At 38.3% G+C, this 55,413-nt stretch carries 69 protein-coding genes, 7 tRNA genes and 3 pseudogenes (1 of these 79 cut by a window edge); 54 read left to right on the top strand and 25 right to left on the bottom strand.

What is annotated here, in order from left to right:
- Nucleotides 1-71: 71 nt before the first annotated feature.
- The 25 genes from ACZ1GV_RS07850 (at nucleotide 72) to ACZ1GV_RS07970 (ending at nucleotide 15,532) form a co-directional block, all read left to right on the top strand.
- Complete coding sequence (locus ACZ1GV_RS07850) at nucleotides 72-710, top strand: DUF2268 domain-containing putative Zn-dependent protease (protein WP_472673697.1); 639 nt, start codon at nucleotides 72-74, stop codon at nucleotides 708-710.
- 114 nt (nucleotides 711-824) lie between these two features.
- A complete protein-coding gene (locus ACZ1GV_RS07855) occupies nucleotides 825-1,406 on the top strand; it encodes a hypothetical protein (RefSeq protein WP_472673698.1) in 582 nt (193 codons plus the stop codon).
- A gap of 109 nt (nucleotides 1,407-1,515) precedes the next feature.
- Nucleotides 1,516-1,935, top strand: a complete 420-nt coding sequence (locus tag ACZ1GV_RS07860) for a hypothetical protein (RefSeq protein WP_472673699.1) — start codon at nucleotides 1,516-1,518, stop codon at nucleotides 1,933-1,935.
- A gap of 120 nt (nucleotides 1,936-2,055) precedes the next feature.
- Nucleotides 2,056-3,132 (top strand): GTP pyrophosphokinase, encoded by a 1,077-nt coding sequence (locus ACZ1GV_RS07865; RefSeq protein ID WP_472673700.1) that lies wholly within the window; start codon nucleotides 2,056-2,058, stop codon nucleotides 3,130-3,132.
- A 126-nt stretch (nucleotides 3,133-3,258) separates the two neighbouring features.
- On the top strand, nucleotides 3,259-3,627 hold the full coding sequence (locus ACZ1GV_RS07870) for a hypothetical protein (RefSeq protein WP_472673701.1): 369 nt from the start codon (nucleotides 3,259-3,261) through the stop codon (nucleotides 3,625-3,627).
- 532 nt (nucleotides 3,628-4,159) lie between these two features.
- Entirely contained in the window at nucleotides 4,160-4,597 is a 438-nt protein-coding gene (locus ACZ1GV_RS07875; RefSeq protein WP_472673702.1) for a hypothetical protein, read from the top strand.
- A 116-nt stretch (nucleotides 4,598-4,713) separates the two neighbouring features.
- Nucleotides 4,714-5,010, top strand: coding sequence for a hypothetical protein (locus ACZ1GV_RS07880; protein ID WP_472673703.1), 297 nt, complete (start codon nucleotides 4,714-4,716; stop codon nucleotides 5,008-5,010).
- 123 nt (nucleotides 5,011-5,133) lie between these two features.
- Complete coding sequence (locus tag ACZ1GV_RS07885; protein WP_472673704.1) at nucleotides 5,134-5,517, top strand: hypothetical protein; 384 nt, start codon at nucleotides 5,134-5,136, stop codon at nucleotides 5,515-5,517.
- A gap of 121 nt (nucleotides 5,518-5,638) precedes the next feature.
- Nucleotides 5,639-5,941, top strand: coding sequence for a hypothetical protein (locus ACZ1GV_RS07890; RefSeq protein WP_472673705.1), 303 nt, complete (start codon nucleotides 5,639-5,641; stop codon nucleotides 5,939-5,941).
- Between the two features lie 133 nt (nucleotides 5,942-6,074).
- A complete protein-coding gene (locus ACZ1GV_RS07895) occupies nucleotides 6,075-6,389 on the top strand; it encodes a hypothetical protein (protein WP_472673706.1) in 315 nt (104 codons plus the stop codon).
- A 108-nt stretch (nucleotides 6,390-6,497) separates the two neighbouring features.
- A complete protein-coding gene (locus tag ACZ1GV_RS07900; RefSeq protein ID WP_472673707.1) occupies nucleotides 6,498-6,851 on the top strand; it encodes a hypothetical protein in 354 nt (117 codons plus the stop codon).
- A 952-nt stretch (nucleotides 6,852-7,803) separates the two neighbouring features.
- Nucleotides 7,804-8,181 (top strand): hypothetical protein, encoded by a 378-nt coding sequence (locus ACZ1GV_RS07905; RefSeq protein WP_472673694.1) that lies wholly within the window; start codon nucleotides 7,804-7,806, stop codon nucleotides 8,179-8,181.
- 90 nt (nucleotides 8,182-8,271) lie between these two features.
- A complete protein-coding gene (locus ACZ1GV_RS07910; RefSeq protein WP_472673708.1) occupies nucleotides 8,272-8,628 on the top strand; it encodes a hypothetical protein in 357 nt (118 codons plus the stop codon).
- Between the two features lie 136 nt (nucleotides 8,629-8,764).
- A complete protein-coding gene (locus ACZ1GV_RS07915) occupies nucleotides 8,765-9,097 on the top strand; it encodes a hypothetical protein (RefSeq protein ID WP_472673709.1) in 333 nt (110 codons plus the stop codon).
- A gap of 151 nt (nucleotides 9,098-9,248) precedes the next feature.
- Nucleotides 9,249-9,725: a hypothetical protein gene (locus ACZ1GV_RS07920; protein WP_472673710.1), complete on the top strand. Its 477-nt coding sequence runs from the start codon at nucleotides 9,249-9,251 to the stop codon at nucleotides 9,723-9,725.
- A gap of 540 nt (nucleotides 9,726-10,265) precedes the next feature.
- A complete protein-coding gene (locus ACZ1GV_RS07925) occupies nucleotides 10,266-10,736 on the top strand; it encodes a hypothetical protein (protein ID WP_472673711.1) in 471 nt (156 codons plus the stop codon).
- Between the two features lie 115 nt (nucleotides 10,737-10,851).
- On the top strand, nucleotides 10,852-11,178 hold the full coding sequence (locus ACZ1GV_RS07930) for a hypothetical protein (RefSeq protein ID WP_472673712.1): 327 nt from the start codon (nucleotides 10,852-10,854) through the stop codon (nucleotides 11,176-11,178).
- 74 nt (nucleotides 11,179-11,252) lie between these two features.
- Nucleotides 11,253-11,639, top strand: a complete 387-nt coding sequence (locus ACZ1GV_RS07935) for a hypothetical protein (RefSeq protein ID WP_472673713.1) — start codon at nucleotides 11,253-11,255, stop codon at nucleotides 11,637-11,639.
- A 112-nt stretch (nucleotides 11,640-11,751) separates the two neighbouring features.
- Entirely contained in the window at nucleotides 11,752-12,015 is a 264-nt protein-coding gene (locus tag ACZ1GV_RS07940) for a hypothetical protein (RefSeq protein ID WP_472673714.1), read from the top strand.
- Nucleotides 12,016-12,121: 106 nt separating this feature from the next.
- Nucleotides 12,122-12,691, top strand: a complete 570-nt coding sequence (locus tag ACZ1GV_RS07945; protein ID WP_472673715.1) for a hypothetical protein — start codon at nucleotides 12,122-12,124, stop codon at nucleotides 12,689-12,691.
- 107 nt (nucleotides 12,692-12,798) lie between these two features.
- Complete coding sequence (locus ACZ1GV_RS07950) at nucleotides 12,799-13,146, top strand: immunity protein Imm33 domain-containing protein (RefSeq protein ID WP_197121495.1); 348 nt, start codon at nucleotides 12,799-12,801, stop codon at nucleotides 13,144-13,146.
- Nucleotides 13,147-13,272: 126 nt separating this feature from the next.
- The gene (locus ACZ1GV_RS07955) at nucleotides 13,273-13,662 is read left to right on the top strand and encodes a hypothetical protein (protein WP_472673716.1); all 390 of its coding nucleotides are present in this window, start codon (nucleotides 13,273-13,275) and stop codon (nucleotides 13,660-13,662) included.
- Between the two features lie 448 nt (nucleotides 13,663-14,110).
- Nucleotides 14,111-14,815, top strand: coding sequence for an LEM-3-like GIY-YIG domain-containing protein (locus ACZ1GV_RS07960; protein WP_472673717.1), 705 nt, complete (start codon nucleotides 14,111-14,113; stop codon nucleotides 14,813-14,815).
- A gap of 175 nt (nucleotides 14,816-14,990) precedes the next feature.
- Nucleotides 14,991-15,248, top strand: a complete 258-nt coding sequence (locus ACZ1GV_RS07965; protein ID WP_472673718.1) for a type II toxin-antitoxin system Phd/YefM family antitoxin — start codon at nucleotides 14,991-14,993, stop codon at nucleotides 15,246-15,248.
- Nucleotides 15,236-15,532, top strand: a complete 297-nt coding sequence (locus ACZ1GV_RS07970) for a type II toxin-antitoxin system RelE/ParE family toxin (protein ID WP_472673719.1) — start codon at nucleotides 15,236-15,238, stop codon at nucleotides 15,530-15,532. Before ACZ1GV_RS07965 ends, ACZ1GV_RS07970 begins: the two co-directional genes overlap by 13 nt.
- A gap of 514 nt (nucleotides 15,533-16,046) precedes the next feature.
- Here the strand turns inward: ACZ1GV_RS07970 and ACZ1GV_RS07975 are convergent.
- The 4 genes and pseudogenes from ACZ1GV_RS07975 to ACZ1GV_RS07990 form a co-directional block, all read right to left on the bottom strand.
- Nucleotides 16,047-16,337, bottom strand: a complete 291-nt coding sequence (locus ACZ1GV_RS07975) for a type II toxin-antitoxin system RelE/ParE family toxin (protein ID WP_472673720.1) — start codon at nucleotides 16,335-16,337, stop codon at nucleotides 16,047-16,049.
- A 1-nt stretch (nucleotide 16,338) separates the two neighbouring features.
- Nucleotides 16,339-16,578, bottom strand: coding sequence for a type II toxin-antitoxin system ParD family antitoxin (locus ACZ1GV_RS07980; protein WP_472674852.1), 240 nt, complete (start codon nucleotides 16,576-16,578; stop codon nucleotides 16,339-16,341).
- Between the two features lie 146 nt (nucleotides 16,579-16,724).
- A pseudogene (locus ACZ1GV_RS07985) lies at nucleotides 16,725-16,928 on the bottom strand (type II toxin-antitoxin system RelE/ParE family toxin); the annotation flags it as partial.
- Between the two features lie 78 nt (nucleotides 16,929-17,006).
- Nucleotides 17,007-17,228 carry a TA system antitoxin ParD family protein gene (locus ACZ1GV_RS07990; protein ID WP_472673721.1) on the bottom strand — a complete coding sequence of 74 codons (222 nt, stop codon included), beginning with the start codon at nucleotides 17,226-17,228 and terminating at the stop codon, nucleotides 17,007-17,009.
- Nucleotides 17,229-17,859: 631 nt separating this feature from the next.
- Between ACZ1GV_RS07990 and ACZ1GV_RS07995 the strand changes: the two genes are divergently transcribed.
- The 11 genes and pseudogenes from ACZ1GV_RS07995 to ACZ1GV_RS08045 all read left to right on the top strand — a co-directional run bounded on the left by ACZ1GV_RS07995 (nucleotide 17,860) and on the right by ACZ1GV_RS08045 (nucleotide 26,792).
- On the top strand, nucleotides 17,860-18,597 hold the full coding sequence (locus tag ACZ1GV_RS07995) for a hypothetical protein (protein WP_472673722.1): 738 nt from the start codon (nucleotides 17,860-17,862) through the stop codon (nucleotides 18,595-18,597).
- 124 nt (nucleotides 18,598-18,721) lie between these two features.
- Nucleotides 18,722-20,131, top strand: a complete 1,410-nt coding sequence (locus tag ACZ1GV_RS08000) for a serine hydrolase (protein ID WP_472673723.1) — start codon at nucleotides 18,722-18,724, stop codon at nucleotides 20,129-20,131.
- 197 nt (nucleotides 20,132-20,328) lie between these two features.
- On the top strand, nucleotides 20,329-20,895 hold the full coding sequence (locus ACZ1GV_RS08005) for a hypothetical protein (protein ID WP_472673724.1): 567 nt from the start codon (nucleotides 20,329-20,331) through the stop codon (nucleotides 20,893-20,895).
- A gap of 182 nt (nucleotides 20,896-21,077) precedes the next feature.
- Nucleotides 21,078-21,449 carry a VOC family protein gene (locus ACZ1GV_RS08010; RefSeq protein WP_472673725.1) on the top strand — a complete coding sequence of 124 codons (372 nt, stop codon included), beginning with the start codon at nucleotides 21,078-21,080 and terminating at the stop codon, nucleotides 21,447-21,449.
- Nucleotides 21,450-21,525: 76 nt separating this feature from the next.
- Nucleotides 21,526-21,819 (top strand): hypothetical protein, encoded by a 294-nt coding sequence (locus ACZ1GV_RS08015; RefSeq protein WP_472673726.1) that lies wholly within the window; start codon nucleotides 21,526-21,528, stop codon nucleotides 21,817-21,819.
- Between the two features lie 214 nt (nucleotides 21,820-22,033).
- Nucleotides 22,034-22,150, top strand: a pseudogene (locus ACZ1GV_RS08020) (DUF6500 family protein); the annotation flags it as partial.
- A gap of 268 nt (nucleotides 22,151-22,418) precedes the next feature.
- Complete coding sequence (locus ACZ1GV_RS08025; protein WP_472673727.1) at nucleotides 22,419-22,634, top strand: TIGR02450 family Trp-rich protein; 216 nt, start codon at nucleotides 22,419-22,421, stop codon at nucleotides 22,632-22,634.
- 138 nt (nucleotides 22,635-22,772) lie between these two features.
- On the top strand, nucleotides 22,773-23,804 hold the full coding sequence (locus tag ACZ1GV_RS08030) for an alpha/beta hydrolase (RefSeq protein ID WP_472673728.1): 1,032 nt from the start codon (nucleotides 22,773-22,775) through the stop codon (nucleotides 23,802-23,804).
- 111 nt (nucleotides 23,805-23,915) lie between these two features.
- Nucleotides 23,916-24,683: an EAL domain-containing protein gene (locus ACZ1GV_RS08035; protein ID WP_472673729.1), complete on the top strand. Its 768-nt coding sequence runs from the start codon at nucleotides 23,916-23,918 to the stop codon at nucleotides 24,681-24,683.
- Nucleotides 24,684-24,691: 8 nt separating this feature from the next.
- Entirely contained in the window at nucleotides 24,692-24,985 is a 294-nt protein-coding gene (locus tag ACZ1GV_RS08040) for a YkgJ family cysteine cluster protein (RefSeq protein WP_472673730.1), read from the top strand.
- A 160-nt stretch (nucleotides 24,986-25,145) separates the two neighbouring features.
- Nucleotides 25,146-26,792 (top strand): SulP family inorganic anion transporter, encoded by a 1,647-nt coding sequence (locus tag ACZ1GV_RS08045; RefSeq protein ID WP_472675877.1) that lies wholly within the window; start codon nucleotides 25,146-25,148, stop codon nucleotides 26,790-26,792.
- On the opposite strand, the gene ACZ1GV_RS08050 is transcribed toward ACZ1GV_RS08045, so the two are convergent.
- Together ACZ1GV_RS08050 and ACZ1GV_RS08055 are read right to left on the bottom strand one after the other, a co-directional pair.
- On the bottom strand, nucleotides 26,763-27,725 hold the full coding sequence (locus ACZ1GV_RS08050) for an ATP-grasp domain-containing protein (protein ID WP_472673731.1): 963 nt from the start codon (nucleotides 27,723-27,725) through the stop codon (nucleotides 26,763-26,765). The two genes, ACZ1GV_RS08045 and ACZ1GV_RS08050, sit on opposite strands and share 30 nt — an antisense overlap.
- 7 nt (nucleotides 27,726-27,732) lie before the next feature.
- Nucleotides 27,733-28,611: an EamA family transporter gene (locus tag ACZ1GV_RS08055; RefSeq protein WP_472673732.1), complete on the bottom strand. Its 879-nt coding sequence runs from the start codon at nucleotides 28,609-28,611 to the stop codon at nucleotides 27,733-27,735.
- A 269-nt stretch (nucleotides 28,612-28,880) separates the two neighbouring features.
- Here ACZ1GV_RS08055 and ACZ1GV_RS08060 point away from each other — a divergent pair, with 269 nt between their 5' ends.
- The 12 genes and pseudogenes from ACZ1GV_RS08060 to ACZ1GV_RS08115 all read left to right on the top strand — a co-directional run bounded on the left by ACZ1GV_RS08060 (nucleotide 28,881) and on the right by ACZ1GV_RS08115 (nucleotide 37,558).
- Complete coding sequence (locus ACZ1GV_RS08060) at nucleotides 28,881-29,132, top strand: TIGR03643 family protein (protein ID WP_472673733.1); 252 nt, start codon at nucleotides 28,881-28,883, stop codon at nucleotides 29,130-29,132.
- 111 nt (nucleotides 29,133-29,243) lie between these two features.
- Nucleotides 29,244-29,921, top strand: a complete 678-nt coding sequence (locus ACZ1GV_RS08065) for a 2OG-Fe(II) oxygenase (protein ID WP_472673734.1) — start codon at nucleotides 29,244-29,246, stop codon at nucleotides 29,919-29,921.
- A 96-nt stretch (nucleotides 29,922-30,017) separates the two neighbouring features.
- Nucleotides 30,018-30,413, top strand: coding sequence for an ACT domain-containing protein (locus ACZ1GV_RS08070; RefSeq protein WP_472673735.1), 396 nt, complete (start codon nucleotides 30,018-30,020; stop codon nucleotides 30,411-30,413).
- A gap of 62 nt (nucleotides 30,414-30,475) precedes the next feature.
- On the top strand, nucleotides 30,476-31,210 hold the full coding sequence (locus ACZ1GV_RS08075) for an SIMPL domain-containing protein (protein ID WP_472673736.1): 735 nt from the start codon (nucleotides 30,476-30,478) through the stop codon (nucleotides 31,208-31,210).
- 45 nt (nucleotides 31,211-31,255) lie between these two features.
- Nucleotides 31,256-31,864: a fumarylacetoacetate hydrolase family protein gene (locus ACZ1GV_RS08080; RefSeq protein ID WP_472673737.1), complete on the top strand. Its 609-nt coding sequence runs from the start codon at nucleotides 31,256-31,258 to the stop codon at nucleotides 31,862-31,864.
- An 88-nt stretch (nucleotides 31,865-31,952) separates the two neighbouring features.
- Nucleotides 31,953-32,933: a hypothetical protein gene (locus ACZ1GV_RS08085; RefSeq protein WP_472673738.1), complete on the top strand. Its 981-nt coding sequence runs from the start codon at nucleotides 31,953-31,955 to the stop codon at nucleotides 32,931-32,933.
- Nucleotides 32,930-33,826 carry a pentapeptide repeat-containing protein gene (locus tag ACZ1GV_RS08090; RefSeq protein ID WP_472673739.1) on the top strand — a complete coding sequence of 299 codons (897 nt, stop codon included), beginning with the start codon at nucleotides 32,930-32,932 and terminating at the stop codon, nucleotides 33,824-33,826. Before ACZ1GV_RS08085 ends, ACZ1GV_RS08090 begins: the two co-directional genes overlap by 4 nt.
- A 9-nt stretch (nucleotides 33,827-33,835) precedes the next feature.
- Nucleotides 33,836-34,405 (top strand): hypothetical protein, encoded by a 570-nt coding sequence (locus ACZ1GV_RS08095; protein ID WP_472673740.1) that lies wholly within the window; start codon nucleotides 33,836-33,838, stop codon nucleotides 34,403-34,405.
- Between the two features lie 36 nt (nucleotides 34,406-34,441).
- Nucleotides 34,442-34,996: a lipocalin family protein gene (locus tag ACZ1GV_RS08100; protein WP_472673741.1), complete on the top strand. Its 555-nt coding sequence runs from the start codon at nucleotides 34,442-34,444 to the stop codon at nucleotides 34,994-34,996.
- Nucleotides 34,997-35,268: 272 nt separating this feature from the next.
- Nucleotides 35,269-35,958 carry a hypothetical protein gene (locus ACZ1GV_RS08105; RefSeq protein WP_472673742.1) on the top strand — a complete coding sequence of 230 codons (690 nt, stop codon included), beginning with the start codon at nucleotides 35,269-35,271 and terminating at the stop codon, nucleotides 35,956-35,958.
- A 696-nt stretch (nucleotides 35,959-36,654) separates the two neighbouring features.
- Nucleotides 36,655-36,963 (top strand): annotated as a pseudogene (locus tag ACZ1GV_RS08110) (lipocalin family protein); the annotation flags it as partial.
- Between the two features lie 133 nt (nucleotides 36,964-37,096).
- Nucleotides 37,097-37,558, top strand: a complete 462-nt coding sequence (locus ACZ1GV_RS08115; RefSeq protein WP_472673743.1) for a YehS family protein — start codon at nucleotides 37,097-37,099, stop codon at nucleotides 37,556-37,558.
- 138 nt (nucleotides 37,559-37,696) lie between these two features.
- On the opposite strand, the gene ACZ1GV_RS08120 is transcribed toward ACZ1GV_RS08115, so the two are convergent.
- The gene (locus ACZ1GV_RS08120) at nucleotides 37,697-38,017 is read right to left on the bottom strand and encodes a hypothetical protein (RefSeq protein WP_472673744.1); all 321 of its coding nucleotides are present in this window, start codon (nucleotides 38,015-38,017) and stop codon (nucleotides 37,697-37,699) included.
- A 353-nt stretch (nucleotides 38,018-38,370) separates the two neighbouring features.
- Here ACZ1GV_RS08120 and ACZ1GV_RS08125 point away from each other — a divergent pair, with 353 nt between their 5' ends.
- Both ACZ1GV_RS08125 and ACZ1GV_RS08130 read left to right on the top strand, forming a co-directional pair.
- Complete coding sequence (locus tag ACZ1GV_RS08125; protein WP_472673745.1) at nucleotides 38,371-38,709, top strand: PBPRA1643 family SWIM/SEC-C metal-binding motif protein; 339 nt, start codon at nucleotides 38,371-38,373, stop codon at nucleotides 38,707-38,709.
- A gap of 280 nt (nucleotides 38,710-38,989) precedes the next feature.
- Nucleotides 38,990-39,661, top strand: coding sequence for an RluA family pseudouridine synthase (locus ACZ1GV_RS08130; RefSeq protein WP_472673746.1), 672 nt, complete (start codon nucleotides 38,990-38,992; stop codon nucleotides 39,659-39,661).
- Between the two features lie 274 nt (nucleotides 39,662-39,935).
- On the opposite strand, the gene ACZ1GV_RS08135 is transcribed toward ACZ1GV_RS08130, so the two are convergent.
- A complete protein-coding gene (locus ACZ1GV_RS08135; RefSeq protein WP_472673747.1) occupies nucleotides 39,936-40,658 on the bottom strand; it encodes a YebC/PmpR family DNA-binding transcriptional regulator in 723 nt (240 codons plus the stop codon).
- Nucleotides 40,659-40,916: 258 nt separating this feature from the next.
- On the opposite strand from ACZ1GV_RS08135, the gene ACZ1GV_RS08140 reads away from it, so the two are divergent.
- Nucleotides 40,917-41,888: a magnesium transporter CorA family protein gene (locus tag ACZ1GV_RS08140; RefSeq protein ID WP_472673748.1), complete on the top strand. Its 972-nt coding sequence runs from the start codon at nucleotides 40,917-40,919 to the stop codon at nucleotides 41,886-41,888.
- Nucleotides 41,889-41,897: 9 nt separating this feature from the next.
- Complete coding sequence (locus ACZ1GV_RS08145) at nucleotides 41,898-42,800, top strand: mechanosensitive ion channel family protein (RefSeq protein WP_472673749.1); 903 nt, start codon at nucleotides 41,898-41,900, stop codon at nucleotides 42,798-42,800.
- 184 nt (nucleotides 42,801-42,984) lie between these two features.
- On the opposite strand, the gene ACZ1GV_RS08150 is transcribed toward ACZ1GV_RS08145, so the two are convergent.
- The 17 genes from ACZ1GV_RS08150 to pspA all read right to left on the bottom strand — a co-directional run bounded on the left by ACZ1GV_RS08150 (nucleotide 42,985) and on the right by pspA (nucleotide 53,226).
- Nucleotides 42,985-43,060 (bottom strand) — tRNA-Gly (locus tag ACZ1GV_RS08150).
- A 78-nt stretch (nucleotides 43,061-43,138) separates the two neighbouring features.
- Nucleotides 43,139-43,225, bottom strand: a tRNA-Leu gene (locus ACZ1GV_RS08155).
- A gap of 61 nt (nucleotides 43,226-43,286) precedes the next feature.
- Nucleotides 43,287-43,362, bottom strand: a tRNA-Gly gene (locus tag ACZ1GV_RS08160).
- Between the two features lie 59 nt (nucleotides 43,363-43,421).
- A tRNA-Gly gene (locus ACZ1GV_RS08165) sits at nucleotides 43,422-43,497 on the bottom strand.
- Nucleotides 43,498-43,556: 59 nt separating this feature from the next.
- Nucleotides 43,557-43,643, bottom strand: a tRNA-Leu gene (locus ACZ1GV_RS08170).
- A gap of 21 nt (nucleotides 43,644-43,664) precedes the next feature.
- Nucleotides 43,665-43,738: transfer RNA gene (locus ACZ1GV_RS08175), tRNA-Cys, on the bottom strand.
- Nucleotides 43,739-43,763: 25 nt separating this feature from the next.
- Nucleotides 43,764-43,839 (bottom strand) — tRNA-Gly (locus tag ACZ1GV_RS08180).
- 152 nt (nucleotides 43,840-43,991) lie between these two features.
- A complete protein-coding gene (gene pgsA, locus ACZ1GV_RS08185; protein ID WP_210562221.1) occupies nucleotides 43,992-44,585 on the bottom strand; it encodes a CDP-diacylglycerol--glycerol-3-phosphate 3-phosphatidyltransferase in 594 nt (197 codons plus the stop codon).
- 50 nt (nucleotides 44,586-44,635) lie between these two features.
- Nucleotides 44,636-46,468 (bottom strand): excinuclease ABC subunit UvrC, encoded by a 1,833-nt coding sequence (uvrC, locus tag ACZ1GV_RS08190; RefSeq protein WP_472673750.1) that lies wholly within the window; start codon nucleotides 46,466-46,468, stop codon nucleotides 44,636-44,638.
- Between the two features lie 7 nt (nucleotides 46,469-46,475).
- Entirely contained in the window at nucleotides 46,476-47,123 is a 648-nt protein-coding gene (gene uvrY / locus ACZ1GV_RS08195; RefSeq protein ID WP_210562219.1) for a UvrY/SirA/GacA family response regulator transcription factor, read from the bottom strand.
- Between the two features lie 121 nt (nucleotides 47,124-47,244).
- Nucleotides 47,245-47,883 (bottom strand): maleylacetoacetate isomerase, encoded by a 639-nt coding sequence (maiA, locus tag ACZ1GV_RS08200; RefSeq protein WP_472673751.1) that lies wholly within the window; start codon nucleotides 47,881-47,883, stop codon nucleotides 47,245-47,247.
- A 2-nt stretch (nucleotides 47,884-47,885) separates the two neighbouring features.
- A complete protein-coding gene (tyrR, locus tag ACZ1GV_RS08205; RefSeq protein WP_472673752.1) occupies nucleotides 47,886-49,451 on the bottom strand; it encodes a transcriptional regulator TyrR in 1,566 nt (521 codons plus the stop codon).
- Between the two features lie 147 nt (nucleotides 49,452-49,598).
- Nucleotides 49,599-50,393: a phenylalanine 4-monooxygenase gene (phhA, locus tag ACZ1GV_RS08210; RefSeq protein ID WP_472673753.1), complete on the bottom strand. Its 795-nt coding sequence runs from the start codon at nucleotides 50,391-50,393 to the stop codon at nucleotides 49,599-49,601.
- Nucleotides 50,394-50,399: 6 nt separating this feature from the next.
- Complete coding sequence (gene megL, locus ACZ1GV_RS08215) at nucleotides 50,400-51,644, bottom strand: methionine gamma-lyase (protein WP_472673754.1); 1,245 nt, start codon at nucleotides 51,642-51,644, stop codon at nucleotides 50,400-50,402.
- Between the two features lie 188 nt (nucleotides 51,645-51,832).
- The gene (gene pspC, locus ACZ1GV_RS08220) at nucleotides 51,833-52,270 is read right to left on the bottom strand and encodes an envelope stress response membrane protein PspC (RefSeq protein WP_472673755.1); all 438 of its coding nucleotides are present in this window, start codon (nucleotides 52,268-52,270) and stop codon (nucleotides 51,833-51,835) included.
- Nucleotides 52,271-52,289: 19 nt separating this feature from the next.
- Nucleotides 52,290-52,529, bottom strand: coding sequence for an envelope stress response membrane protein PspB (pspB, locus tag ACZ1GV_RS08225; protein ID WP_210562213.1), 240 nt, complete (start codon nucleotides 52,527-52,529; stop codon nucleotides 52,290-52,292).
- A gap of 25 nt (nucleotides 52,530-52,554) precedes the next feature.
- Nucleotides 52,555-53,226: a phage shock protein PspA gene (gene pspA, locus ACZ1GV_RS08230; RefSeq protein WP_210562212.1), complete on the bottom strand. Its 672-nt coding sequence runs from the start codon at nucleotides 53,224-53,226 to the stop codon at nucleotides 52,555-52,557.
- Nucleotides 53,227-53,441: 215 nt separating this feature from the next.
- Here pspA and pspF point away from each other — a divergent pair, with 215 nt between their 5' ends.
- Together pspF and ACZ1GV_RS08240 are read left to right on the top strand one after the other, a co-directional pair.
- Nucleotides 53,442-54,539, top strand: a complete 1,098-nt coding sequence (pspF, locus tag ACZ1GV_RS08235) for a phage shock protein operon transcriptional activator (protein ID WP_472673756.1) — start codon at nucleotides 53,442-53,444, stop codon at nucleotides 54,537-54,539.
- Nucleotides 54,526-55,413, top strand: the 5' portion of a protein-coding gene (locus ACZ1GV_RS08240) for an ABC transporter substrate-binding protein (protein ID WP_472673757.1). Its footprint extends 741 nt past the window's final position; only the first 888 of its 1,629 coding nucleotides appear in the window; the start codon lies at nucleotides 54,526-54,528; its stop codon lies beyond the right edge, outside the window. The genes pspF and ACZ1GV_RS08240 overlap by 14 nt, the downstream gene beginning before the upstream one ends.

Consider the following 55,413-nt stretch of genomic DNA (forward strand, 5'->3'; position numbering starts at 1 on the left):
TTTAGCCCATTATTAATTGCCGCTTAGGCAAGCGTTATGCTTATCTAAAGTTTTGGCTCACATGGAAGGTTATGAGTATTAAAATAAATATTTTAAATTCAACTGAAAAGTTCAACGATGTTTTGAATTTATTAGAGAGTACGTGTGAAAAAACACTTCGCGAACTTAATAAATACATTAAGTTACCTAAACTCGATGTTGTAATTAGTCCTTGTTCAGAAGCAGATAAAACACAAAGCGGCATCATGGGCTTTGTCACATCGCCTTATCTAGTTAACATTATACTAGATACCGATCATGAAGATCTTGTTAATATAATAAATAATGAATTGCCTGCAGTAATGGCTCATGAATTACACCATGTCATTAGAGCAGATTCTGGTGTTGAAGAAAAAACATTGCTTCAAATCCTTATATCTGAAGGACTTGCTTGCCATTTTGAAACTAAATTAAATAAATGCGCTACTGAAATTTTTTTTGATGATATTAAAGAATATGAATGGCATGATTTATTCATTCAAATGCAAGAAAAATTAAATGACTCGGATTTTAGTTACCCCGTATATTTTGGAGGTAATGATATTTCCAAATTCCCTAATAGAGCAGGTTATTGGGTTGGCTTTAATTTAGTTTCAGAATATATTAAAAAACATGGTGGTTGTGCTGCAACACTAGTTGGTATACCCGCCGAAAAGTTGGTTGTAACATAAGCATAACAAGTGGTTTAAGACGGCCTCGTAATAGCTTGCTCGAGCCTTCGGCAAACATTTTAGCAAGCTAAAACTCGCCACTTAACCTGGCGTTATGCAACTAAGGAAAGTTTCGTGTTTAGATTAATACCGATTTTGTTTACCCTTCTTATTACTTCATGTGCCAGCACCACCACACCTGTCATCAACTCTAATAGCCCTATAGGCATTTATGGTGTAACAGCTTGGCCACCTAAAACTGGCAGTTGGGCTGTCATGGTTGCTAATGGTTATCAATATACTATTGGAAGCAAAATACCTAACACCAATGAAACTAGTATTATAAATGTTTCCACATTTAAACTGCCGGAAATAAAGTCGGACGTAGAACTTTTAGAGTATATAACTAAAAGTCGAGCCGCTACCCCAGTGACCGGCAGATTCGAGAATAAGGATAACTCTGAATCTTTAGCTCTTTTAGATGGAGCAACTTGTGTTAAGTATTACTCATTATCTGTAGACCGAAACGCAAAGACTGCCGAAGGCAATACAACGATGTTACTAGAAAGTATTGGTTACAATTGCCAACACCCAAATAATCAGTATGTTGGTGTCAATATCGAGTATTCTAGTCGTTACTTTTCTAGTGGTGGGGAGTCTCTATTAGAACAAAAAAGCTCTGAGCTATTCTCTAGCGTTAAATTCAAAGAGTTTTAGTCGCATAACAAGTGGTTTAAGAAGGTCTCGTAATAGCTTGCTCGAGCCTTCGGCAAACATTTTAGCAAGCTAAACTCGCCTCTTAACCAGGCGTTAGGTGTACATGAACATGCAGCCCAGAGTAGAATTCGAGTTTTTGCGTTCTGACCCTTCGAAAATATGGGTAAAAGCATGCAATGACGCTTTCGCAGGAGAAACAGAGCAATATATAAATGCTCAGTTATTGGAAGAACTTGCTCATAAATTATCAATGTTTCCTAAATCTAACTCAGATGAAGTAACCATTGAGGTTGGTGACATTGACTCAACTTGTGGGCATTGCGACCTTAAATTTCACTGCTTCGATTCCGCTGGTCATACGGCTGTATTAGTCTCAGTGTCAAATGACAGCGGATGTGTTGCAAAGTTTACTGTTCAATTTGAAGCTTTAGCATTGGATAACTTTGTATCCTCAATCAAATTAGCTTTAAAATCGGGTTCAGGTGTTTCAGAACTCATTGGCATCAACCCGTATACACAAAACGTATAAGTACACCTAACAAGTCGTTAAAGCATGGACAAATAACAGTTGGCTTTTGCTCCTGCGTCGCTTATTTTAGCCAACATATTATTTGCCTCTTAACGAGGCGTTATATTGAAAAGGAAGTCTATGAGTAGCCCTGAAAGATTTATTAGCCAATTTGTACAAAAACAAAAGTTATATAGTTCTTTAGAGAAGTTAACAAACGGTTTAATTTCTACTCTCATTTCTAATGATGGGCTAGAAATACACTCAATTTCAAGTAGAGTAAAAAGTGAAAATAGTTTACTTGGCAAAATTACAAAGCCAGAAAAGAACTATAAAGATTTAAATGAAATAACAGATCTTGTTGGGGTAAGAATAACGACTTACTTTTCAGATCATGTAGATCTAATTTCTGAAATTATATCGAGAGAGTTTAAAGTAGACGATGAAAACTCTATCGATAAAAGAAAAGCTCTATCACCGGATAGATTTGGCTATATGTCCTTACATTTAGTGGTAGAACATTCAGACGAAAGAACAAAATTACCTGAATATGAAAATTTCAAAGGATTAAGGTTTGAAGTTCAAATACGAACTATATTACAACATGCATGGGCTGAGATTGAACACGACATAGGTTACAAATCTAAGGCTCAAGTTCCTCAGATACTTAGGCGAAGATTTTCAAGGTTATCTGGCTTATTAGAATTAGCTGATGAAGAGTTTTTTGCTATAAGAAATGAAATCGAAGGTTATAAAAGCCATTTGGAAAGTAGCATTGCTCAAAATCCATCATCTGTATTACTGGATCTAGATTCATTAGAAAGCTTTGTTAATACCGATTCTGAAGTTATTGAACTGGAAAAACAATTGTCTCAAATATTTCAATGCGAATTTATTGAGAGTCATAAGGAAACCTTAAGTCCTGCCCTTAATTATATAAATGCTCTAGGTATTAGTACGATTGACGAACTAAAAGAAAAGTATCAATTAGCATCACCGTATATACTCAATTTCGTCAAGCATTGGTTAGACGGAGAAAGGGATTTTATTAACGTTCGTAAAGGCATTTCACTACTCTATGTTGCTTATGTGTATTTGGGTGTAGTAGATGAGCAAACTTTATATAATACGTTTTTGTCTTCAGTGAACTTTGGAGAGGAAAGTAAGATAGAAGTGCCTAAAAAAATAAAACGCATAATGGATGAAATTTCAATATAACAAGCTAATTAATAGGGACAAAAAACAGTTGGCTGTTTTCGTTTCTCAACATTTTAGCCAACAATTTTTTGCCCATTATCAGGGCGTTAGCTATCACAAATGAAACCTCTGCATAAAATTTTAATATTGTTAGAAGCTATTATCAGTTTTGGACCTTTAGTTTTATTATTAGGTCTAGGGCTAATTACAATCCCTGGCGCGATAATAGGCTTATACAATGGGGACTTTGGTAGTATTGTATTATTGCTAGTAGAGGTTGGTGGTATATTAGGTTTAATTGCATTTATTTGCGTATTGCTTCATATATTTGAGCCAACAAAGTATTTTATTAAACCCAATAAATTACGCTGGTTTATTTTATGTGGGTTTGCATCTGTTTTAACTTTTATGTTTGCAACTGGCATTAATAAAAGTACATTATGGCTTGTGTTACCTTTATTGGTTTCGCTGCATTTTTTATACTTAAGCCGCAGGTATGTGTTAAGTAATAGCTAACAAGTCGCTTAAGACGGGACTGCTAACAGCTTGCTCGGTTCCACTTCGCTACACATTTTAGCAAGCAATTATCAGCCCCTTAGCGGGGCGTTATGTCCACAAGGAAGTTACGGTGAAGCATCTAATAGTTATTATTTTAATAGCATCGTCTTTGGTCGGGCTAAGTCTAGCCTCTAAGAAAATGTACTGGGAATTAGATTTACAAACTGGTGTAGCTAAGGCGGAATATTCCCACCTTGGACTAGTTACATCTTCTGTTTCGAATTTTCACAATCCCAAGTCATGCCCAACCTGGACTCCTCCTCCACTAGCGAAGTCTCAAAATAGTATTTCTTATTCATGTTATTTTCACTTTAAAACTGAGAGTTGTTCACGTAAATTACTTTTATATCAACAAGCTTATAACGAAGGTTGTGATACATAACAAGAGGTTCAAGGAGGTCTCGTAATAGCTTGCTCGAGCCTTCGGCAAACAGTTTAGCAAGCTAAAACTCGCCTCTTAACCAGGCGTTATGTGTCAGGGAGAGTTCGGTTGAAAATTCTAATATTTTTGTTTTCTTTGATTTCCTTCAGTTCTATAGCATGTAGTTGTATGGGTTATGACATTGAAGAAGCCTTTAAAGATTACCCTGTCGTTTTCTCTGGGACTGTCGAAACGATTGATACCATAAAAGTAAAAGAAGATGGCTGGTTAGAATATTCCAAATTGAAAGCCGTAACATTAGTCGTGGATCGCAGTTATAAAGGCATGACTGCTGAAAAAATCAAGGTTACAACAAGAATGGACTCTGCAGCATGCGGTTTTCCGTTCGAAGAAAACGTTAAATATGTAGTGTTTGCTATCCCTGATGACAATGGACTTCATGTTGGTTCTTGTGGGCCGACCATTCATATGAAAAAGCGAGAAGAATACTATGAGATGGAGCGCCTAAGGGTTATAAACTTTTTATCTAAGCAAATTGACACATAACAAGTGGTTAAAGAAGGTCTCGTAAAAGCTTGCTCGAGCCTTCGGCAAACAGTTTAGCAAGCTAAAACTCGCCTCTTAACCAGGCGTTATATGTCTATTCGAAAATGGAGTTTGATATGAAACTAAACAAGTTAGTTTGGAAACGTTTTATCTTAATTGCTTTGCTTTTTCACCTCCCAATTGCAGCCGTTTTAGTGGGAATAACTGGGGCGATGTTACCAGCTTTGTTTTGGATAAATATTCCTGTGTTGTGGACTGGATTTGCAAGTGCAATGGGAGAAAGTCATTTTCTAATTCGAGAGTTTGGTGCTTTACCGCAGTCGGTATTGGCCTATGTCGTAATCTCGGGGTTTTGGCTAATAGTATCTTTTACGATTTCAATTGTAAGTGTACGATTGTCTGAAAAGCTTTAGACATATAACAAGCGCCTGAATTCGCTCGTAAACTCGCTCGGACAATTAACAATGGGTTATTGTCGCTGCGCTCAATAATTTTAACCCATTGTAAATTGCCGCTTAGGCAGGCGTTATGAGCCTATGAAAGTACTGTATAAAATTATTTTATTGTCGTTAAGTTTAAGCGGTTGTGCGGGACTGGTTATTAAATCGAACGAACGTGAACCGTTAAGTTCAAACTCAATAATCACAAAGGAGCAGTTGCGCCTTGAAAAAGGGGAGCCATCAAGAATTGAAGGTGATGTTTGGGTTTACGAATTAGATTCTAATAATTGGGTCGGCGTGGTTCCTTTTATAATCGTCCCAATCCCTTTAGTTTTGCCGCTCAGTGAAGAACGAATTGAATATGAGTTTACCGCAGAAGGCTTAAAATCAGCGACTCTGTATACTACACGGATGAAAGGTGGTATTTGTGGAATTGTCCCTGAAGGCCATGGATTAAAATTAGGATGTTTTAAATTTTGAGTGAAAGGCTCATAACAAGTGCCTCAATTCGCTCACAAGTTCGCTCGGACAATTAACAATGGACAATTGTCGCTGCGCTCAATATTGTAGTCCATTAGTAATTGCCGCTTAGGCAAGCGTTATGTGTCATGGAGATGATGTGCTGAAAAAAGGACTCATCATAATAATCATATTTTGGATAGCGTATTCAATAATATTTGATGAAAGTTGTGGATTCGATCAACAGTATGCTCGTACAAAAATCGAAAAGCATTTAGTCGCCAAATCATTGCCAATCGAACATTTAAAGTTTGATGCAAGCTATTCTCAAGAATGCCGATTTTCGTTCATGTATGAAGGCAATGGCGAAAAAATCCATTTTGTTGTAATTGATGATTTTATAAAAGGTCCTAAATTAACGTGGTGGGATTTCAATAAACAATGAGAGTAATATGCCACATAACAAGCGCCTAAACTCCGACAATGTTTCGTTGTCATGGTTTTGGCAAACAACGCAAAAAGCCACGCCAACACATTGCGTGTTAGGCGGGCGTTAGTTGCCAAAGCAAGGATAGCGATTGAACTCAAATAAAGTGGAATCAAAGAGAAATAAATTTGGTTTAATAGTTTCCTCTACATTATTGGCTATCCCAAGTCTTAGCTCATTATTTGGTATATATTGGTTATATTTTGGTGGTCGCTTTGGTTATGAGGGATGGTATTTTATAGCGTTCAGTGTTTATTTTAGTGCTTTGCTTACCCCTTCAGCGATCTACTTTTATATATGGCCAAAGCCTAAATTAAACAAAAGGCTTCGTTTAGTTTGCTCAATACCATTTGTAATTATGTCTGTGTTTGCTATTTCATTGGTTTGGGTGCAAATTGGCAACTAACAAGTTACTTAAAAGGACGCAAAACGCTTGGCTTGTGCTCCTTCGTCGCTAAGTTTAGCCAAGCATTTTTGCGCCCATTAGTAAGGCGTTAGGTGCTAAGGAAAGCTCATGGCTTATCGTAAAATCTATTACTCAATTAGGGTGCTGTCTGTTCTTTCATTTTTTGCTATAGCTTTTGAGTTCTGGAACGCTGGGTTTGTTGGCTTAATCATACTATTATCCCCTTATGTAGCTTTGCTCTTTCTGGCAAACAATAATAAATATAGTAATTTGAAGTTAACAATTGCTCGCACTGCACCTGCCGTCGTGACTTTCCTTTTAGTTCCTTGGATGTTGTTTGGAATAGAGACAGATGCACAAGCAGGAATTAGCTTGATGTTTGGGGTTATCGTTCAATTATCAGCAATAAGTGCTGTAGAGCTTGTCATTTTATTTTTTAGCAATAGTGAAAATAGCACCTAACAAGTTACTCAAGAGGACGCAGAACGCTTGGCTTGCGCTCCTTCGTCGCCAATTTTAGCCAAGCATTTGTGCGCCTATTAGTAAGGCGTTATGTTTACATAGATATGGAGTTTCTAAATTGAAAGAAGTTGTAATAGATATACTGTTTGCTAGCTTATTGATTGTCCCACTAGTTCTAAACTTTTCTCCAACCTTGGTTGATAAGTTGATTTCCACTTTTGATAAATCCATTGCTAAGAGCACTAGTTACCTTTTTTCGTTACCTATTTCTGTGTATTTGATTTATGAGATGTCTACGAAAAGTAACTGGGCTGCCAAATTAATCTTGTTCGTTGCTTTTGTACTTTTCTTCACAATTTACGCGTCTGCTCTATCATGTTTATTTCAACGAGCAGGTAAACATAACAAGCGCCTTAACTCCGACAATGTTTAGTTGTCATGGTTTTGGCAAACAACGCAAAAAGCCACGCCAACACATTGCGTGTTAGGCGGGCGTTAGCTAGCCTTTCTAAAGGCCCCAAATAATATCTAGCGCCCTGCTCTGTGTTCTTTCAGCTTATCTTTAGTGAGGTTTGCTCGTTAAAAAATGCCATATGTGAGATTCTCTTTCTTATGTATAACCCAACAAGCAGACGCCATTAAACAACTGACATAACTTAAAACTTAAGCAGCGCTGCTGTTGTGAACATTGCTGGTGTATTTTACGCGTTATGGTGCTTTCTTTTTTGTTGATGTATTAATGGTTTAACGGTAGTTTTGTTCTGTAAGTAGTGACTCTGTTTCTGTTATATAACAAAACAATACGACTATTTGAATTATCGGTTGGGGCATACGCTAACAAGCCGCTCTAGAGTGACAATGAACTACGGTTGGTGTTCTTGTCGCTAGCTCCAAGTTTAACACCAACCAACATTGCTCCTAAGCGGAGCGTTATATAACAAAGGAGAGTTTTGTGAATAATTTCAATATTTTTAAAGTAATGTCGTTTGTTTTAGTTTTTTCTATATCAGGGTGCAGCTCAGTTTCAAGTGAATTATCAAGTCAAATTTCGACTGATGTAATTAACGCATATGGGAAATTAGATAAACTAGATAAAATGTTTGATATCGATAAAGCAAGAGTAAATGTATTAAGCGAGACCAAAGCACATATGATCTGGTCCAAAATGAGGATAGCCTCTACCGATATGGGGGTTACAAGCGAAAATCAAAAAATCACTTTAATCTGGGAGTTACTTGATGGTAAGTGGCAAATTACTTCTAAAAGTATCAAGACCAAAAGCGATCCGATGAAATTGTCATATAACAAGCCATTAAAGCAGGACAAATAACAGTTGGCTATTTGCTCCTTCGTCGCTTATTTTAGCCAACTATCATTTGCCTCTTAATGGGGCGTTATAAGTACAAGGATCGTCAATAGTATGTGGGAAGACTTAAGTAAAACTAAAAAGTTTTTATTCATTGCAGTAATGTGTTGTGTAGTACCGTTCGCACCAGAATTCATTTTCATGGCAGATATAGGTGGGGTTGAGTTAGTATTTAGTTTCTTAGTTCTTTATTACAAACCTGTTTTACTTCGCGTTCAAGCCACAATAGACCGTATAAAATTTGAAATTAATATTTGTACTTCGGCATTCAAAAGTAGCTCAGTGTTCCAGCCTAAAGTTTATTTCACTCAAGCACTATTTTATACGTGTGCGTTTGTAGTTTCAGGCTCAATGCTTTATGCATCAGCATTCTTTTTGCCTGCATTTTTGTTTAATAACGTACTGGTGTAATGTACTTATAACAAGCGCCTTAAGGCTCGCAAGCTCGCATCGGACAATTAACAATGGGTTATTGTCGCTGCGCTCAATAAGTTTAACCCATTGTTTATTCGCCGCTTAGGCGGGCGTTATATAACTAAGGATAGCTTTGAAGTACCTTGTAATTTTATCTTTTTCAGTCCTTATATCGTCAGCGCTATTTGTAGTTATGGCGAAAATTTCAGGACTGGAAAACATTGAAATTAGTGAACATCAAATTCAAGAGTATTGGGATAATCGAGTTACTTACAATATTTCTGACCAGACTTATTCCGAACCTCTGTATAAAGTCGTCTGTGCATGCCAAGTGCCGCCACCTCCAGTTTACTTGACTCAGGAACTGCCAAGCCTCTCAAAACTAACTACTATTTCACATGATACCGAAGTAATTACAATCTTTGATTTTAAACAATGCAACATTGTTCTTCCTGAATGTGATTAGTTATATAACAAGTCAATTAAGCAGGACTAAAATCAATTGGTTTACAACGCAAACACCGCTAAAGTATAACCAATTAATTTTTAGCCTCTTATTGGGGCGTTAGGGCTACAGTTTAGCCTTGTTAAATTTTAATAATCAAAAGGAAATGAAAATGAAGAATTTAAAATTACTACTAATATCTACTTTAAGCGTAGCATCAATGGGTTGTAGCACTTTGCCTTTTAAGACCGAAATTAAAGATAACCACTTTCGATTCGAAAACTTTAAAAGAGATAGGAGTTCAAAATTAGAATATGTTCACTTAATGTGTTTTCACAAAAAGCCTATTGCTTGGGCTGAGCCTAAACAATACTTGAGTGGCGAGCATGATTTATGGGTTAAAGCCAGTATTTCAGAGAGTAACATTCCGAATAGCACGAAAGAAGCTTTTGTTAATTTCAAAGTAAAACTAGAATCAAATAAAAGCTATATGCTAAATCGTAAAATAGTGGATGATAAAATATCGATTTGGATACAAGAGGTTGATACTGGCATAGGTGTTTCAGAGGTTTTAACTTCAGATTTAAAAAATCCTTTAATAATTGATGATTTTTTGCGAAAACGACAATGTGAGTCAGGCTCGGTTTAAACCTAGCCCTAACAAGCACTTCAAACGGAACAAAAGCAGTTGGTTAGGTTCCGCTTCGCTTCACATTTTAACCAACTATTTTTGTCCGCTTAAGTGGGCGTTATGTATTCAGGGATATGATGAGAGTAGCTTTCATAATTTTATTCTTTTTTAGTGGATGGACTTTCGCTGATTATAATAGTCTTAAAGTTTCAGTATGGAATGATTTAGCATTAGATATTAAGCGTGGTTATGTAGTAGGAATTCGTGATTCATTTCATTCTGATAAATTGTGCATCCCAAATGACGTTAGTTCATGGATGATTGTCTCGAGTGTTGAGTCTTACATTAAGAAATTTGATACACCTGAGTCGTCCGACATGTCCAATGTTGTAAAAACTGTTTTAATTAACCTTTACAAGTGCAATTGAATACATAACAAGTGCCTCAAGGCTCGCAAGCTCGCTCGGACAATTAACAATGGGTTATTGTCGCTGCGCTTAATATTTTTAACCCATTGTTAATCGCCGCTTAGGCGAGCGTTATACCTCAGGGATGTTCATGCGATATATTCTAACAATACTGTTATTGATTTCTCAGTTTGCTAGTGCTTCTGATAGTCGAGAAATCAACCTATTATCAGGAAATTGGAATTGCCCTATTGATATAGATGTTGATGAATTTAAGTTAAAAGGCACTGCAACCGACCACTACAATGTGGAAAGCATGACTTATAGTTCAGAGTCTACAATAACCTTCATTTATGGAGGTAACTTACCTATTGCGAAAATCAGTCTGTTTGAATCAGGGAGTTGGGGGTATGAAAAAAGCCATTTAACTTACCGTACTAATCAACTGAAAATAGAGGTGATTTACGACTATGAAGGTATTCTGACTGAAGAAGCATTAGAACAAATGAAAGTGGATTTTTTGGAAGATGATGAGCCTATTATTACTGAATCAATTGATTCGAAAGTTTGGGTAACTAAAGATCCTGAATCAAATGAAACTTCAGAGTGCTTTAAGGTATAACAAGTTACTCAAAAGGACGCAAAACGCTTGGCTTGTGCTCCTTCGTCGCTAATTTTAGCCAAGCATTATGCGCCTCTTAGTAAGGCGTTAGATAACCAAAGGAATGAGCGTAACATTGCCAAAATCAGAAAATTCGCCATTTGAATATGAAGTAGATAAATACTGGTTCAAGTTTTCAAACTTTATACAAATTATATTTGGAATTGTTTGTTTTGCTTATGCAAGGTGGCAGGCAAATGAAGACTCTACAAGTTTCAAAGCTTTTGAATTTTCAAAGACCGAAGACCCCTTTATGTTCTGGTTTTGTATCGCCTTTACTATTGCTTGTGGTTGCCTTTGTATTTTTACAGGGTTAATACCTTTTTTACATTGGTGCAAAAAGTGGTTATCTAACAAGTGCCTTAAGGCTCGCAAGGCTCGCAAAGCTCGCACGGACAATTAACAATGGGCTATTGTCGCTACGCTCAAAATTTTAGCCCATTATTAATTGCCGCTTAGGCAAGCGTTAAGTTACTTATGAAAAAGTTGTATCACCTGCAAGACGATCGTAAAACGATTGAAGAAATGCAAAGAGGCATGAAATCAAAAGATAAGCTAATTGGGCTTAAAAATACTCATGGCCTTTTTGGATCTGATAAGTGGTGGAAGGCTATAAGTAAAAATAAATTACAACTTTTTACGCTTACGGGAATTATTACGAAAACATGGTCTGGTCATCATGATGACTTTCCTGAGTTTCAAGTCACGGACGAAAATGATGAAGTAACAACTTGGCCGATGGAATCTATGAATTTGCATAATAACCTAGGTTCCAAGATAGAAATTGATTATGTTATTCAATCATTAAAAGCTTCAAATTATGAAAATGGTGAAGCAAAATGTATCATCGAAATTAGGTGCTAATCGTAACTTAACAAGCTGTTAAAGCGGGACAAATTACAGTTGGCTGGTTCCGCTTCGCTTCACATTTTAGCCAACTAAAATTTGCCCCTTAACAGGGCGTTATATTTTTTTAATGGAATTTATGAAGCCAGACAATCATGCAGATAAAAAAATTAGTGAACCTTGGTATTTCTTAGGGGTTGCTTTAGTTTCTGGTTTTTGTCTCTTTCTAGCGTTTAAAGCAATTTCCTCCGGAGAAATGTTATTACGGTTCTGGGGTGAAATTACAAATGAAAGTCACCCAATTCTATTTTATTTAGGTATAGCATTTGAGTTATCTTTATCCGTGTTTTTGATTCACGGATATGTGAGATCAAAATATAACAAGCCGCTATAGTGTGACAATGAACAACGGTTGGTGTTCTCGTCGCTAGCGCCAAGTTTAACACCAACCAACATTGCTCCTAAGCGGAGCGTTAGCTTTAAAGGAGGGCTTTGTGCTCATGGATAGAAAAATTATATTTGCAGCTTTATCAACTTTGCTACTTTCAGCTTGTAATTCTACGCCTAAAAGTGGTGTTACAAACTATGAGTCTGCTGGAAATTTGGAGTCCCCGAAACCAGCTGGATGCGTCGCAGTGGCCGAGCTATCGAACACGCAGAACCCTGTCGATATTTTTACTGGACTTAATGCTTGCTTGACCGACAATAATTACTCGAAGGCTGCTGAGCTATATTTTGCCGGCATGTCTTATGGCTTTTTTGATACTAAACGTGTTTCAGACAAAACTGCACATCAAGCTATTAGTGTTTTGCGTATGAATTTGTTCGGTGCGCGATCACAAGAAGATATGGATAAGTTGCAAACGGCTCTTACAAAATTAAGTTCTGATAATACTGCGATTTGTCAAAACCTAATTAATCTAGGTGCACCAGCATATAAGCCAACTTATATGATTCAACATGGAATGGGGGCTTTCACTGGTCAAAGTACTAAAGACGGTTTAGTTGAAGACTTTGATGCTGTAGCAGCTTGGAAAGATGCTTTATCAACTATCGCCAAGTGCGTTTAAAGCTAACAAGTCAATTATGTTCGCCCAACCAGTTGGGCTGGGACGCGCAAAAAGCGCGCGCCCCATATTAAAGCGTTATATGCTTTTGAAAGTTTGGAGTTTGAATCTTGAGTATTGAGTTAAACCAACAAGAGTGTTGTGAACATTATGGTGCTCAATACCAACCAGTTGAGCAAGCTCAGCTTGTAACTATATCAAAAGGTATTTACGAAGGAACCACCCCAGTTGAAGGAGTTCGTTATCCTTCACCTGACCATATGAGTGGTTGGTGGTTAACTACCGATGAATATGATGGAAATATTGATTCATTGGTTACAGTTCATTTTCAACATATCATTGAAAATCGGCCTGAATTAGCACTGTATATGGCATTACCTTTCGGCTATCGTTTTAATTTGGGTGGCGAAACTGAACATGTATGGTTTGATCTGGAAGTAGCGAGTGAAAGCATATAACAAGTTGCTCAAGTTCGTTCGTAAACTCACTGGGACAATTAACAGTTGGCTTGGCGCTTCGCGCAAGTTTAGCCAACAGTTAATTGCCCCTTAGCAAAGCGTTATGTGACTAGATGGAGTTGTCTAATGTTAAATCGGTTAATGCTGTTTTGTATTTTTGTGATTTGTTTCCCAGCGCAAGCTGAATATGAACCAATTACGCCTGAAGCAATTGATTATATTGAAAAGTTTATTGAACTAGATAAAAACCGTAAAAACTGCCAAAACTATAAGTATAAGACTGTTCCTATTAACCAAGAAAAAACGATAAGTGGGAGCAATATAACTTTAAAAGTGGATTATGTGATTGAAGAGTCTTTTGAACCGTACGCTTCATATCGCATTTGGAAGCTTCAAACCCTAAATGGCAAGCCTAATACTGAAATGACGTTAATTGCAGATTTTGAGGCATGGGAAAAAGGCTTAGAAGAGGTTTGTAAGTCACATAACAAGCGCCTAAACTCCGACAATGTATAGTTGTCATGGTTTTGGCAAACAACGCAAAAAGCCATGCCAACACATTGCGTGTTAGGCGGGCGTTAGTTGTACCAATTAATTTCACAGGAAGTTGTTTTGAAAAGTATTAAAGAGTTTTGGTTTTGGTTCCGTTTAGTGATTTGCCCGATTTTGATACTTTACGGAGTTTACGTCATTGGAAAGTTAGTGGGTTATTCGTTGGTTTCACAATCTGGCTTGCCAACGTTAGATAGTTCGCATTTGGCTCCTTTGGCCGGCGCATTCTGTGCTTTAAATGTATTCTTTTACACTGGAAAGAAGCCAAAATTCGATTTTCGGACTAGTACAACTAACAAGCCGCTTCAGAGCAGACAATTAACTTCTGGTTAGTGTTATTGTCGCAAGCTCCAAGTTTAACACTAACCAAACATTGCTCCTGAGCGGAGCGTTATGCATCCATGAGGCTCAAATGTTCTCACAGTCAGTAATTGAAAAGTTAGGGTTCTATGTGTATTTTTTACAAGATCCTCGAACAGAAGAAATATTTTATGTTGGAAAAGGTAATGGCAATCGTGTTTTTAATCACTTAGAAGGCGCAATTGAATCAGATAGTGAAACAGAAAAACTAGATAAAATTCGATCCATTCTCGATTCCGGAAATACTGTAAAACACTATATCCTTCGCCACGGTTTAACTGAAAATGCATCATTCGAAATTGAAGCCTCATTAATTGACTTTATCGGCATGAAGAATCTGACAAATCTACAAGGCGGACACTACTCAAGTGATTACGGGCTCAAAACATCAGATGAAATAATTGCGATGTATAATGCTGAAGAGTTTAGTACTGATAAAGCAATATTATTAATAAATATCAACAAAAGGTATCATCGTGAAATAACAGATGAAGAGCTTTACGACGCAACCAGAAAATCTTGGGTTGTAGGAAAAAGAAAAGAAAATGCAAAATATGCTATTGCCACTTATCGAGGGCTAACTAGAGAAGTATATGAAATACATGATTGGTTTCCAGTAGAGGTTCAAGGTAAAACACGCTGGGGCTTTAATGGCTGTCGAGCAAATGATAATTTAAGAAAAGAGCTAAGATATAAAGCTATTTCTTCTTATTTTCCAAGAGGCGCTGCTAATCCAATAAAATATTTAAACTGCTAAATGCATAACAAGCCGTTACAGGAGTGACAATTAACGACTGGTTGGTGTTATTGTCGCAAGCTCCAATTTTAACACCAACCAACATTGCTCCTAAGCGGAGCGTTAGTTATATAGTTGAAAGTTTTGCTTTCAGTGATACTATAGTGACACTCCCCCCCCTGTTAAGAGTTCGATTGTGAAAGTTGAATTAGTTACAACCCTAAAGAGACAGGCCACTAAAATATTGGCAGATCTCCATTCTTCTAAAGAACCAGTTTTAATTACTGAGCATGGTCAGCCATCTGCATATTTGGTCGATGTTGATGATTTTGAAATGATGCAAAAGCGTATGTCTATATTGGAAGGAATCGCTCGAGGAGAGCAGGCAATTAGAAATGAGCAAGTCGTTTCAAATACGCAGGCTAAAGAGCAAATGGATAAATGGCTGAAATAGTTTGGACACAACCAGCTCTTAATGAGCTTGATGAAATTGCTGAATACATTGCAGTGGCTAATTTGGTTGCTGCGAAAAAACTAGTTCAAACTGTATTTAGTAAAATAGAAAGGCTAGAAGTACACCCCGAATCGGGAAAAGTTCCTTTGGAAATACCGACCCTTAATTACAGGGAGCTAGTAATAAAGCCATGTCGAATATTTTATAAAATTGATGGAAACAAGGTTTTTATATTGCACGTTATGCGTCAAGAACAAGAGCTTAGGAGGTTCCTGCTAATTTAGTGGTCGTATAGCTAACAAGCGCATTAAGTCAGACGGCCTCAACATTGGCCTCATTTAATCCAAAAAGAAACGACGCAAAAAAGCGTCCAATTAATTGACCCGCTGCTTGTGCGGGCGTTATATGGACTAGAAATTACAGAGTAAAATATGGAAAATTACTACTTGGAAATCACCATTTTTGTGGCATTACTTCTCGATATAGTAGCTGGAATTAAAGTGGCTTTGTCTGATTACTTTGAAAGGCCACAAAAAATTGCTCAAATCATAATTATACTTCTCATACCATTTATAGTATCCATTGGAATAATGCTGTTTTTACGGAGCGTAGACGAACCAATAGTTGCGTCCAAAGATAAGGCTAACAGTGGCCACGGTAGTACTGATGTCTCAAGTTGGGATTAGCCCATATAACAAATCGATAAAGTCACTAGGACAAAAAACCATTGGCTTACCACTCGTTCCTCGATAAAGTATAACCAATTGATTTTTAGCAGCTTATGATGGCGTTATGTTTTCAGAGGGCTCGGTGTACATCCATGCTTTTATGGAGAGCCCGAACAATTACTACCTCTTCCTTGCCGAATTCTTTGTAATAGATGACATGGCTTCCTTGTGGTCGCTTTCTATAACCTTCTCTAATGTAATCGCAGACATAACCTAGTTCTGGCTCCTCTGCAATTTGATTAAAAGCGCTATCAAGTAACTTTAAATAGTCATTTCTCTGCTGTCTGCCCCAGTTAAGTTGCGTGTAACGACCAATTTTCATTAAATCTGAAAGAGCTTTTTTAGATAAATGAAACTTCATATTAGTGATTTTCTTTATCCAAATCATTTAAGAGAGTGTCATATGAATAATTAGCTATTCCGCTGTTCTCTCCCTCAACCAACATACTCCTTAGATTATTCATTTTTAATTCTTGATCTTCTAAGGCTCGTAATCCAGCTCTCAGCACTTCACTTGCAGAGCCATACCTGCCAGTCTCTAACTGCTGGCTAATAAATGAGTCAAAATGCTCACCTAATGTAACACTTGTATTTTTCGCCATCACAACCTCCGATACCAATATCTGATACATTTTGGTACCAAAAACATACCAAGTCAATTAAGGAAGACAAAAAACAGTTGCCTCTTGCTCCTACGTCGCTAAAGTATAAGCAACTATTTTTTAGCTTCTTAATGAAGCGTTATAACTCAAAAGAGGTGCTTGACGTCACGGCAAAAATTTTCATGTGAGCCAAGGGCTATTAATTCTAAAACAGTTACACCATCTTCATAGCTGTAGCCTAAAAGGGTTAACTGTTTCACCATATTAAATTTATAAACTCTCATAAACGCTAGATCTCCTTTCTTTTGTTCACCGAGTTTGGGCTCCGCCACTATTAACTTTATCGCTTTATCTAAGTCTTGTTTTTGATTTTTATGGAGCTTTTTAACGGCTTTTTGAAACTTGGTGTTTGAAGTACCTTGCTTACCTTAGTCAAAATTGTAAGCCTCTAATTTTACAGCTTCTTTTTCAGCCCTAGCAATAATTACCTGTTTAACAAATTCGTAAGGTAAATCCGGATTATCCTCCATCATTTCACCGATTTTAGCCCAGTGTTCTATTTGCTTAGGTGTCGTTCTATTTAGTGCCTTTGCCATGATTGATGCTTTTTCTACTAAGTCTGCATCTAATCTAATACTTGCAGTTGCCATAACAGTTCTCCTTTGATTATTCAGACTCGACTGAAGCGCGCTGCCATAACCGTGGCAACAAGTTATAACAAGTCAATTAATTGTGATTCGATTACGTTTGTCGATTTTTATTGCAAACAACGCAATAAAACTGCCAAACTATCGAACACATCAATAAGGCGTTAGGCGATAGGGAGTAAATCTATGAGATTAATGCTACAGAGAAGCACCGCCTTCGTTTGGCTTCTAGCCGGAACTTGCTTTCTTCTACTCTTTCCGTTTTTAGCAATGCAGTTCACCAGGGAAGTTCACTGGACGAGCTTTGACTTCCTAGTTATGGGAACATTACTAATTTCTGTTGGTAGCCTGCTGATAGTCCTAGCTCGGAAAGTTTCCGCAAGGCACTTTCCAGTATTGACGATAGTTGTTTTACTGGTTTTTTTCTATGTTTGGGCCGAGTTAGCTGTCGGCATATTTTTTTCATTCGGCAGCTGACAGTTTTGGGTGCTTAACTAGCTCAGTCGCAGCGACGCCTTGGTCGTTACGGCTGTTGCCTATATTGCAAAGCCGCGCGTGTAGTAGGCGTTATGCGCCTTTAAGAATCTTTAAAAATTGTACCATTGGATTGTTTTAGTGAATGGAGTCTATCTAAGTGAAAGTTAATATCTCAAATACATGCTCCGGTGATACTAGATTTTTTTATTTGTTATCACTTTTTATTACATTCATTGTTTTTGGCGGATTTGCATTGAGCTGGTTTTCTAACCCTGACAGCCTAAGCCGAATGACTTTATGGATTGGACTACATGGTGCATTTAGTGCAGCGTGGTATATATTGCTTTTAAATCAAATTAGGTTGTCTGCTAAAGGAAACTACACTGCTCACAGCACCCTTGGGAAACTAAGCGTTTTTTTAGTCGTTGGGATCTTGATTACAGGTTCGATAATGGCGTTTGAATTCTACCAAAGGCTAACTGGATTTGGCGTGTTCGGCACTGAGGACGCCCAAGCTAGAATTAGAGCGGGTGGTTTCCTAGGAGGAACTTTCCTTCAATGGTTAATTTTTTTAACTCTTTATATTTTGGGTATTCTAAATATCAAAAGTTCTGCTCATCATAAACGATTCATGATTGCGGCGGCTATCCAAATGATGCCCGAGGGACTTAATCGCATTATTCATTTACTTGCGATTCCAGGTTATTCTTTGTTTGTTTTTATGTTTTTAATTTACGCTGTGCTAATGGTTTATGACTGGAAGGCTACTGGTCGCATTTACATGAGTACATTATTATCGTTTGGCTTGTTTTGTGCTCTCGCCATAGCAATGAATACAGTTTTTCGTACACAGCTTTGGGGAGATTGGGCAGTAAAGGTTATAAATTGGATATAGAGCCAGGCGCATAACAAATGGTTAAAGAAGGTCTCGTCAAAGCTTGCTCGAGCCTTAGGCAAACAGTTTAGCAAGCCTAAACTCGCTCCTTAACGGAGCGTTATGACAAAAAGGATTCCGCCAAATGGTTCGAAATATTGTTTTAGTCTTTCTTTTATTTTTTATTAATAAAACTCTGGCTTTTAATAGTCATGGTACGAAGCCAGAAAAGCCTTTTAATCTTACCGAGACTGCAGACAATATTGCTAAGCAATACCATCAGATGGGTTGGTTTTCCGGCAGTTTACTGATAACCAAAGATAATAAAACGGTGTTTTCGTCGTCATATGGTTTTCAAAATATTGAGCAAGAAATAAAGAACAGTTCACAAACCCGCTTTAACCTTGGTTCCATAATGAAAAATTTTACCAAGGTCTTAATATTGCAACAGGTTGAGGCAGGCAAATTAAAGTTAAGTGATAAACTAGTTACCTTCGAGTTGGGGTTTAAACAACCTGATGCTGACAAAATCACAATTGAGCATCTACTAAATCATAGCGCAGGCTTTGCTGATATTTTTGGAGCTGAATATCGTGAAAATCCACTTGCCTTTGATTCGCTCGACAAGAAGCTGAAACTGCTAATCAATAGTCCACTGTTATTCGAACCTGGCACTGATCATAGGTATTCGAATTACGGATATTTAGTATTAGGAGTGATTCTTGAAAAAGTGACTGGAAAGCCTTTCGAGAAACTACTTAAAAACAATATCTTCAGTCGGGTTGAAATGTATTCAACGACCGTCAAGCCGAATAATTCTCATGAATATCAATCAATCCGATATACATACCAATACAATAGTAGCTTGAGGAAGGTAGGTATTACAGAACACGCTAGTCCTGATGGCGGCATTGAATCGACTGTCGTAGATGTGCAACGATTTTATCGAGCGTTATTCTATAGCGATAAGTTATTGAAAAACTCAGACGCGATTAATCGCCAATTATTTGCAATGGACGGCTCCCATTGGCGCGCATACGGTGGTGGTCAGGGCGTCAGTGCAGCAGTAGAAGTCGATTTAGACACTGGCTATGAAATAGTCGTTCTAGCAAACACTGATCACTTAGTTGCCGAACGCATTTCAGGTCGAATACATTCTTACATCAAGAATGCTGAGTATCAACCAATTAAGCAATTGGAAAATAACTTTGCCTTTGAGTACTACCAATCTCAAGGAAAACAGAAATTCTATAAACACTTCAAACAGGCTTATAACGACAATGGTTATAGCAGATTTATCGGGAGAACAATTAATGAAGTAGGAATGGAACTACTTAATACAAAATCATGGATAGAGGCATTTGATATGTTCGAATATTTAGTTTTACTATTTCCCAATGCACCGCAGGCCTATGACAGTTTGGCTTTCGCCTATTTATCGAAAGGAGATAGAAAGGCTGCGAAAAGTACTTTTAGCAAATCTCTAAATATTGATGCAAGTTTTAAAAGTGATTACGTGAGTGATAATTACGGTCATAACAATACGCTTAAGTAAGGACCGTCGACTGCCCCTTATGCAGGCGTTATGTGTAAAGACGTCAAAATATCCTAAAAACCCGACACTGAAAATCTTTAATGAATAATAGATATGTATCAGGTTCTTAGAGATATATAGGCAAATACTCAAGGCGATATATTTGAGGTTGACTTTGTACTGATGCATAAAGGATAAGGTCACATGATGGGGAAAATATGACAGCTCACTTTATTTTTATTAGGAAGCAACGTTCTTCAGCATTGTTATTAATTTTTAATGCTGTTGTGGCATTACTAATGTACTGGGCGGCAAATAATTATCTTCCTGATTTAACGAGTAATAAAAAAGCGATAACACAAATTTTCGATATTCTTGATATCGCGATCTGGTTTATTGAAGCTATTTTGATTGGATTGGCAATGTGGTTTTGGTTTGAAAATAAGCAAATTAGGGTTTGTGTTACGCCAACTACCTTGTCATATTTTGACCCAACCTTCGGTGATGTGAGTTGGGAAGTCAGTATTTCTGACATTGTAGAGCTTAAGCAAATAACAGATACAAGACAGGATTTTTTTTCTAATCTAATTGTGCTTAAAAACGGTGAGGTGAAGCAATTAATGTATGGAAATTATCGTGGGTTTAATCGGCGAGCTTTTTTTGACGCACTTGTATTGGTTAATCCGAACATCATCGTTCCTGAAAACATATATAGCTACAAAACACAAATACCATCATGGGCTAAGCGCTTACGAAAAAAGTTTGGATTAGATCAAGGTGAATGAAAGGTATCTGATATTGAAGGTTCCTCTACACTCTTTGCACACATTCAACAATTTAAGAATCTTCCTAAAATAGAAGATTCGAGTTTATTAAACGAAGAAACCTAACAAGCAACTGAAATGTAGAGAAAAAAACACGCACTTTAGTGAGACGTTAGTGTTGTAATCAAATTATGGAGTATCAAATGAAATTAGGGGCATTTTCAATAAGCTTATCGGTTAGTAATATCGAAGAGTCGAAAATATTTTATCAAAAGTTGGGTTTTGAGATAGTAGGTGGAGATCAATCTCAAAATTGGTTAGTGCTAAAAAACGGTGAACATAAAATTGGATTATTTCAGGGAATGTTTGAAGGTAATATAATGACATTCAATCCAGGTTGGGATCAAAGTCGGAAAACACTGGAATCATTTACAGACGTTAGAGAGCTTTTAAAAGAATTTGAGGCTCAAGGTATCAATATAATACAGAAGTCTATTAACGGTGAAAGTGGCCCTTCGAGTTTTTCTTTAAAAGACCCTGATGGCAATTCAATCCTAATCGACCAGCATTTGTAAATACACTAACAAAAGTATAGACACGACAAAAACTGCGACGTATGCTCAATACGTGAACAATGATATGGAGACATGGATGAACTTTAAAGACTTCTCAATTAAACGGTTTCTAATCTTATCTTTTGTATTTAATTTGCCACCAATACTGGCACTTACAAAAGTGAGCTTACTACTTTTACCTGTTTTATTTTGGACAAACATACCTGTGTTGTGGACGGGTATTGCACAATCAATGGGCGAAGCTCACTTCAAAATCCAGGAGTTTGGAGCCTTACCTCAGTCTACTGCCGCATACATGGCTGTAGTGTCTTTTTGGCTGTTATTAGCTGGCTTAGTTACTATATTTACTAGTAAACAAAAAACAGTATAAATTCCTTATAAAAATTGGTTCAAATTATATGAGTTTACTTTAGACCGTCGCCAATGCAGATCTCCCTAGTGTTAGTGTAGGTGTAGGTGTAGGTGTAGGTGTAGGTGTAGGTGTAAATATAGATATTGGTGTTAAAGCAATTCATTATTTGGACGGTAATATTGCCATTTTTATTCTCACACAAAGTTTAAAAGTGGCCATTAATATATAAGAACAAAATGATGACCCTGAGCTGTTAATGGAAGCTGCAAACTGGTGGATTCAAACTCATAAATTAGATCATTTTGTTAAGGCTCATAAAATTAAAGAAATGGTTCAAGGTAATTTATAAATCGCCACTAAAAGGCCTTTAAAAAATGAGAGCAATTGTTAAACAAGGCTTCAGTAAATCAGCACCTGACAAATCCCCGCCCTACTCCCTCAAATAATTTCGCTAAAAAGTAAAATAGTATCCGAATAATAAATTCTGATATAAATATAGAATTAGGTTGAGTTGAACTTTAAAACTAATGATGAATATGACCGGTGTTACAACATGGAACTTCCCCTTGAACAGCGCGTGGGAATTTACCGTAAAGCACGTATGAGGTAACGATAAAATGACAAAAGTGAATCCAAAAAAATTGTTGAATAGTAAATGGACTGCGGTATCACCAATTAAAAAAGAAAAGCACTTCGTGGTATCCGAAGTTGAGTTTGATGAAGATGGTAGTGTTATTGTTTGTAAGATAGAGTCTGTCCTGTCGAAGAACGAATATGAAATCGATTGGACTGAATTAAAAACGATAGAAAAATGGTTACAAGGTTGGAAATAACGCTAAAACAAATCCCAAAAAGCTAGTCATTATAAGTGCCATGCTTATATCAATAAGTATCGCTGCCAACTACTTTTTATTTTCAGCTTGGCGCGTTGCGTAAATATACGATTTTTCGGAATAACTAAGGAAGGACAAATGTATCACCATTTATATTTAGTTTTAAAACTTGTCATTGCTTGCATTCTGCTAGCTGCTTGCAGTCCTAATGTCGGCAATGTTCCTCTAGATTCGTATTCAAGCTTATACCAAGTAAACCCGCAACAAGATAAAAAGGTCCATGTGCGAAGTATGGGACTAGAACATCAAGGGCCAGCCGTAATTTTACTATCAGGATTTAATAAAAACTATCATAGCGACAGTGCTTGGTTTGCTTTATTACAACCAGTGATTGCCAAAACACACAGAGTGCATGCTATTGAACGATTTGGAAGTGGCTTTAGTAGTGATGTCAGTGAACCTTCTTTTTTTTCATTTGCTCCTGCTCTCGACAAAACGCTAACCGCACTTAATGAGGATAGTTTTATTATCGTTAGCTTTGCAAGCTCTAATATTTTAGCGCTCGCATGGCAAAATTTACCTGAGTCACAAGTTCACAGTCGCTTGAAAGGGATGGTTTGGATTGATCCAGACATACTACTTGAACACTCTGTTAGCCTTTATCAAGACTATCCGGTTGCTTGGTATCGTGAACGACGGGAAACACTCATTCCGCACCTGCAGAAGGGAAATTGGACACAACGAACGATTGATAAACTAGCTGCAGAGCGTGAAGAAATTGCGAGCCTTGTGCCACAAGACTTTGGTAATTTAATGGACTGGTCCTATTTTGACCTAATTAGTCAACGTCGTGCGGCTGTGAATAAACAGGTCACTCGAGCTAAGGAAATCATGAATTATTATGATGATTTAAATGCCGCTTTAAAATTGGATATAAACACGTCCGTTCCTATCACTATTATTGACTCAGACTTTGAATCTGAAGATATAAAGAGCGCAGACCCTGAATTTGTTGATGGTCTAATCAAATGGCAACAAGAAGGTTCAGCATGGAGTAAGTCAATAAGCAAACGTTCTAAGGGAAGATATATGCCCATTAATGATAGTGATCACATGGTAATATTTCAGAGCCCAAGCTTAATATTAAAAGCGATTAATACTTTTGAATAGCTAGAAATTTTTCTAAATCATATTTTCGTACATCAACTATGCTACTCTAAGTGGCTAGAACGCTCTTTATTTTATAGGAAACGCGCGTGATTATAACGAAGGGTCGTAGTAATGGATAATATTCAAAACATTTGTGAGAAACATTCATGTAATAACTGTGCGAACAAAGACAAACTCGACTTTGATTTCACAATGGCCTTTCAACCAATCGTTAATGTAAGCACAAGACAAATTTTCGGTTACGAAGCCTTGGTTAGAGGTTTAAATCAAGAGTCAGCCTACTCTGTCATCTCGCAAGTAAATGATGATAACCGCTATTTGTTTGACCAGTTATGCCGCGTTAAAGCCATTGCGCTGGCTGCGAAACTAAACCTACAATCAATGTTAAGCATTAACTTTTTGCCAAAGGCGATATATCAACCTGAGCGTTGTATTCGAACTACCCTAGAGGCGGCAAAAACCTACAACTTTCCCACCAATAAAATTATGTTCGAGTTTACCGAAGTGGAAAAGATTGAAGACACGAGTACCGTTGAACGAATAGTCGAATATTATCAATCGATGGGATTTACCACCGCTATTGATGATTTTGGGTCTGGTTATTCTGGGCTAGGCTTATTAGCGGACTTTCAAACAAATATTGTAAAGTTTGATATGGAGCTGATTCGTAATATCGATAGCGACAGGTCACGTCAGGCTATTATTAAAAATTGTTTAAATTTATTTGCAGATTTAAACATTACCCCTTTGGTTGAAGGGGTTGAAACGCATGCCGAAATGGTATGGCTAAAAGAAGCCGGTATTAAATTGATGCAAGGTTACTTGTTTGCTAAACCCGGTTTTGAGAGTCTGCCTGACGTAGACTTTAGTCACTTTTGATGAGTGTTATGAGTATTAAAGTTAAAAACATAGCAACTGAAGAAGTTACTTGCTCTACCTGTAAAGCAAATTGTTGCAAATTAGAAGTGATGATCATTTCGGACACTGGTGTGCCAGCACAACATATTCAAGTCGATAAATGGGGTGGTGAAACGATGCGAAGACTTTCTGATGGCTGGTGTTCCGCCTTAGATAGAGACACCTTTTTATGTTCAATTTACGAGCAGCGACCGTGGATTTGCAGAGAGTTTGAAATGGGCTCCTATGAGTGCATCGAAGAGCGAAATACGTCAACAAATTAAGACATCAGTTAAAATATTCTTTTACCGACATACGCTTATTCCCCTGTGTTTTTTAACTCACCTGATATAGAATTTCCCGCCAGATAGTTAAGCTTATAACCATAATTGTTATTCTTAAACTGCGGAGAAGTAAATTTTGACTGATAACCGATTTGCATCCATGAATCTTAAAGGCGATGTGTTTGGTGGCGTCACCACCGCAATTATTTCTCTTCCTTTAGCGCTCGCCTTTGGTGTTGCCTCTGGCGCAGGTGCCGAAGCGGGCCTTTGGGGTGCTATATTAGTCGGTTTTTTTGCGGCCATTTTTGGTGGTTCAAACACTCTAATCTCTGAGCCTACCGGACCTATGACGGTTATCATGACCGCCGTAGTCACGAGCATGATGGCTAAATATCCAGAAACCGGTATGGCAATGTCATTTACTGTGGTTATGATGGCCGGCGGTTTTCAGATGTTGCTTGGTTATTTAAAATTAGGAAAATACGTCACTTTAATGCCCTACAGCGTCATATCGGGGTTTATGTCTGGTATCGGTGTCATATTAATCATTCTGCAATTTGCCCCGTTGCTTGGCCAATCAGCCCCCTCAGGTGGCGTAATAGGAACAATATCTTCACTCCCGCAAATCCTCTCGAACATAAAGTTTAGCGAGCTGTTACTTGGTGCGCTCACTTTGGGGGTGCTCTTTTATTTCCCGAAGCAATATCGAAAATATGTTCCGGCCCAGCTTGTTGCACTTGTCGGCGTGACCGTATTGTCTGTGTTGTTATTTGATACCGACGACATTCGAAGAATAGGTGTTATCCCTGCAGGCTTACCTTCATTAGTGATCCCTCATTTTAACGCAGAAATGTTTACCACTATGGTTATTGATGCGCTTGTTCTTGGTACTTTAGGTTGTATTGATACACTTTTAACTGCAGTTATTGGTGACTCTCTAACTCGTAAAGAACATGACTCTGACAAGGAGCTTCGCGGCCAAGGTTTAGCGAACTTTATTTCAGGTTTTTTTGGGGCCCTGCCTGGTGCAGGAGCGACAATGGGCACGGTTACGAATATTCAAGTTGGTGCGCGTTCACCGTTATCGGGGATAATTAGAGCGGTGATGCTGGCTTTGGTGGTAGTAGTTGCAGGAAGTCTGACGGAACCAATTCCCATGGCTGTGTTAGCGGGCATTGCTGTCTATGTCGGTTTTAACATCTTAGATTGGAGTTTTATTCAACGGGCTCACAAAGTAAGCACCCAAGGCATGATCATTATGTATGGGGTTATGTTGCTAACCGTATTTGTAGACTTAATTGCTGCAGTTGGCTTGGGTGTGTTTATCTCAAATATCATGCTCATAGAAAAGTTGAGTAAAGAACAAGAACGTCACGTTCAGGCTATTAGTGACGCCGATACAGATAATGTGCCGCTAAATAAAGTAGAGCGCTCTCTGTTAGATAGTGCTAAGGGCAAGGTGCTGTTTTTTTACTTATCAGGGCCAATGATTTTTAGCGTATCTAAAGCTATTTCTCGCCAACATTCTAGTATTTCAGACTACAAGGTAATGATATTAGATTTAAGCGACGTTCCCATGTTTGATGTAACCGTTGGCTTAGCTCTAGAAAATGCCGTAAAAGATGCAAAAGACGTTGATTGTGAAGTTTTCTTATTGTGTCCTAACACGGAAACTAAAGAGCAACTTGAGAAGTTCCATATATTAGAGCTAATAAATGAAGAGCATAATTTCTCAACCAGAGAGCAAGCGCTGCAAGCAGCGCTAAACTATATTGATTTACAGAAAAGTAGCGAGATACTTGGCTAAGTGAAGCATTGCATAAGTATCAACAGCGCTTTCCGCATCGGAATTGTAATTCGTGTTGGTATTAACGTCATAGGCATAACTGTTGCCCGCTTTATCAAGTATCGCCTCAATACCGGCTACTTGGATATTATTATCAGCTAAAAACTGTTCGTAAGTCGCAATAAAGTCGGGTTTGTAGTTTTGAAGTATTTCAAACTTTGGTGATAAAACTTTAACACTCTGCTCGCTAACCTTTGCGTTATTTAATGATTCGTTTGGTGCTGGACAAAACAGATCTTCTATTGAACATGCATCGGCTGGACAAAGTTCAAAACCTTCAGATGTGTCCACTTTAACTGCATATAAAAACTTTCCACCGATAAATTCATGACGAATAATATAGGGCATCGGCGCTTCAATGTACTGCTGTATCAACGTAATTCCATCAACAGGCTCATCAAAATCAGCGCCATTTACATAATCAGACAAGGCTGAAATAGAATGAAATAGCTGAACACCTTGCCCTTTTCCTGCTCTATTATGTTTTGTAATAAATGAGTTTTGATTTAATGCCTTTGCAGCTTCAATAATCTGCGATTTACCCACAGCGACAATTGTTTTTGGGGTTTCGATACCCGCTGCATTTAACGCCATATACTGGTTCACTTTACTTACTTCTAACCGAAGTGCCCTACTGCCATTAATAACAGTACGGCCATGACGCTCTAACCAAGCTAAAACAGCTTCAGTATATTCAGGAGCATACCTATGATCTCGAGTATGAGACGAGGCGCTAATACGATTGTAAAAAACACCTTCTGGTGGCGGCATTGATAAGTCTAAAATCCCTTCATCCAAGTGCCACATTTCATAAGGCAATTGCAGCTCATCTAATCGGTTTTGCAAATGAATTGTCCATTCATTATTTTCATGTATTACGTAGATTTTTTTCATAATATGCTTATTTAAGTTTAACTTTTGTACTTATCCATAACGCCAACATGATAATGCCAGCCCCAATCATTAACCGAGTGACATCAGCCTCTCTATTCCAAATCAACACATTTACTAAAATACCAGCGGGTATAAGCAAATTATTCATGGCAGCTAATGTACCAACATTTACTTCGGTCGCGCCTCGATTCCAACCAAAATATCCCAAGCCAGACGCTACTACTCCAAGGTAAATTAGAATTCCCCATTGTGTCATCGTAGTCGGTAACCGTTCTACGTTGCCAAAAACACTGTATAAAATAAGCGCTAATACAAATGCACCAATATAGAAAAAACCAAATACCTTGTGTTGAGAAATAGCTGATCGGCTAGGGATCAAACGTTTGTATGCAACTTGACCAAAAGCAAAACAAATATTGGCACATTGAACTAAAAGTAAACCAAGCAGAAAGTCGGGGTTTATATTATCAAACCTAATGGCTAATGCGCCTAAAACCGCGAGCAGCGCTGCAATAAAGAACCTTGGGTGAAATGTTTTATCTAAAACGTCATTAAATAAAGTCACATACAACGGCGTCATGATAGTAAAAAGAAGAACTTCGGGAACGCTTAAATATAAAAATGAGTGGTAGTAAAACCCATACATTAAGCCCAGCTGTATCGCCCCGACCGCCATTAACTTAGTGTAAAATCGATTTGAAAGTCCATCCTTTGAGTTTTGCTGTTTTACTACCACCTGCATTACATTGGTAAAAGGTAAAAATATACACATGGCTAACAACGTGCGAATAAGTACTGAAAACCATGGATCTACTTCACGTAAGTAAACGCCGATTAAACTAAAAGAAAATGCCCAAAGAATAGTTACGGCAATAAGATAATTCATAAGTTAGCTCTAAATAAAAAACCGTCGGATGCAATGGCATTAGCAAAAATAGTTTGCCAAATTGAGGTTTAGAAGTGAGGGTTAAAGTGCGAGTTAGTCTAAGGGAGACACAGAGCCTATTCAAGGTATTTTAAAGCCTGCGTTATGGTTATTTGCTATTAGTTATGCCTTAGATTTTCATCATTATATTTCCTGTCAATTTGATTTAATCCAGAGTTAGCTATCACGCGTATTACTATCTTTATGTGAACGGTAATCGAGTCAAAGCAATGCAATTTTCACAAGAAGACACATCAAGAATAATAGAGATGGCTTGGGAAGATCGAACTCCCTTTGAGGCCATAGAGGCACTTTATGGTTTACGTGAACCAGAGGTTATTTCATTAATGCGAGCTTCATTAAGAACCAATAGTTTCAAACTTTGGCGCAAACGAGTGAGTGGTAGAAGTAGTAAACATTTAAAACTCAGGAACCCGGCAATTAGTCGGTCTCACTGCCCTACTCAATACAAACATAAATAGGCTTGAGTGACGGATATTACATTTTAAAATCGGCATTTAAAATTTGTTTGGTAAATAGATAATGATTAGTTAGACTCGCGCCGTTGTATTCACTTTTTAAGGCACACCGTATTGTACGCGTTACAAACTAAAGATTTGGTTTCCAGCGGTAACTTCAGCCATGATGACACCCTGTTTGGATTAATTGCTGATGATATCTATCAGCAAGGTTATAGTATTCGTCATAACGCACTTCCGGACTCACTTGTACAAGCGTTAACTATTCAACAGCAAGCAATCCCGTCAATAAAGTTTAAAGAGGCTGGTATTGGTCGAGATAACTTATATGCGAAAAACGAATTTGTTCGAACTGATGAAATATGTTGGATTACCGGCGAAACAGAGGCGGGCCGAAGCTGGTTAAGTTGGTCAGCAGCACTGCAGGTTTTTTTAAATCGTCGATTGTTTCTAGGCTTGTTTTCATTCGAAAGCCATTTTGCTCATTATGGGCCTGGGAATTATTACAAACGCCATGTTGACGCCTTTAAGGGCGAAGCAAACAGAGTATTGTCTATTGTTGTTTATTTAAACTCTGGCTGGGCCTTGCATGATGGCGGTGAATTAGTGCTATATAAAAATGATACTGATAAGGAAGGTGTCAAAGTAACACCACTTCAAGGCACTATTGTGGCATTTTTAAGTGAAGAGTTTCCCCACGAGGTGCTTCCTGCAAAACGAGATCGCTACTCAATAGCTGGTTGGTTCCGTGTTAATACGTCAAATAAAGATAAAGTGGATCCGCCTGTTTAAATAACCGTTTGCATAACCTATTTATTTACTTATATATTAATCAAATAAGCGTATTAGTTAACTATAAATCTAACTACTGAATTAACGAGCGGTATCATGACTGGAATAAAGGACTTAAATACACTTCTAAGCTCTATGCGACCAGAGCTAAAGCAAGACGAATACGTATTTTGCACGGTAAATCAAAGCTTGTTAAATTGTATTCGCTTTGATCCTATTGCAACATTTAAAGAAAAAGAGGGCTTGACCCTAATACTTTCAAAATGTTCTGCTGATTCTGCTGGGCTTGAATATAGTGGCACGTATAAAATGATCACATTGACGGTGCACTCTAGCCTTGAAGCGGTTGGTCTAACAGCAGCTATTGCCACTAAACTTGCCTCAAAAGGGATTAGCGCTAACGTGGTTGCTGCGTATTACCATGACCATATATTTGTGCAAAGTGAACGCGCTGATGATGCAATCTTGGCACTTAGTGAATTCAACAAATAAAAGCACGTAACGCTTTTTAACTTATACTTATAAATTAATCATCTAATTACGAGAAGGCCATTATGAAAGCCATTGTTACCTTATTTATTACAACCTTTTTTATTGTAACCGTCTCAACAAACGCCCAAGCGAACTCTAGCCTTCCCAATAATCGTCATATTGCAGTAACTGGTCATGCACAAGTACAAGCTAAGCCAGATATAGCTGTGATAAGTATGTCTATTGAAAGTACACAAAAAGAAAGCCTTGCGGCAAAACAGCAAGTAGATTTTCGGGTAAACCAGTTTTTAGACGGTGTGAGTAAATTTAATATCACTGAGCAAGATATTTCGGCCTCAAGTATTGCTACTCAACCTAAGTATACCTACGTTAATAATCAACAAGTATTAACCGGTTATAAAGCTAGCCGTAGTCTTAAGGTTTCGTTAAAAGACATTACAAAATTAAACCAGTTTTTAGACTTTGCGCTGAGCGCGGAAATAAACCAAATTAACAATATAGAGCTTAAGTCATCACAAGAACTGCAATTAAAAGCAGAAGCTACCGCGCTGGCCGTTAAAAATGCCAAAACATCTGGCAGTGAACTGGCTCAATCTTTTGACGCTAAACTTGGTCGTATATATAGTATTAACGCATCGTCATCTACTAATTACGGCCGATACGGCGCCAATAAGAGTGTTGAAAACATTACGTTTTCACAACGCGAAGCGGATACCACTAGACCAGGTAAATATTTACAAGAGAACCTTATATTTACCTCATCCGTCAGTGCCGTTTTTGACCTAGAGCTAAATTAGAGTAATTGATAAAACTAAAAGTGGTAACACGGATTGGAGAACGCTTTGAATTCAGTAGAGTGCATTGGACAAATATATTCACCATCTAAAGTGATATGTATAGGCAGGAACTATTTAGAGCACATCAACGAGTTGAATAATGATGTCCCAGAACAGCCTGTGATATTTTTGAAACCTAATTCCGCTATTGCTTCACAATTAACTTCACATAACGAAACTATTCACTATGAAGCTGAAATTTGTTTTGTTATCAAAAATAAAGAAATAAGTGCCGTCGGTTTCGGTTTAGATTTAACTAAGCGCGAATTACAAAGTGCGCTAAAAGCGAAAGGATTGCCCTGGGAACGAGCAAAGGCTTTTGATGGAGCTGCTGTTTTTAGTCATTTTGTTCGATGCCCCGCCAACTTAACTGACCTTTCTATGAAACTTTATATCAATGACCAACTTGTGCAACACGGGCTAGTTACTCATATGATGTTTCAACCTGAACAGTTTATGAATGATATATCTTCGTTTATGACCCTTGAGGACGGCGATATTATAATGTCGGGCACCCCAAAAGGTGTTGGCGTGGTAATAAAGGGTGATAAATTTCATGGTATCGTTTTGTGTAATGAAAAACCCATTTTGGAGTCATACTGGACCGCAAAATAAAAGAATTTGCGTTGCTATTCAATCTCATACCTATATGATTAAAATTATCCAATATTATTTATTGTTACTATAGTTAAGTCGTTATCTTATGAGCCAAAAAATCCAAACCAAGTTAAATGATATTGCCCATACTTGCCAAGTCATCGACGGCAAACCCGTGCCGTGTGGTTACCATGAAAGTCGAGTTTATTGTGAGTTTTCTGGTATAGAAGACGATCTGTTGGCAGACAGTGGTGACAACTTCCACACTTATATGGAACCTTCAAAAGGGGCCACTCATTTAGCTAAGCTATTTTGTGCAGCGCATCCTCCCGCTGGCAGTTGGTATTTAGTGAAAGAACAACGTGAATGGTTGCAAAAAGCATTGTTAGTGCAATTGCGCGAACATACAGGAGACGGCCCATTTAGAATTATGGTGGCAGGTGTAGCAAGCTATGTTCATGCGCTTGGCCAATTATTGATTTTTTTACATGCGATTAAATCGCTAGACAATGATTTAAAAATAGAAGTTACATTCACTGATAGATGCCAGTTTCCTCTTCAACAAATTGAACAGTTTTTAGCTGCTATTCAAGAGTCCAAATTTTTTAGGTATAGCTTCGAATTAGGTGATAAGAAGTTTAAATGTGCAAAGGCGTTAGATAAAGAAGTTAGGTTATATCAAAGCGAGCTAAAACAGTTAAATGTGAAATATGCATTGGGTGACTTATCAAACCAAGATGTCTTTACAGAACAAAGCTTTGACTTAATTACCGAGCACTTTATGACGTCACTCTTGTATAAAAACTTTGAAAAGATAAAGCCGATACGCTCAAACTATTCCCATTGGTTAAAATCACAGGGTTATTTATTTAGTGCCGATGGAATTCGTGCCGACTCGCCAATTTATGAGTCTTTTTTGGAGCTAAACAGTGATGTCGGGCTTATCGCGAATGAACAACTTACCTCGCCAGTTTGGGATCCTTATGGACTGCCACAAGAAACATTTCAGGCGATTATTGAGTCAGGTAGTAGCAAACGCTTTCCAGTGGAGCGGGACAACACTTTATCAGGATTTATCAAACAATGAGTACACAATACAATAAAGTATATTCAAACGACGACTTGAAAGGCTTAAATTTAACTGGCACAGACTTACGAAATTGTCTGTTTGAAACCTGTAATTTGAGCAATACTGTATTTGAAAATTGTGAGTTGGCAGGCGCTAAATTTGAACGATGTTACTCAGATGAAAATACCTTCACAAGCTTTTGCAAAGCAAAATGTCAAAACACTGAATGGCGTGGTTGTCGTTTAACTGAGTCAAATTTTAATAATGCTGATTTATCGAGCTCTGAGTTTAGAAATACCACAATATCAGGTTCAAACTGCCGTGATTCGCACTGGGATGATTGTCGCTTGGACGACGTAGACTTTTCTATGGTGGATTTTGACTTGGCCAGTTTTAGGAATGTAAAAGTACTGAGAGTCAAATTTAAACCAGCACTTGTAACCGGTACCCGGCACTTTTTACGTTTACTTAAACAGTCTAAAACTGCTAAACATACTATTTTTACTTCGGGAACCGAGTTGTCTCCGTTTATTGAATACTGTTCAAGAGAATATCGATTAAGTCTACTATTACTGGAGATTGAACAGCTTGGTTTCTTCTCTAAATTACCAAGAATTTTATTTGCATCCATCATAGGTTTAGTTTCTGACTTTGGTCATTCTTTGAAGCGCTGGATGGCATCATCCTTGTTGTTGATTAGTATATTTGCGGGGTACTTCAGCATTTACAAAAGCTACGTTTTTTCTGATTACACCAGTGCTTGGCATCATGCCCTTTTGCATTTTATTAACCAAGGTCAATTTGGTGCTGCAACCAATGGTCCGGTTCAAACAGCGTTAAATGTATTAGGGTATTTTATGCTAGGTATACTAATCTCCATTATTACAAACCGATTTGTAAGTCGTTGGTAGGGTCACATTTTGTATATCATTATTACCGACATTTTTGGTCATACCGACGCAATTACTGACTTTGCCGAAAACTTAGGCGCCCCATATGAGGTTATTGAACCTTATAATAATGAGGAATTAGCGTTCCAAAACGAAACCGAAGCATACACTTATTTTATGGAACACATTGGTATTGAAGAGTATGCAGTGTCTATTACTAACAAACTTCAAACGCTTTCACAGCCTTACGTAGTTATAGCCTTTAGTGCCGGAGCGGGAGCGTTATGGTCGGTATCCGATCAATTAGACGATAAAAATATTAGACTTGCATTACTGTTTTACGGCTCTCAAATTAGGCACTATGCTGATATTAAGCCGGCTTTTCCATCACACTTAGTTTTTCCAGAAAACGAAGACCACTTTTCCATACCAAGTTTAATTGCTCGTTTAGCCTTTATTCCTCAGGTTACGCTTGATGTATGTGAATATAAGCATGGCTTTATGAATAGCAAAAGCGCTAACTTTAATAGTGTTGGCTATAACAAGTACAACCAACGTATTCGCAACATTGTGTCAGAGCATACTTGGCTAAATGAATAGCTGTTTACTAATTAATCAAATTGGGCGAGCTTTTATATGATAACCACTTCTTCTACTTCTTTGGCAAAGCTAGTCTGTAAATTATTTATTACTTTGTCTTGTTTAATAGCCTTATCTGCGTGTTTGGGTATGCCGGAAAAGGTAAAACCTGTCGATAGCTTCGAGTTACCTAAATATTTAGGTAAGTGGTATGAGATAGCTAGACTTGATCATTCTTTTGAGCGTGGTTTAAGTCAAGTAACTGCCGAATACTCTATGTTAGATGATGGTGGTGTATCAGTTTTAAATCGAGGGTTTTCAATTGCAGAGAATGAGTGGAGCGAAGCGACAGGCAAGGCCTACTTTGTTGAGTCTAATGATCAAGGTTATTTAAAGGTTTCTTTTTTTGGTCCTTTCTACGGCTCGTATGTTGTGTTTGAATTAGACCATGAAAATTATCAGTATGCTTTTGTATCTGGCCCAGATACTGACTATTTATGGTTATTATCGCGTACCCCGACGATATCTCCAGAACTTAAAGCACAATTTATTTCTACCGCACAAGCAAAAGGTTTTGATACCAGTAAATTGATCTTTGTTGACCAACAATAATTTGGGTTTTATATGCTGAATCTACATTAAATTAAAATGTGATTGAATATTATGCCATAATCATTTAATTTAACTTAGTAACTTATTGACTAACGTAATTATATCGTCTACCGACAATTTAATGCCCGTTGGTTTTATGTGGTGTTTAAAGACTAATTGCATGTATGGGCGCAAGGTCTTGCTCCATATCTTTAAGTTTTAAAACAGATATCAAATAGTGAAATGTATTGTGATGGGAAAGGGAAACAATGAAAGTATTGAAGGTCTTTTGTTTGACTGTTTTAATTATGACTGGTTCTGCCAAAGCTGGATTGATATCTGACTTTACACTCGATGAAGCTAATAATATTGTTACAGATAGCCGTTCTAACCTTGAATGGTTGCAATGGGATGAGACGGATGGAATTAGTATTAATAAGGCTCTAGAACTGCATGCGAGTGATGGTTGGGTATTGGCGACTAATGCACAGTTAGCATATTTATTTAACACCTTTGACTTCGCATACGGCGGATTTGTTTGGGGAGTTGATGAAAATGTCGAACAGTCTTATAAAAGTCCCACTGACGGATTAGTTGAAGATGTGACTACCGACAGAGAGTTAATATTTGTAAATTTATTCGGCAATACATTTGAAGAATCGAGTTATGGCAACAGCTCATCTAATGGCATTCAATATTCAGCAGCGTTTTTTGGAACAGATAGCGACGGTGATGGTTTTTACAGAAGAGCGTGGATGTCGGACGACTATTCTACTGGGCAAAACACACAAGGCGATGCAAAATTTGACTCAGACAAATATTTAAGAAGATCTAAAACAGGATCAACTGGAGTCGCGTTAGTTCGTAACGCTGAAATACAAATTGTAAATTCAACTGTAGTAAATGAACCGACGAGCTTTGCTATTTTTACCCTGGCATTGTTAGGCCTCAGTGCATCAACAACACGTCGATTCAGACACTAAATTTAGATTTTATTTTATTGTTCACTTCTCTATGCGGTCATTTCGCACTGATATTATACTGTTCAACTAGCACCAACGGGTTTATGCGAGTTGAGCAGTGTAATATAGTTTTTATCGTTTTTACCTAAATTAATATCAGAATAATCTCCACGTAAGTTATACTCACAGCAGGGCCAGAAAACATAATCCACGTATTCAACGATAGTAACTCATCGCAAACATTATCATTATCTTCAACAACTTGAACTATTAACGTATACTTCCCTGCTACATACTTTCCCAGATGATGTATCTTTTTTGGGTTATGCTGTGTGATGATAGCAGGCTAGAAACACCAGTGAAAATCATTAGTGGCTTAAGGCTAGCTTGTTACATTAAATACTGCGTTGGGCACAAGAAAGCCCAACTAATTAGCTGGCTTTTTCAGGGGGCGCTTTAAGCTGGACTATATTTTTTACTTTTATTTCTTCGATTTTTCAAAATACCAACATGACGAGCAATCGACAATAATTCTTAGGTAACGTCACCTGCACCATCCTTCACTAATTTGCTTACGTCTGCCGAAGAAAACATGCCTTTGCTTCCAGATTGACATCCTTTAGCTCGAACAAACTCTTTCGCTTTACCTGTGCTGCCAGTCTCAATGTATTTTAATAAAATTTCTTCGTTAAGACTTTTAGGCTTTTTTTTGAGTTTTTAAATCGAGGGTTTTCCATAGAAGAGAATGAGTGGAGCGAAGCGACAGGCAAGGCCTACTTTGTTGAGTCTAATGATCAAGGTTATTTAAAGGTTTCTTTTTTTGGTCCTTTCTACGGCTCGTATGTTGTGTTTGAGTTAGACCATGAAAATTATCAGTATGCTTTTGTATCTGGCCCAGATACTGACTATTTATGGTTATTATCGCGTACTCCAACGATATCTCCAGAACTAAAAGCACAATTTATTTCTACCGCACAAGCAAAAGGTTTTGATACCAGTAAATTGATCTTTGTTGAACAACAATAATTATAACCGTTAGCGTCGTATTATAATTAATATTGATTATACATAAGTGATACGTTTTAACTCTGTTAGAATGCAGGACTTATAAATGAGCACAAGCTTTATTGGGCTCATCAGTAATTAGGAATCCTTAATTTTGACTAACAATGATATTTTACGTCGTCTTCGTTTTACTTTTGATTTAAAAGAAAATGACATTATTAAACTTTTTGCGCTCGCTGATGAAATCGTCGATAGCTCATCGATCACTGCGTGGTTAAAAAAAGACGATGACCCTGCTTATGTAAAACTGAAAGACAGGCAGTTCTCTGCATTTCTAAATGGTTTTATTACGTCTAGACGCGGCAAACGTGATGGCGTAGAAACAAAAAATGAAACTAGTTTAAATAATAATATGATCTTTCAGAAGCTTCGTATCGCATTACATCTTAATGCAGACGAGGTGTTAGAGGTGTTAGCCTTAGCTGATTTTAACCTAAGCAAACATGAGCTCAGTGCCTTTTTCAGAAAGCCCGGAACGAAAAACTTCAGGGAGTGCAAAGACCAAGTGCTAAGAAACTTCTTAATGGGTCTTCAACTGAGGGTGAAACCTAAGTAATTTAGTCCGTCGACATAGTTTAATCGTCGAACTGCCCTTAATGATTAATTAATAATGTTTAGGGCAGACAACAAAAAATTAAATGGGTACTCCGGGTATTCGCAACATTTCAATACGCAGAATAGCGACAAACTCGCGTTAGCTTTTTACTTTTCGCTTCTTGAGTACACCAACTTCTCGTGCGATAGCCAATAGTTCGTCTGAAACATCACCTGCACCACTTTTTATCAATTTACTTACGTCTGCTGATGAGAAAAAGCTACCTCTGTCTGATTGAGTCACTTTCGCTCTAACATACTCTTTAGTTTTACCAGTACTGGCCGTCTCAATATATTTTAAAAGAATTTCTTCATTAAAACTCTTTGGTTTTTGTTGTAACGTTGAAATTTTTGTTTTTAACTTTTCAATGTCTGACTCGAACAAGCTTATTAGTTCATCAATATTAGAATATGATTTCATGGTATTCTCTAGTTATTATACTTCACGTATTAAACAAATTTGTTGGTGATGGAAGGCAGTGCAGTTAGGGTTGAAAAGGCATGGGACTGCACAATGGTATGTGATGCTACAGGTACGTTAAAATTGTATTTGAATTACGGGTGACACGCAAACCTCTTCTCGTAGTTTGTGCAATTTTCATATAAAAACTAACACTTACGCAACCTGAATATTATTCGATAAAAGCATGGCATACGGCAACGTACCTGTGTGATACAATTTGGGAAATCAAAAAACGTTCAATACCATCAAGCTACTCAAATTGGCTGGCTCTGAGTTGTGCGTTATCTCTTAATTCTAACTGGATCTCAAACATGTCAGACAAGTTTTTTTTCAAAGGTCGCCAAGACGCACGACAAAACCATATAAAAAGCTACCAACCTAAAGTGTCACAAAAAGCAGGGAGTAAAAAGTATCCTTTGGAACTTGTTGTTACTTCGGAAGAAAGAAAAAAAGAAATTGAACAACAACTTAGCGAACATGAGTTATTTGCGAATATTGAAGTAAACACTTCTGAAAACGCTCAAGAGTCTACAGAACAGCTCACTACCTTGTTAAATAAAGCAACTACTGTGACCGTTGAGAAAACACCATCTCGTAACGAGCCTTGTCTTTGTGGTAGCGGCAAAAAATACAAAAAATGCTGCGGATAAAGTAAAGCATTTCCCTCCATAAACAAAAGCCCGGTTTAGTTGATTGGGCTTTTTAGCTTTTATGGTTACGACAACTTATCTTCGTCATCTATAGGGTCACCGCTTTCATCCACCTTTCTAGTATGTTCTTTTTTAATATTTTCGATTTTCTTTATGTCTTGTTGGGGTATGGGAAAAATAGAAGTAGCGCACATTTAGAATGTTGAGTTAACAATATTCCTGAGCAATAAAATGTTATTCTACCGACCTATTCAACTTACTCATTTTTAAGGCTCTGCAAATGCAGCCGCAATCCGACCCTTTCATCGTTCCAGCTTGCTTAGATAATATTAAGGTTGTACATGAAGACCCTGATTTTATTGTGATCAACAAACCGTCTAAACTGTTGAGCTTATCGGGTAAACATCCGCTGAACAAAGACTCCGTTCACCATCGCATAGTGCAGCAATACCCTACTGCAACTTTGATTCACCGACTTGATTTTGGCACTTCTGGGTTGATGTTACTGGCGTTAAACAAAGATACAAACAAGCAGCTTTGTGAACAGTTTGCAGCGAGGACTGTGAAAAAGGAATACCAAGCAATATTGGATGGACAATTAGCAGATACTCAAGGTGAGATTACTTTTCCGTTGATTAAAGATGTAGATGGGTTTCCGTTACAAAAGATCTGCCATGAGAGTGGAAAGCCGGCCAACAGCCGTTACGAAGTAATGAGTTATAATTCAGATAGCAACACGTCACACGTAAAATTTGAGCCAATAACCGGTCGGACGCACCAATTGCGACTGCATAGTATGGCCATTGGACACCCTATTATTGGTTGTGATCTTTATGACTTAGAAGATTCTTATTTTAAGGCTGAACGACTCATGCTACATGCTACATACTTGTCGTTTTCTCACCCTAAGTCGAATGAGACCATGCACTTTTATTCAGCTAGCCCATTCTGATATTGTGTCGCTCCTAAATAATTTACTTGCAATAAACCTTTCACGATACCCATGGTAAGGATATTTGCCGGCTGATTATGAGCTAAGTCGGTATTACCTCGACCACCAAGCCAATATTAAAGAAGCTAAAGCATACTTCAACCACAAAAAAGCCCCACCAAAAGGCAGGGCTATCTACAGGCAAAATAAAGCTTTAAGTGACTGATTTATTCTAATCGGCTTACTTCCAGTAATATAAAAACAGGCCGTTAATCATGTTAATCCTGAAAATCAATTAACCTTCGATTTCTGCGTTATGATAGACGTCTTGAACGTCTTCGCAGTTTTCAAGCATGTCCATAAACTTCTCAAACATAGCTACGTCGTCGCCTGTCACTGGAGTTGTTGTTTGTGGTTCCCAAGAGATTTCTTGAACATCAAAGTCAACGCCTTCAAAAGCTTCTTCCAACGCAGTTTTTACATTGTTGTACTCTGTATGAGGCGCTGTAACTGTGATCTTTCCGTCTTCACATTCAACGTCTGTCACGTCAACATCAGCCATCATTAGCGCTTCTAACACTTCGTCTTCGTCATTGCCGTCAAAAACAAAAATAGCAACATGATCAAACATATGAGCGGCTGAGCCTTGCGCACCTAGTTTTGAGTTTGTTTTAGTAAAGCTATTACGAACTTCCATGATAGTACGATTGTTGTTATCAGTTAAACAATCCACGATTACCATACAGCCACCAGGTCCAAAACCCTCGTAACGAGCTGGAGAATAATCTTCCCCTGCACCACCAGCCGCTTTATCAATCGCATTTTTAATTACATGCGCTGGTACTTGATCTTTTTTCGCACGTTCAATAATGTTTTTTAGCGCTATATTTGTGTCCGGGTCACCACCGCCATTTTTTGCAATCACATAGATTTCTTTTCCATATTTGGAGTAAACCTTTGTTTTCATATTAGCTGTTTTAGCCATTGACTCTTTGCGGTTTTGGTAAGCTCTTCCCATCTTAGTCTCTTTTTATATTGAATGATTTTCAGCGATTAATTAGCCCGGCATTATACATCAACAGGAGTTGCCGTGCAGTGTTGGTTGCGTAAATTAATCTATTTTTCGGAAAATTTGAATCACTCACGCCAATTATTTTGAATTTGCTTAGCTAATTTCTATCGGTGTAAATATAAAATCTTTTGTTTTACTTGAGCTAAACTACTGCTATAACGAAAATAATTATGCGGTAACAATATTTTTATTTAGGACAGCAATATGATTAATTGCATGCTAATTGATGCAAAGGGCAAAAACCAAATTGCAGGTAGCGAACTCATCGAACAGTGGAAGTCTGACAGTGAGTCTATGATTTGGATTGATATTTCAGATGAAGATTTAAAATCCGAAGCTAAATTACTAGCTAGTTTAGGTTGCCACTCATTAGCAATCACAGATGCCCAGCGCGATCGACACCCTCCGAAAATTGAGCTGTTTAAAGATTATTTGTTTCTTTTGTATCGCGGAATATATAAAGCACAACCGGGGCTAATATTTGAACATCTTCAAATTAGCTTTTTCATTGGCGATCGTATTTTTATATCACGTCATAACAAAGAATCGAAAGCTATCAATGCTATGTTCAACGACAGCGGTGCTAAGTATTTAAAGCGCAGTCCTGTGCATTTGGCGATTCGAATATTCCACTACAGCTGTGGCTTATACCTAAGTGAGTTATTGGACTTCGAAACTGAGTTGGAAATTATCGAGGACAAGTTTCAGAAGAAGGGTTCCGACTCGTTAATGCGACAAATTACTACTTATCGCTCTCGTCTGGTCAAGCTTCGCAGAGCCTTTAGTTACCATGTAAATATAGGTAAAGCTTTGGCGTCTTATATTGACGATGACGATACACAAATAATTACCGACAAAGAAATCCATATGGTCAATGATTTGAACGAGCGATTAGATCGGCTGCTAAGTTTGTCGCAACTTTACTACGACATTTGCGGGGACTTAGTCGATGGTTATCTTTCTGTGACCTCACACCAGTTAAATGAAACGATGAGGGTACTGACGGTAATCACCGCTGTTTTTGTTCCTCTGAGCTTTTTAGCTGGTTTATATGGAATGAATTTTGACTATATTCCAGAGCTAAAAGTAGAGAATGGATATTTTATTTTAATTGGGGTTATGGCGTTAATCGCGGTTGCTTTAATTGGTTTATTTAAAAAGAAAAACTGGCTTTAGGAGTTCACAATGATTGATGCCGCATGGCTCGACGTACAGTTATTTAAAGTTGGAGAGTACAGTTTAAAACTGGGTCAACTTTTATCGTTTTTTGTTGTACTTATTATTACATCTATCGTTAGCAAAATTTTGCAAGCTGGTTTTAATCGTATAGCAAAACAAAAAGGCAATACCAGTAGTCATCACTTGTATATCATCAGTCGAATTATCCACTATCTGGTTTTATTTGTTGGCTTTATCATCGCGCTAACCATGTTGGGCTTTAAAGTCACTGAGTTGGCAATCATGGCCAGTGCACTAGGTATAGGTATCGGCCTAGGTTTACAGGGCATGGTGAATAACTTCGTATCTGGTCTCATGATAATGCTTGAGCGAAGTTTAAAGGTTGGTGACTTTATTGAAGTAAGTTCGGGCTTGGTAGGCGAAGTGATTGAAATCAATATGCGAGCCACCCTCGTCCGAACTAACGATAATATTGATATTTTAATTCCAAATGCAGATTTGGTATCTGGCATTGTTACCAACTGGACACTTGCTGACAACGTGAGACGCTTTAGAATCCCTTTTGGTGTCGCTTATGGGTCTGATAAGGAAATAGTTAAAAAAGCCGCGCTTGAGGCTGCTAAGGCCGTAAATTACACACTTACAATGCCAGGTCGACAGCCAATAGTCTGGATGACTGGTTTTGGTGACAGCTCAATTAACTTTACTTTAGGTGTTTGGGTCTCGCATGAACAAGTTAAACGACCAACGGCATTGATGTCAGATTACTTATGGGCCCTTGATGACGCTTTGCGAGCAAATAACATTGAAATTCCTTTCCCACAACGCGATTTGCATATTCGTAGCAGCAATGTCGGATTTGCGACACAGCAGGACAGTTTGGTGTCAAATGACTCAAAACACGAATAGTATTGATTCTAGAGCTTAACTTTAGCTAAAGCCTACTCGAACTGCAGTGGGCTTTTTTTTGTAAAAAAATAATTAATTTCACCGACTAGTACGGAGTAAAAGGTCGTTAATAAAAGATAAAATAATGGGGTTTGAATTTTGCTAGGTTTTGAATTGCTATGGATAGAATAATATTTGTAGATATTGGAGCGAGTAACGAGGCTCGAACTCGTGACCTCAACCTTGGCAAGGTTGCGCTCTACCAGCTGAGCTATACTCGCGTCACATACACTTTCGTGCAATTTATCTAATTAAATGAACCTGGTATGTTTCATTTAACCTTACTGCTTTGCAGTAAATGGTGCCCGGGGCCGGACTTGAACCGGCACGCTTTGTTAAGCGAGGGATTTTAAATCCCTTGTGTCTACCAATTTCACCACCCGGGCATCGGGGGTATTTTTATAGTAAAGTTGGCACTCTACTTAAGCTATTTCTAGCTTTAAAATTTGGAGCGAGTAACGAGGCTCGAACTCGTGACCTCAACCTTGGCAAGGTTGCGCTCTACCAGCTGAGCTATACTCGCGTCACATACAACTTTCATTGCGTAGTTACACATAATTAATGTTTTGTACCAATCTAAATTGGAGCGAGTAACGAGGCTCGAACTCGTGACCTCAACCTTGGCAAGGTTGCGCTCTACCAGCTGAGCTATACTCGCGTCACATAGATAACGAATGGTTCTGGTATGTTCCATTCATCTTACTGCTAAGCAGTAAATGGTGCCCGGGGCCGGACTTGAACCGGCACGCTTTGTTAAGCGAGGGATTTTAAATCCCTTGTGTCTACCAATTTCACCACCCGGGCGACACTAATTTTAAGAAGTCATGGAGGCGGGTCCCGGAGTCGAACCGAGGTCCACGGATTTGCAATCCGCTGCATAGCCACTCTGCCAACCCGCCAAGCTATTGCTTGACTACGTTTGTTTGGAGCGAGTAACGAGGTTCGAACTCGTGACCTCAACCTTGGCAAGGTTGCGCTCTACCAGCTGAGCTACACTCGCATCACTTACAAACGTCTTCTCAGACTTCTTTGCTGTCATCGCTGACAACGGAAACGCATTCTACATTTTGATTGTTTGTAGTCAACTGCTAATTGCAATAAAAATGACAATTTTATGCTGTTTGATGCTTTTTTAGCTCACACGCTCAAAAATCAAACTTTTTTACCCGATATGATTGGCCAAGCCGCTTTAAAGTAAATAAACAATGACCAAATCGTTAAAATCGTTGCTGTATATAAAAAGAACCAGGTTGCATAATCTAACAGAGGACCTAAAAGCCAACCTTCAAACACCCAATATTCATTTGGATGCCACAGTAAACCAATTAAGGCTAACATTTGCGCCGCCGTTTTAAACTTACCGACCATAGAAACTGAAACATCATCACTGTGACCCATTTGAGCCATCCACTCGCGAAGTGCTGATATAACAATCTCACGGCCTACTATTATCATCGCCGGAACGGCAACCCAAGCATTGGCATAGTCATCTACTGCTACGATAAAGGCTACGGCCACCATGACCTTGTCTGCAACAGGATCAAAAAATGCGCCGAACGGTGTAGATTGGTCTAATTTTCGAGCCAAATAACCATCAAGTGCGTCCGTTATCGCTGCGAACCAAAATATAAATGCAGTTACAAAATATTTCCATTCGTATACGTCAGCCGGTAAATAATAAAAATAAACCATGACTGGAATTAAAAAGATACGAAACGAAGTTAAAATATTCGGAATATTCCACATAAAAAATTACTACATTATTGTTTTGGGGATTTAATGTAGATGATGCCTATTTAATCCTTGTCATGCAAGAAGGCATGTATATCTTGAGCCAATTGTTTGCTAATTCCTGAAACTTTTGCAAAATCTTCTGCTTTAGCCGACATTACTCCTTGTAAACCGCCAAAGTTCTTCAATAGCATTTGTCTTCGTTTAGCGCCAACCCCTGGTATATCTTGAAGTAACGATTGTGTTTTGGCCTTGCCGCGTTTAGCCCGGTGCCCTGTAATAGCAAATCGATGCGACTCATCGCGAATATGTTGAATAAGGTGCAAAGCCATAGATGTCGGTGGCAAATCAATTTCTATTTCACCACCGTTTAAATATAGTATTTCTAAGCCGGCTTTTCGCCCCTCTCCTTTTGCAACGCCTGCAATGATTGGGGTTTTCTCATGCGGCCAATTGGCGAAAAAGGCTTCCGCTTTGTTTAACTGTCCTTTACCACCGTCTATAAATAGCACATCTGGCACATTTTCAACGCTCTCAACGTTTTTGTACCGTTTATTTAGCGCAAACTCCATGGCCCCATAATCATCACCACCTTTTACGCCTTTTACGTTATAACGTCGGTAAGCCGACTTTTGTGGTCCTTCAGGGCCAAATACAACGCAAGATGCGATAGGATATTCACCAAACGTATGGCTGATATCAAAACACTCCATACGCTCAATGCTCGGTACTTTTAGCACTTCACATAGCTCTTTGTACTTAGTGCTAATTGCTCGCCCATCCGCTAACTTAGTCGCTAAATCAATATCGGCATTTTTTTGAGCTAATTGATAATACTTAAACTTTTCACCACGCCTTGGTTTTACTAACTCCACCTTAGCATTTCGAACTTTAGCTATCGCCGCTTCAAGCTCCTCAAGATCTTCTGTTTCAGGCGGTACGATAATGGTTTTCGGTATACTTTGACCACCGATCCCATTTAAATAAAATTGACTGATAAACGAGGTTATTATCTCGCTTGGTTCCGAATTAGCCGGCACTGTTGGCGAGTAGTTTTTACTGCCTAATACTTTTTGATCGCGTATGTAAAGAATATGCATAGACGCCAAACCTTTATCACTAGAAAAGGCTAAAACATCTATCTCATCAATTGAGCCACTTACGTTTTGTTGCTCCGTTACCTTTCGTAAAGCCACTATCTGATCACGATAAAATCCGGCATCCTCAAACTGGAGTTTAGCGCTCGCTTGCTCCATTTTACCAATTAATACATCAACAACTTCTTGGCTTTTCCCAGTAAGGAACTGTTTAACCAAACCTACCTGCTCTTGGTATTGCTCATCCGTTACAAAACCCTCTACACATGGCGCCGAACAACGCTTTAGTTGATGTTGTAAACATGGTCTACTTCGAACTTTGTAAAAGCCATCTTCGCATTGCCTTACTGGAAATATTTTTTGCATGATCCGTAAGCTTTGCCAAACCGCACCAGGACTGGGAAAAGGACCAAAATAATCGCCCTTGTTGCGCTTTTTTCCTCGGTGCATGGTTAACCGAGGATGTTTATGATCGGTAATTAAAATATAGGGATAGGATTTATCATCTCTGAGTAGAATATTGTACTTAGGTAGGTACTCTTTGATCAGATTATTTTCTAGAATTAACGCTTCTGTTTCGGTTTCAGTTACCGTTACTTCAATATTAGCAATTTGAGCAACGAGCGCTTGGGTTTTGACGCTCGCTACATTTTTTTGGAAATAACTAGACAAGCGGTTTTTAAGGTTCTTCGCTTTACCGACATATATCACCGTTTGTTCGCTATCAAACATTCGGTATACGCCAGGTTCTGATGTTACATGTTTTAGAAACTTAGTAGCGTCAAAATTTTCAGAAGGCATATGAGAACTAAAGCTTTTCCATATCTAACATACCATGTCGTATCGCTAAATGAGTTAACTCTACATCATTACAAATGTTTAACTTTTCGAACATGCGGTATCGATAACTGTTTACCGTCTTCGAGCTCAAATTAAGTTGTGTTGCTATATCTTGTACCTTTTCACCTTTGGTGATCATAAGCATAATTTGTAGCTCTCGTTCACTCAAAGAGTCAAATGGCTTGTCAGAGTCTACGCCCTTAAAGTGATTCAAAGCCATTTGTTGGGCTATTTCAGCTGAAATAAATCGCTGGCCAACGTTGACCTGTTTTATTGCATTAACTAAGTCATCTGGCGAGGTTGTTTTTGCAAGAAAGCCCTGTGCACCGTTTTGCATTACTTTGGTCGGAAACGGATCTTCCGCATACATGGTTAATATAATGACTTTAACGTCTGGACAATAACGAGCAATTTTTTTTGTCGCTTCAATACCACCGATACCCGGCATATTCATGTCCATCAACACAATGTCGGGTTCATTAGAACGACAAAATTGGAATGCAGCTTCCCCTGAGTCGGCCTCGCCTACTACTTTCATTCCTCGAACATCGTCTAAAATACGACGAATACCGGTTCGTACTAACTCATGGTCATCAACCAATAAAATATTGATCAAAGCCTTTCTCCTCTGACTCAAAATAGCAAATTAAACTAACACAATTTGACATTAAGGCAATATAATTATTGCTCCCATTATGGAAACAAGTGTAAATATCAATATCTTTAAAATCAATACCTTATGATGCATCATCTTGTTGTTCTGGTGCAGCACTCCAAAATTCTGGCAATGCTCGGCACCGGGTCGTAATCTCCATGATGCTAGGATACGGCGTCATATCTACATTAAACCGCTCAGCGTTATAAACTTGCGGGATTAAACAAATATCAGCCCAACTGACTTCATCGCCATAACAAAACAAGCCTTTTGTACGTGCTAAGGACTTTTCTAACGAGGCAAACCCGACATTTATCCAATGTTTATACCACTTAGCTTTACTGTCATCACCTTGGTTCAGGTCGTTTGCAAGATATTGCAAAACACGTAAATTATTTAATGGATGTATGTCGCAGGCGATATCAAATGCCAATGCTTTTGCTTTAACATTGTCTTGAATATTTGTTGGTAATAAAGGTGACTGTGGGTATTTCTGCTCTAGATAATCTAAGATTGCCAGTGACTGATTCAGTGTAAAGTCTCCATCAACTAAAGTTGGGACAAGCTCATTCGGATTCAGTTCTTGATAATCTTTGCTGTGTTGTTGACCGCCATCTTTTACTAAATGAACGCTGATCAGTTCACAATCTAACTGCTTTAAGTTTAATGCAATACGAACTCGGTAGGCCGCCGAAGAGCGCCAATATCCAAATAGTTTCATCTTTACACCTTAGTGCTTTTTTTGTTAATGCCATAATCGCGAAGTTTATTGGCGATCGCGGTATGACTAAGTCCTAATTTTTTAGCTAATTGTCGTGAACTAGGGTACGCCGGATATAACTTTCTTAACAAGCTTGCTTCAAAGCGTTTTACTGCTTGATCTAAGCTTCCCTCAAATCCTTCGTCTAGATAGCCAAACTCATTACTATAACAAGGCAACTCTAAATCATTTTGCTCTAAAATATCGTTCTCCGATATGCTGATTGCTCGATATAAACAATTTTCTAATTGGCGAGTATTGCCAGGCCAAGGGTAAGATTGAATATATTCCAAACAACTCTTTGACAGAGTCGGTGCGCGCTTTCCTAACTCAGTTGCGAACTTCTGCACAAAATGATTGGCCAGTGGATTAATATCCATTCTGCGCTCTCTCAAAGGAGGTATGGTGATACTTAATACATTTAATCGGTAGTATAGATCTTCTCTAAACTCCCCTTCTTGAACCATTGCTGAAAGATCTTTTTGAGTTGAGCAGATTACTCTTACATCAACTTTAACTTCTTTCTCCTCCGCAACTCGTCTAAAGGTGCCATCTTGTAAAAATCGTAGTAACTTTGTTTGCATCTCTGCAGACATTTCACTAACTTCATCTAAAAATACAGTGCCGCCATTAGCCTGTTCAAAAATACCTCGTTTTCCGGAAGTATCTTTAGTGTCAAATGCATCACCACTAAAACCAAACAATTCAGACTCGGCCACATTGTCAGGCAAAGACGCACAACTTAAAGCAATAAAAGGATGTTCACTGCGACTGCTGGCATCGTGACATGCCCTAGCGAGTAATTCTTTGCCTGTGCCGGTTTCACCTTGGAGTAACACAGGAGCATCTAACTGAGACATTTTTTTAGCCTCACGAATGACTCGACGCATACTTGTGCTGTTGGCTAATATATCGTTAAACGACTCATTATTATCGTCACGGAAGGCATTTATTTGCTGACCTAAACGACTGTGTGATTTTAAGTTAACTACGGCACCTGCTAATTGCACATTGCCATCTTCATCGGTCACATTAATTGGCAATATATCAGTTACAAATTCTTCGTTATTTCCCGTGAGTTTTAATGTTTGGCCTGTAACTTCTTTTGAGTCTAGCCACTTTACAAAATTAAAACCTTTAAGAATACTTTGTATCGGCTGACCAATAATATCTGACTCAGCAAGACCAAGGTCAACTAGCGAGGCTTGATTGGCCGTTAAAATATGACCCTTGCTATCAATTGATATAACGCCGTCCGGCAAGATTCTAAGCAATGTAACAAGTTCATTGTGCTCACGTTCATAAGGCAAAAAGCTCGTTGTTTTAACATCTGTTATACCGTCAACGCGCCTAATCGCCGCCATAACCTGCTGAAACGGCTCAAAGTCAATTTTTGGAAACGCGACATAAAGACATTTACTGATCTTATCAAATTCTATACCGCGTAAATCGATGTCGTGATCGACTAATATGTTAAGCACTTCTTTTGCTAAGCCCATTCGGTCTTGGCAGGCAATTTGTAACCGCATTATTGCTCCGAGGAAAAACTGAAAGTGTTTTTGTAAGTTTGCAATTGTATGTACAACATATCTTTCTTGGCAACAATTATTTACACCTAGAAAGCAAAAAGGCACTGTCAGTGCCTTTGTTTAATACGCATCAATCTTAAATAAGGTTTAAGCAGCGCTTTTAGGTGGAAACGTTGGTGGGTACAACCCCAACTTCATGGCTTCACGAACCATACCCATTAAGTCCATCTGTGATATTTCAAACAGCTGTTCAATACCGTCAATAACGTAATATTTTGGTTGCATAATATCAATTCGATATGGCGTTCTAAAAGCATCCATCACATTCATTACATTTCGCTCTGGGACATCGGAGTTGAATGCATATTCTGTCTCTCCAGGAGACGACAAAATACCACCGCCGTATATACGCAGCTCATTATTTTGCTTCATCAAACCAAACTCGACAGTAAACCAATACAAACGAGCTAGGTAAACACGTTCTTCTTTTGTTGCAGCGAGACCTAGCTTACCGTATGTATGAGTAAACTCAGAGAAAGCAGGATTCGTTAGCATCGCACAATGACCAAATATTTCGTGAAAAATATCGGGCTCTTGCAAATAATCAAAATGTTCACGTCGTCTTATAAACGTCGCCGTCGGAAACTTTTTATCGGCCAATAGTTTGAAAAAAGATTCAAAGTTGATAAGTGCCGGGACTTCAGCACACTGCCACCCTGTTGTATCGAGTAATACTTCACTGATTTCACCTAATTGTGGTACACGGTCCTTAGGCATATCCAGCTTTTCTAGGCCTTCAAAGTATTCATCACACGCTTTACCTTTGATTACTTCTAACTGGCGTTCAATCAATTCGCTCCAAACTTGGTTTTCATCATCACTCCAATGAATAAAACCATTCGCGTCCGACTGCTTTGAACTGTATGAAGATTGCTTTGCCATGTTACTTTACCTCCAGCTAACTGCTGTACTTACTGAATCTGATCTTAATGCAAGTATATAGTCAAACGCTTGCTTTAGATCAGCGACTATATCACTTACATTCTCTAAACCTACTGAAATACGAATTAAACCATCACTAATTCCAGCTTCTAAACGCTCTTCTTGTGTATACGGTGAGTGCGTCATTGAGGCTGGGTGTTGAATCAATGACTCTGCATCACCCAAACTAACCGCTATAGAAAATAGCTGCGTCGCATCAATAAAGGCTTGCCCTTCTTCTATAGTGCCATCGAGTTCAAACCCTATTACTCCACCAGCACCACGCATTTGCTTACCTAAAAATGAGTATCCTTGATGTGAAGGTAGCCCTGGATAGTAAACTTTCGATACAAGAGGATGACCTTCTAAAAACTCTGCGACGGTTTGTGCCGACTGACAGTGTCTCTCCATTCTAACAGAAAGCGTTTTTAATCCTCGTAGAATCAACCACGCATCATGTGGACTCATCGTACCGCCTACATCTTTTAGTATCGTGAGTTTGATGGTTTCTATCTTTTCTGCTGACGAAGCTATGACTCCGGCAATCACATCGCCGTGACCATTTAGATATTTAGTCGCGCTATGTATAACAATATCAATACCAAAGTCTACCGGTGTTTGCAGTAGCGGTGACATAAAGGTGTTGTCGATAACTGAAATCAAGCCGTGATCACTACTAAACTTACCGATCATGGCTAAGTCCAGCACTTTAAGGTTTGGATTAACCGGCGTTTCTGCAAACACCATTTTCGTGTTTGGTTGCAGTGCCGCATTAAGTTCCTCAACATTATCCATATCGATAAAAGTCACCTCGATGCCCCACTTTGGCAACTGATGATTAAGCAACGCAAAAGAGCAACCATAAATAGCTTTACTAGCGATTAGGTGATCGCCTGCCTCTAAAAAGCTTAGCACAGCTCCTGATACGGCGGCCATTCCAGTTGCTGTAGCTGCGGCGTCCTCCATTTTTTCAAGCGCGGCAATTTTAATTTCTAGTTCTTGCGTTGTTGGATTACCTAATCGCGTATAAATATACCCCGGCTCTTCACCTGCAAATCTTGCAGCCCCTTGTGCAGCGTTCTCGAATACAAATGTTGAAGTCTGAAACAATGGACTAGTAAGGGCACCATGATGTGCACCTTTTTCTTTTCCTGCGTGAATACATAAAGTATCAGGATGTGGCGCTTTATTTTTGTTGTTATTAATTGTCATAAAGTACTCATAGAAAAGTCGGCTAGAAATGGCCTTTTAATATTAGCTAGACTTTGCACAATTTTTGTTAGAGTTAATAATCTAACTCATTGAAAAGCAGTACTTCTAATGTAAATCAAAATTTACAGCATGTCAGACGTAAAAAGACCGCATCAATGCGGCCTTCTTTATATTTTATGAGTGATAAATTAAAGCTTATTTATCTCTCGTTTCAGGGTGAACTCATTAGAGGTGACGTATGTTTCAATACCTCTGATTCGTTGTTCAATGCCGTCAAACTGCCTTTTAATGTCTCTAAACGCCTGAACTGGTGGCTCGCCTGACTGATAAACATTTCTTTTAACATGCACAGCTTTATCAATTTCATTTTCGAATTTAGCCCATGGCGTTGATTCAGCTTGAAAGCCGCCTTCGCGACGAGAGATGCTTCCATCTTTATCTAAAATAAACCAGGCAGCGATATAAGCGACAATAAAAAAACCACCTGAGAAAATAATACCACTAAACCAAATAACTCTAATTAACCACGTTTCTATCCCTGTAAACTCTGCTAAACCAGCACATACTCCTGCCACTTTTCCTTTACTTGGAATACGCATTAACTTCTTACTTGTTTGCTTAGTCATAATTAGCCTCCTAATCATTTTATCGAGGCTGACCGCGCCATCCTGGCGCTTCAACATCTAAAATAGACTCAAGTGTTTTTACTCGTTCACCTAGTGACTCAGCCTTGTGTGCTAAGCTATATAACTCTTGAAGCTCACGTTCGTTCAACCCTTGGCTAACCTGCTTCTTACTACGGTAATGCATTATTAACCAGATTGGCGCTACAAAAATCATAAAGATAATAATTGGCGCCACTAAAATTCCTACTACGTCACTCATCACATACTCCTTCGCTTAGTGCGTCTTACTTATCTTTTTTGTTTGAGTTAAGTTTCGCTTTTAATGCTGCAAGCTCACTGTCTACCTTTTCAGATGACTCTAACTCTGCAAATTCATCTGCTAGCGTTTTATTGCCTAAATCATAAGATTCAGCTTCCGCTTCGATACTATCAATTTTGCGCTCGTATTGCTCAAATCGAGACAAGGCATCATTGAGTTTATCGTTACTTAACTTACTTTTAACATTTAACCTTGAAGATGCGGTTTTACCGCGCATCAGAATCGTTTTTTGACGGGCTTTGGCATCTTCTAATTTAACCTGAAGTTGACCAATTTCACCCTGTAAACGACTCACTTGCTCGTCTAACGCGCCTAGGTCTTTTTCGTATGCGACAACTTGCTCTTCGCTTTTTTGCTTTTCGGCTAAGGCCTGGCGAGCCAAGTCTTCACGATCTTTAGATAAAGCTAACTCAGCTTTACTTTGCCAATCCTCGGCTTCGGCCTTTAATCGTTCAATAATTCGTACCACGTCTTTTTTATCGGCAAGTGTTCTTGCTGACGATGAACGAACCTCAACTAAGGTGTCTTCCATTTCTTGAATAATCAAGCGAACCATTTTTTCAGGATCTTCTGCTTTATCTAATAACGAATTAATGTTTGCATTCACAATGTCAGCAAAGCGTGAAAAAATTCCCATAATACTTACCTCATCATTGGTTATTTGAACGTTGCCGTTCTTTTAACAGTAACCTTATGTCACGTTGCGTTATTACATTCAGATACCTTGCCAACATTTAATCACATCGTAAAGCACTGTTTTTAATGATTTAAATATTTATCAAATGAATACTTCCTGTTTTTGTGTTTTTAAAATACACTACTAATTAGTCATTTTAACCAACTGTTGAAACTATGAATCATTTTAGAAAAAAAGATAACCTAATCGGTCAAGCAAATTCCTTTTTGGAAGTCCTCGAAAAAGTTTCACAGTTGGCATCGCTCAATAAGCCGGTGTTAATTATTGGCGAGCGAGGTACAGGTAAAGAGCTTATCGCAGCCCGACTGCATTACCTATCTAGCCGATGGGATCAAAACTACGTTACCCTTAATTGTGCTGCATTAAATGAAAACCTACTTGAAAGTGAATTGTTTGGCCATGAATCTGGCGCGTTTACTGGCGCCGGCAAACGCCACGAAGGTCGATTTGAACGAGCAAATAGCGGTACGCTCTTTTTAGATGAGCTTGCGAATACTTCAGGCCTCGTTCAAGAAAAATTACTGCGGGTAATAGAGTATGGTGAATTTGAGCGTGTTGGTGGAAGTAAAACAGTAAAAGTTGATACTCGGCTTGTATGCGCTACCAATGAAGACTTACCGGCTCTAGCTGAAGCCGGTGAATTCCGTTCGGACTTACTTGACCGATTAGCGTTTGATGTAATTACCCTACCGCCACTGAGAGAACGTCGTGAAGACATCATGGTATTGGCTGAACACTTTGCAATATCAATGGTAAAAGAGCTTGGCTGGGAATTATTCAGCGGATTTTCAAGAAGAGCCAAAGAGTTTTTAATGGAGTATGAGTGGCCTGGTAATGTGCGTGAACTAAAAAACGTAGTAGAACGCAGCGTTTACAGAGCTGCCAATCCACATGTCCCCGTCCATGAGATTGTTATCGACCCTTTCGATAGCCCCTTTAGACCTAAACAACGTGTCAAAACTCAAGATCGACAGGCTGAAATATCGAATATTCAAAGTCCGTCTAAAACTTCCTCGACTGAAATAACAAATCCTTCTGTCAATCAATCTAGTAGTCCATTAGAATTAGAGCCTAAATTTCCGTTAGACTTTAAATTAGTCAGCCAAGAGTTTGAAATTAATCTGATTAAAAAGGCGTTAGCGAATTGCCACTACAATCAGAAGAAATCAGCAGAGCAGCTTGGTGTTACGTATCATCAGTTACGTGGCTATTTAAAGAAATACAATCTTTTGGACAGCAATGGTGAAGATTAAAGGTTTAATAAAAGCCGTATTAGTTATGTTTGGCGTTACAAGCATACTAGGGTGCGATATTGAACAAGATTCAGAACTAGCATCAAAAACGCTACTGTATTGCAGTGAGGGCTCTCCCGAGTCTTTTAATCCTCAGTTAGTTACAAGTGGTACCACGATTGATGCCGTATCACAACAAATCTACAACCGGTTAGTAAAAATAGATCCAAGCAACGGTCAAGTTGTCTCCGATCTTGCCCGAAAAGTCATCGTATCCAATGATGCAATGCGGTATCGCTTTTATTTACGCAAAGACATTACGTTTCATACCACGGATTACTTTACGCCAACAAGAAACTTAACCAGCGCTGATATTTTATTTACCTTTTCTAGAATTCTTCATACTGACAATCCATTTCACGATGTGGGTGGTGGTCAATACCCCTTTTTTAGCGGTATTGGCTTATCACAATTAATTGAGCAAATTATTGTCGTCGATGACTTAACAATTGAGTTTCGGTTAAATGATCCCCAGGCTTCGTTTTTAGCGAATATGGCCACTGACTTTGCCGTTATTTTATCCGCTGAATACGGAGAACAGCTCATCGAATCTGGTCAGAAAGAGCTTATTGATCAAAAGCCTATCGGTACGGGTCCGTTTAAGTTCAAAGATTATAAACGAGATCACTACATTCGTTACCTAAAACACCACGATTATTGGCAGTCAGAGTCAAACCTAGAGCAAATAATTTTTGATATAACTCCCGATAACTCCACAAGACTGGCAAAGCTTTTAACAAAGGAATGCGATGTTTTAGGTTATCCGTCAGCGTCTGACGTTGGTTTTCTGCATAAGCGCAAAGAGATTGATATTGTAGAAACAACCTCAATGAAT

It is taken from the genome of Psychrosphaera sp. HA2-10 (assembly GCF_055693745.1).

Coding starts and splice junctions, on each gene's coding strand:
- ACZ1GV_RS07850 (WP_472673697.1), top strand. CDS start 72: ATGAGTATTAAAATAAATATTTTAAATTCAACTGAAAAGTTCAACGAT.
- ACZ1GV_RS07860 (WP_472673699.1), top strand. CDS start 1,516: ATGCAGCCCAGAGTAGAATTCGAGTTTTTGCGTTCTGACCCTTCGAAA.
- ACZ1GV_RS07865 (WP_472673700.1), top strand. CDS start 2,056: ATGAGTAGCCCTGAAAGATTTATTAGCCAATTTGTACAAAAACAAAAG.
- ACZ1GV_RS07880 (WP_472673703.1), top strand. CDS start 4,714: ATGAAACTAAACAAGTTAGTTTGGAAACGTTTTATCTTAATTGCTTTG.
- ACZ1GV_RS07885 (WP_472673704.1), top strand. CDS start 5,134: ATGAAAGTACTGTATAAAATTATTTTATTGTCGTTAAGTTTAAGCGGT.
- ACZ1GV_RS07890 (WP_472673705.1), top strand. CDS start 5,639: ATGTGTCATGGAGATGATGTGCTGAAAAAAGGACTCATCATAATAATC.
- ACZ1GV_RS07900 (WP_472673707.1), top strand. CDS start 6,498: ATGGCTTATCGTAAAATCTATTACTCAATTAGGGTGCTGTCTGTTCTT.
- ACZ1GV_RS07910 (WP_472673708.1), top strand. CDS start 8,272: ATGTGGGAAGACTTAAGTAAAACTAAAAAGTTTTTATTCATTGCAGTA.
- ACZ1GV_RS07920 (WP_472673710.1), top strand. CDS start 9,249: ATGAAGAATTTAAAATTACTACTAATATCTACTTTAAGCGTAGCATCA.
- ACZ1GV_RS07925 (WP_472673711.1), top strand. CDS start 10,266: ATGCGATATATTCTAACAATACTGTTATTGATTTCTCAGTTTGCTAGT.
- ACZ1GV_RS07935 (WP_472673713.1), top strand. CDS start 11,253: ATGAAAAAGTTGTATCACCTGCAAGACGATCGTAAAACGATTGAAGAA.
- ACZ1GV_RS07940 (WP_472673714.1), top strand. CDS start 11,752: ATGGAATTTATGAAGCCAGACAATCATGCAGATAAAAAAATTAGTGAA.
- ACZ1GV_RS07945 (WP_472673715.1), top strand. CDS start 12,122: ATGGATAGAAAAATTATATTTGCAGCTTTATCAACTTTGCTACTTTCA.
- ACZ1GV_RS07955 (WP_472673716.1), top strand. CDS start 13,273: ATGTTAAATCGGTTAATGCTGTTTTGTATTTTTGTGATTTGTTTCCCA.
- ACZ1GV_RS07960 (WP_472673717.1), top strand. CDS start 14,111: ATGTTCTCACAGTCAGTAATTGAAAAGTTAGGGTTCTATGTGTATTTT.
- ACZ1GV_RS07970 (WP_472673719.1), top strand. CDS start 15,236: ATGGCTGAAATAGTTTGGACACAACCAGCTCTTAATGAGCTTGATGAA.
- ACZ1GV_RS07975 (WP_472673720.1), bottom strand. CDS start 16,337: ATGAAGTTTCATTTATCTAAAAAAGCTCTTTCAGATTTAATGAAAATT.
- ACZ1GV_RS07980 (WP_472674852.1), bottom strand. CDS start 16,578: ATGGCGAAAAATACAAGTGTTACATTAGGTGAGCATTTTGACTCATTT.
- ACZ1GV_RS07990 (WP_472673721.1), bottom strand. CDS start 17,228: ATGGCAACTGCAAGTATTAGATTAGATGCAGACTTAGTAGAAAAAGCA.
- ACZ1GV_RS08000 (WP_472673723.1), top strand. CDS start 18,722: ATGGTTCGAAATATTGTTTTAGTCTTTCTTTTATTTTTTATTAATAAA.
- ACZ1GV_RS08005 (WP_472673724.1), top strand. CDS start 20,329: ATGACAGCTCACTTTATTTTTATTAGGAAGCAACGTTCTTCAGCATTG.
- ACZ1GV_RS08010 (WP_472673725.1), top strand. CDS start 21,078: ATGAAATTAGGGGCATTTTCAATAAGCTTATCGGTTAGTAATATCGAA.
- ACZ1GV_RS08015 (WP_472673726.1), top strand. CDS start 21,526: ATGAACTTTAAAGACTTCTCAATTAAACGGTTTCTAATCTTATCTTTT.
- ACZ1GV_RS08025 (WP_472673727.1), top strand. CDS start 22,419: ATGACAAAAGTGAATCCAAAAAAATTGTTGAATAGTAAATGGACTGCG.
- ACZ1GV_RS08030 (WP_472673728.1), top strand. CDS start 22,773: ATGTATCACCATTTATATTTAGTTTTAAAACTTGTCATTGCTTGCATT.
- ACZ1GV_RS08035 (WP_472673729.1), top strand. CDS start 23,916: ATGGATAATATTCAAAACATTTGTGAGAAACATTCATGTAATAACTGT.
- ACZ1GV_RS08040 (WP_472673730.1), top strand. CDS start 24,692: ATGAGTATTAAAGTTAAAAACATAGCAACTGAAGAAGTTACTTGCTCT.
- ACZ1GV_RS08045 (WP_472675877.1), top strand. CDS start 25,146: ATGAATCTTAAAGGCGATGTGTTTGGTGGCGTCACCACCGCAATTATT.
- ACZ1GV_RS08050 (WP_472673731.1), bottom strand. CDS start 27,725: ATGAAAAAAATCTACGTAATACATGAAAATAATGAATGGACAATTCAT.
- ACZ1GV_RS08055 (WP_472673732.1), bottom strand. CDS start 28,611: ATGAATTATCTTATTGCCGTAACTATTCTTTGGGCATTTTCTTTTAGT.
- ACZ1GV_RS08060 (WP_472673733.1), top strand. CDS start 28,881: ATGCAATTTTCACAAGAAGACACATCAAGAATAATAGAGATGGCTTGG.
- ACZ1GV_RS08070 (WP_472673735.1), top strand. CDS start 30,018: ATGACTGGAATAAAGGACTTAAATACACTTCTAAGCTCTATGCGACCA.
- ACZ1GV_RS08075 (WP_472673736.1), top strand. CDS start 30,476: ATGAAAGCCATTGTTACCTTATTTATTACAACCTTTTTTATTGTAACC.
- ACZ1GV_RS08085 (WP_472673738.1), top strand. CDS start 31,953: ATGAGCCAAAAAATCCAAACCAAGTTAAATGATATTGCCCATACTTGC.
- ACZ1GV_RS08090 (WP_472673739.1), top strand. CDS start 32,930: ATGAGTACACAATACAATAAAGTATATTCAAACGACGACTTGAAAGGC.
- ACZ1GV_RS08100 (WP_472673741.1), top strand. CDS start 34,442: ATGATAACCACTTCTTCTACTTCTTTGGCAAAGCTAGTCTGTAAATTA.
- ACZ1GV_RS08120 (WP_472673744.1), bottom strand. CDS start 38,017: ATGAAATCATATTCTAATATTGATGAACTAATAAGCTTGTTCGAGTCA.
- ACZ1GV_RS08125 (WP_472673745.1), top strand. CDS start 38,371: ATGTCAGACAAGTTTTTTTTCAAAGGTCGCCAAGACGCACGACAAAAC.
- ACZ1GV_RS08130 (WP_472673746.1), top strand. CDS start 38,990: ATGCAGCCGCAATCCGACCCTTTCATCGTTCCAGCTTGCTTAGATAAT.
- ACZ1GV_RS08135 (WP_472673747.1), bottom strand. CDS start 40,658: ATGGGAAGAGCTTACCAAAACCGCAAAGAGTCAATGGCTAAAACAGCT.
- ACZ1GV_RS08140 (WP_472673748.1), top strand. CDS start 40,917: ATGATTAATTGCATGCTAATTGATGCAAAGGGCAAAAACCAAATTGCA.
- ACZ1GV_RS08145 (WP_472673749.1), top strand. CDS start 41,898: ATGATTGATGCCGCATGGCTCGACGTACAGTTATTTAAAGTTGGAGAG.
- pgsA (WP_210562221.1), bottom strand. CDS start 44,585: ATGTGGAATATTCCGAATATTTTAACTTCGTTTCGTATCTTTTTAATT.
- uvrC (WP_472673750.1), bottom strand. CDS start 46,468: ATGCCTTCTGAAAATTTTGACGCTACTAAGTTTCTAAAACATGTAACA.
- maiA (WP_472673751.1), bottom strand. CDS start 47,883: ATGAAACTATTTGGATATTGGCGCTCTTCGGCGGCCTACCGAGTTCGT.
- tyrR (WP_472673752.1), bottom strand. CDS start 49,451: ATGCGGTTACAAATTGCCTGCCAAGACCGAATGGGCTTAGCAAAAGAA.
- phhA (WP_472673753.1), bottom strand. CDS start 50,393: ATGGCAAAGCAATCTTCATACAGTTCAAAGCAGTCGGACGCGAATGGT.
- megL (WP_472673754.1), bottom strand. CDS start 51,644: ATGACAATTAATAACAACAAAAATAAAGCGCCACATCCTGATACTTTA.
- pspC (WP_472673755.1), bottom strand. CDS start 52,270: ATGACTAAGCAAACAAGTAAGAAGTTAATGCGTATTCCAAGTAAAGGA.
- pspB (WP_210562213.1), bottom strand. CDS start 52,529: ATGAGTGACGTAGTAGGAATTTTAGTGGCGCCAATTATTATCTTTATG.
- pspA (WP_210562212.1), bottom strand. CDS start 53,226: ATGGGAATTTTTTCACGCTTTGCTGACATTGTGAATGCAAACATTAAT.
- pspF (WP_472673756.1), top strand. CDS start 53,442: ATGAATCATTTTAGAAAAAAAGATAACCTAATCGGTCAAGCAAATTCC.